General features: G+C 61.9%; 46 protein-coding genes. 29 read left to right on the forward strand and 17 right to left on the reverse strand.

What is annotated here, in order from left to right; genetic code table 11:
- Nucleotides 1–79 precede the first annotated feature (79 nt).
- The 4 genes from AC07SU_RS20150 to AC07SU_RS20165 all read left to right on the forward strand — a co-directional run bounded on the left by AC07SU_RS20150 (nt 80) and on the right by AC07SU_RS20165 (nt 4,218).
- The gene (locus AC07SU_RS20150) at nt 80–970 is read left to right on the forward strand and encodes a LysR family transcriptional regulator (RefSeq protein ID WP_494998028.1); all 891 of its coding nucleotides are present in this window, start codon (nt 80–82) and stop codon (nt 968–970) included.
- Nucleotides 971–1,002: 32 nt separating this feature from the next.
- A complete protein-coding gene (locus AC07SU_RS20155; RefSeq protein ID WP_494998029.1) occupies nt 1,003–1,491 on the forward strand; it encodes a GFA family protein in 489 nt (162 codons plus the stop codon).
- Between the two features lie 94 nt (nt 1,492–1,585).
- Nucleotides 1,586–3,409 (forward strand): serine hydrolase domain-containing protein, encoded by a 1,824-nt coding sequence (locus tag AC07SU_RS20160; protein WP_494998030.1) that lies wholly within the window; start codon nt 1,586–1,588, stop codon nt 3,407–3,409.
- Between the two features lie 17 nt (nt 3,410–3,426).
- Entirely contained in the window at nt 3,427–4,218 is a 792-nt protein-coding gene (locus AC07SU_RS20165; RefSeq protein ID WP_176995813.1) for a MipA/OmpV family protein, read from the forward strand.
- A gap of 247 nt (nt 4,219–4,465) precedes the next feature.
- Here AC07SU_RS20165 and AC07SU_RS20170 read toward each other — a convergent pair whose 3' ends face one another.
- Entirely contained in the window at nt 4,466–5,743 is a 1,278-nt protein-coding gene (locus AC07SU_RS20170; RefSeq protein WP_494998031.1) for an ATP-binding protein, read from the reverse strand.
- Nucleotides 5,744–6,451, reverse strand: a complete 708-nt coding sequence (locus AC07SU_RS20175; RefSeq protein ID WP_176995811.1) for a response regulator — start codon at nt 6,449–6,451, stop codon at nt 5,744–5,746.
- A gap of 157 nt (nt 6,452–6,608) precedes the next feature.
- Between AC07SU_RS20175 and AC07SU_RS20180 the strand changes: the two genes are divergently transcribed.
- Nucleotides 6,609–7,808: an MFS transporter gene (locus tag AC07SU_RS20180; RefSeq protein WP_494998032.1), complete on the forward strand. Its 1,200-nt coding sequence runs from the start codon at nt 6,609–6,611 to the stop codon at nt 7,806–7,808.
- Here the strand turns inward: AC07SU_RS20180 and AC07SU_RS20185 are convergent.
- Complete coding sequence (locus tag AC07SU_RS20185) at nt 7,764–8,366, reverse strand: MiaE family protein (RefSeq protein WP_105697059.1); 603 nt, start codon at nt 8,364–8,366, stop codon at nt 7,764–7,766. The genes AC07SU_RS20180 and AC07SU_RS20185 overlap by 45 nt on opposite strands.
- Nucleotides 8,367–8,519: 153 nt before the next feature.
- On the opposite strand from AC07SU_RS20185, the gene AC07SU_RS20190 reads away from it, so the two are divergent.
- Entirely contained in the window at nt 8,520–9,383 is an 864-nt protein-coding gene (locus tag AC07SU_RS20190; protein WP_494998033.1) for a universal stress protein, read from the forward strand.
- 89 nt (nt 9,384–9,472) lie between these two features.
- On the opposite strand, the gene AC07SU_RS20195 is transcribed toward AC07SU_RS20190, so the two are convergent.
- Nucleotides 9,473–9,946, reverse strand: a complete 474-nt coding sequence (locus tag AC07SU_RS20195; protein ID WP_494998034.1) for a DUF1289 domain-containing protein — start codon at nt 9,944–9,946, stop codon at nt 9,473–9,475.
- Nucleotides 9,947–10,340: 394 nt separating this feature from the next.
- On the opposite strand from AC07SU_RS20195, the gene acnB reads away from it, so the two are divergent.
- On the forward strand, nt 10,341–12,950 hold the full coding sequence (gene acnB, locus AC07SU_RS20200; protein ID WP_176996174.1) for a bifunctional aconitate hydratase 2/2-methylisocitrate dehydratase: 2,610 nt from the start codon (nt 10,341–10,343) through the stop codon (nt 12,948–12,950).
- A gap of 51 nt (nt 12,951–13,001) precedes the next feature.
- Here the strand turns inward: acnB and AC07SU_RS20205 are convergent, their stop codons facing one another.
- The 3 genes from AC07SU_RS20205 to AC07SU_RS20215 form a co-directional block, all read right to left on the reverse strand.
- Nucleotides 13,002–14,645, reverse strand: coding sequence for a SulP family inorganic anion transporter (locus tag AC07SU_RS20205; protein ID WP_494998035.1), 1,644 nt, complete (start codon nt 14,643–14,645; stop codon nt 13,002–13,004).
- Nucleotides 14,635–15,252, reverse strand: coding sequence for a ParB-like protein (locus AC07SU_RS20210; RefSeq protein WP_494998036.1), 618 nt, complete (start codon nt 15,250–15,252; stop codon nt 14,635–14,637). Before AC07SU_RS20210 ends, AC07SU_RS20205 begins: the two co-directional genes overlap by 11 nt.
- A 695-nt stretch (nt 15,253–15,947) precedes the next feature.
- Complete coding sequence (locus AC07SU_RS20215) at nt 15,948–17,225, reverse strand: serine/threonine transporter (protein WP_494998037.1); 1,278 nt, start codon at nt 17,223–17,225, stop codon at nt 15,948–15,950.
- Between the two features lie 284 nt (nt 17,226–17,509).
- Here AC07SU_RS20215 and AC07SU_RS20220 point away from each other — a divergent pair, with 284 nt between their 5' ends.
- Both AC07SU_RS20220 and AC07SU_RS20225 read left to right on the forward strand, forming a co-directional pair.
- A complete protein-coding gene (locus AC07SU_RS20220; protein WP_494998038.1) occupies nt 17,510–18,109 on the forward strand; it encodes a TetR/AcrR family transcriptional regulator in 600 nt (199 codons plus the stop codon).
- 198 nt (nt 18,110–18,307) lie between these two features.
- Nucleotides 18,308–18,832 carry a cysteine hydrolase family protein gene (locus tag AC07SU_RS20225; RefSeq protein WP_494998039.1) on the forward strand — a complete coding sequence of 175 codons (525 nt, stop codon included), beginning with the start codon at nt 18,308–18,310 and terminating at the stop codon, nt 18,830–18,832.
- A 17-nt stretch (nt 18,833–18,849) separates the two neighbouring features.
- On the opposite strand, the gene AC07SU_RS20230 is transcribed toward AC07SU_RS20225, so the two are convergent.
- Nucleotides 18,850–19,170: a hypothetical protein gene (locus tag AC07SU_RS20230; protein ID WP_494998040.1), complete on the reverse strand. Its 321-nt coding sequence runs from the start codon at nt 19,168–19,170 to the stop codon at nt 18,850–18,852.
- Nucleotides 19,167–19,502: a hypothetical protein gene (locus tag AC07SU_RS20235; protein ID WP_176995800.1), complete on the reverse strand. Its 336-nt coding sequence runs from the start codon at nt 19,500–19,502 to the stop codon at nt 19,167–19,169. The genes AC07SU_RS20230 and AC07SU_RS20235 overlap by 4 nt, the downstream gene beginning before the upstream one ends.
- Before the next feature lie 181 nt (nt 19,503–19,683).
- On the opposite strand from AC07SU_RS20235, the gene AC07SU_RS20240 reads away from it, so the two are divergent.
- The 3 genes from AC07SU_RS20240 (at nt 19,684) to AC07SU_RS20250 (ending at nt 22,611) form a co-directional block, all read left to right on the forward strand.
- On the forward strand, nt 19,684–20,637 hold the full coding sequence (locus AC07SU_RS20240) for a 2-hydroxyacid dehydrogenase (RefSeq protein ID WP_494998041.1): 954 nt from the start codon (nt 19,684–19,686) through the stop codon (nt 20,635–20,637).
- A 129-nt stretch (nt 20,638–20,766) separates the two neighbouring features.
- Nucleotides 20,767–21,834, forward strand: a complete 1,068-nt coding sequence (locus AC07SU_RS20245; RefSeq protein ID WP_494998042.1) for a phosphotransferase family protein — start codon at nt 20,767–20,769, stop codon at nt 21,832–21,834.
- A gap of 9 nt (nt 21,835–21,843) precedes the next feature.
- Nucleotides 21,844–22,611 (forward strand): SDR family oxidoreductase, encoded by a 768-nt coding sequence (locus tag AC07SU_RS20250; RefSeq protein WP_094952746.1) that lies wholly within the window; start codon nt 21,844–21,846, stop codon nt 22,609–22,611.
- A 203-nt stretch (nt 22,612–22,814) separates the two neighbouring features.
- Here the strand turns inward: AC07SU_RS20250 and AC07SU_RS20255 are convergent, their stop codons facing one another.
- A complete protein-coding gene (locus AC07SU_RS20255; protein WP_494998043.1) occupies nt 22,815–23,258 on the reverse strand; it encodes a carboxymuconolactone decarboxylase family protein in 444 nt (147 codons plus the stop codon).
- A gap of 154 nt (nt 23,259–23,412) precedes the next feature.
- Here AC07SU_RS20255 and pdxR point away from each other — a divergent pair, with 154 nt between their 5' ends.
- Nucleotides 23,413–24,846 (forward strand): MocR-like pyridoxine biosynthesis transcription factor PdxR, encoded by a 1,434-nt coding sequence (gene pdxR / locus AC07SU_RS20260; protein ID WP_494998044.1) that lies wholly within the window; start codon nt 23,413–23,415, stop codon nt 24,844–24,846.
- An 85-nt stretch (nt 24,847–24,931) separates the two neighbouring features.
- On the forward strand, nt 24,932–25,333 hold the full coding sequence (locus AC07SU_RS20265; RefSeq protein ID WP_176995795.1) for a cupin domain-containing protein: 402 nt from the start codon (nt 24,932–24,934) through the stop codon (nt 25,331–25,333).
- Between the two features lie 109 nt (nt 25,334–25,442).
- Here AC07SU_RS20265 and AC07SU_RS20270 read toward each other — a convergent pair whose 3' ends face one another.
- Nucleotides 25,443–26,072 (reverse strand): DNA-3-methyladenine glycosylase I, encoded by a 630-nt coding sequence (locus AC07SU_RS20270; protein ID WP_176995794.1) that lies wholly within the window; start codon nt 26,070–26,072, stop codon nt 25,443–25,445.
- A gap of 217 nt (nt 26,073–26,289) precedes the next feature.
- On the opposite strand from AC07SU_RS20270, the gene AC07SU_RS20275 reads away from it, so the two are divergent.
- The 4 genes from AC07SU_RS20275 (at nt 26,290) to AC07SU_RS20290 (ending at nt 30,425) form a co-directional block, all read left to right on the forward strand.
- Nucleotides 26,290–27,615, forward strand: a complete 1,326-nt coding sequence (locus tag AC07SU_RS20275) for a C4-dicarboxylate transporter DctA (RefSeq protein ID WP_178922494.1) — start codon at nt 26,290–26,292, stop codon at nt 27,613–27,615.
- Between the two features lie 186 nt (nt 27,616–27,801).
- Nucleotides 27,802–28,503, forward strand: coding sequence for a FadR/GntR family transcriptional regulator (locus tag AC07SU_RS20280; RefSeq protein WP_176995793.1), 702 nt, complete (start codon nt 27,802–27,804; stop codon nt 28,501–28,503).
- A 16-nt stretch (nt 28,504–28,519) separates the two neighbouring features.
- Entirely contained in the window at nt 28,520–29,206 is a 687-nt protein-coding gene (locus tag AC07SU_RS20285) for a GntR family transcriptional regulator (protein WP_176995792.1), read from the forward strand.
- A 190-nt stretch (nt 29,207–29,396) separates the two neighbouring features.
- On the forward strand, nt 29,397–30,425 hold the full coding sequence (locus AC07SU_RS20290; protein ID WP_494998045.1) for a tetratricopeptide repeat protein: 1,029 nt from the start codon (nt 29,397–29,399) through the stop codon (nt 30,423–30,425).
- 87 nt (nt 30,426–30,512) lie between these two features.
- Here AC07SU_RS20290 and AC07SU_RS20295 read toward each other — a convergent pair whose 3' ends face one another.
- The gene (locus AC07SU_RS20295) at nt 30,513–35,372 is read right to left on the reverse strand and encodes an NAD-glutamate dehydrogenase (RefSeq protein WP_494998046.1); all 4,860 of its coding nucleotides are present in this window, start codon (nt 35,370–35,372) and stop codon (nt 30,513–30,515) included.
- A gap of 480 nt (nt 35,373–35,852) precedes the next feature.
- On the opposite strand from AC07SU_RS20295, the gene AC07SU_RS20300 reads away from it, so the two are divergent.
- The 10 genes from AC07SU_RS20300 (at nt 35,853) to AC07SU_RS20345 (ending at nt 48,991) form a co-directional block, all read left to right on the forward strand.
- Nucleotides 35,853–36,206, forward strand: coding sequence for a hypothetical protein (locus tag AC07SU_RS20300; RefSeq protein ID WP_176995789.1), 354 nt, complete (start codon nt 35,853–35,855; stop codon nt 36,204–36,206).
- A 302-nt stretch (nt 36,207–36,508) separates the two neighbouring features.
- Nucleotides 36,509–37,468 carry an AAA family ATPase gene (locus AC07SU_RS20305; protein WP_123718598.1) on the forward strand — a complete coding sequence of 320 codons (960 nt, stop codon included), beginning with the start codon at nt 36,509–36,511 and terminating at the stop codon, nt 37,466–37,468.
- 5 nt (nt 37,469–37,473) lie between these two features.
- Entirely contained in the window at nt 37,474–38,406 is a 933-nt protein-coding gene (locus AC07SU_RS20310; RefSeq protein ID WP_049712996.1) for a DUF58 domain-containing protein, read from the forward strand.
- Nucleotides 38,403–38,897, forward strand: a complete 495-nt coding sequence (locus tag AC07SU_RS20315) for a DUF4381 domain-containing protein (protein WP_494998047.1) — start codon at nt 38,403–38,405, stop codon at nt 38,895–38,897. Before AC07SU_RS20310 ends, AC07SU_RS20315 begins: the two co-directional genes overlap by 4 nt.
- Nucleotides 38,890–39,978, forward strand: coding sequence for a vWA domain-containing protein (locus AC07SU_RS20320; protein WP_494998048.1), 1,089 nt, complete (start codon nt 38,890–38,892; stop codon nt 39,976–39,978). The genes AC07SU_RS20315 and AC07SU_RS20320 overlap by 8 nt, the downstream gene beginning before the upstream one ends.
- Complete coding sequence (locus tag AC07SU_RS20325) at nt 39,975–41,714, forward strand: tetratricopeptide repeat protein (RefSeq protein WP_494998049.1); 1,740 nt, start codon at nt 39,975–39,977, stop codon at nt 41,712–41,714. Before AC07SU_RS20320 ends, AC07SU_RS20325 begins: the two co-directional genes overlap by 4 nt.
- On the forward strand, nt 41,711–43,351 hold the full coding sequence (locus AC07SU_RS20330; RefSeq protein WP_494998050.1) for a BatD family protein: 1,641 nt from the start codon (nt 41,711–41,713) through the stop codon (nt 43,349–43,351). Before AC07SU_RS20325 ends, AC07SU_RS20330 begins: the two co-directional genes overlap by 4 nt.
- 173 nt (nt 43,352–43,524) lie before the next feature.
- Nucleotides 43,525–44,766: an exonuclease SbcCD subunit D C-terminal domain-containing protein gene (locus AC07SU_RS20335; RefSeq protein ID WP_494998051.1), complete on the forward strand. Its 1,242-nt coding sequence runs from the start codon at nt 43,525–43,527 to the stop codon at nt 44,764–44,766.
- Nucleotides 44,763–48,401 (forward strand): AAA family ATPase, encoded by a 3,639-nt coding sequence (locus tag AC07SU_RS20340; RefSeq protein WP_494998052.1) that lies wholly within the window; start codon nt 44,763–44,765, stop codon nt 48,399–48,401. Before AC07SU_RS20335 ends, AC07SU_RS20340 begins: the two co-directional genes overlap by 4 nt.
- A complete protein-coding gene (locus AC07SU_RS20345; protein WP_494998053.1) occupies nt 48,398–48,991 on the forward strand; it encodes a glutathione S-transferase in 594 nt (197 codons plus the stop codon). The genes AC07SU_RS20340 and AC07SU_RS20345 overlap by 4 nt, the downstream gene beginning before the upstream one ends.
- A gap of 127 nt (nt 48,992–49,118) precedes the next feature.
- Here the strand turns inward: AC07SU_RS20345 and AC07SU_RS20350 are convergent, their stop codons facing one another.
- The 5 genes from AC07SU_RS20350 to AC07SU_RS20370 form a co-directional block, all read right to left on the reverse strand.
- Nucleotides 49,119–49,298 (reverse strand): hypothetical protein, encoded by a 180-nt coding sequence (locus AC07SU_RS20350; protein WP_016980181.1) that lies wholly within the window; start codon nt 49,296–49,298, stop codon nt 49,119–49,121.
- A gap of 156 nt (nt 49,299–49,454) precedes the next feature.
- Nucleotides 49,455–50,630, reverse strand: coding sequence for a lactonase family protein (locus AC07SU_RS20355; RefSeq protein ID WP_494998054.1), 1,176 nt, complete (start codon nt 50,628–50,630; stop codon nt 49,455–49,457).
- The gene (locus AC07SU_RS20360; protein WP_176995780.1) at nt 50,617–50,913 is read right to left on the reverse strand and encodes a DUF5629 family protein; all 297 of its coding nucleotides are present in this window, start codon (nt 50,911–50,913) and stop codon (nt 50,617–50,619) included. Before AC07SU_RS20360 ends, AC07SU_RS20355 begins: the two co-directional genes overlap by 14 nt.
- Before the next feature lie 79 nt (nt 50,914–50,992).
- Nucleotides 50,993–53,368 (reverse strand): efflux RND transporter permease subunit, encoded by a 2,376-nt coding sequence (locus AC07SU_RS20365; protein WP_176995779.1) that lies wholly within the window; start codon nt 53,366–53,368, stop codon nt 50,993–50,995.
- A gap of 15 nt (nt 53,369–53,383) precedes the next feature.
- Nucleotides 53,384–54,424 carry a WD40/YVTN/BNR-like repeat-containing protein gene (locus AC07SU_RS20370; RefSeq protein WP_176996172.1) on the reverse strand — a complete coding sequence of 347 codons (1,041 nt, stop codon included), beginning with the start codon at nt 54,422–54,424 and terminating at the stop codon, nt 53,384–53,386.
- A 306-nt stretch (nt 54,425–54,730) separates the two neighbouring features.
- Here AC07SU_RS20370 and AC07SU_RS20375 point away from each other — a divergent pair, with 306 nt between their 5' ends.
- The gene (locus AC07SU_RS20375; protein ID WP_494998055.1) at nt 54,731–55,846 is read left to right on the forward strand and encodes a Gfo/Idh/MocA family protein; all 1,116 of its coding nucleotides are present in this window, start codon (nt 54,731–54,733) and stop codon (nt 55,844–55,846) included.
- Nucleotides 55,847–55,925 lie beyond the last annotated feature (79 nt).

Here is a 55,925-nt window from a genome sequence, read left to right on the forward strand (position 1 = left end):
CGGCGATCGCGGTGTGTCAGGGTGACTGCGATCGCCGGCAAGCCGGCTCCTACAGTTCTGGAATGCCTGGGAGTTTTGCATGCACTTCGATCTCGCTGACCTGCGTCTGTTTATCCATATCGCCGAATCCCCCAGCCTCACCCAGGGCGCGAAGCGGGCGTTCCTCTCGCCAGCCGCCGCGAGTGCGCGGATCAAGGCGCTGGAAGGCCAGTTGGACACGCGCCTGCTCTACCGTGACAGCCGGGGCGTGGAAATCACCCCGGCCGGCGAGCGGCTGCTGCACCATGCGCGGTTGATCATGCGCCAGGTGGATTACCTCAAAAGCGAGTTCACCCAATACGGCGTGGATTCGGCCGGGCACATCCGCATCTTCGCCAACACCACGGCCGTCACCGAGTTCCTGCCGGAAGTGCTGGCGGGTTTCTTGTCCAAGCGCCCCGGGGTGACGGTGGACCTGCAGGAACGCCTGTCCCGGGATATCGTGCGCGGCGTGCTGGACGGCACCAGCGACATGGGCATCATCGCCGGGCCCGTGGAAGCAGCGGGTTTGCAGGTGCTGCATTTCAGCACCGACGAACTGGTGCTGATGGTACCCGTGGACCACCCCTTGGCCGGCCACGCCAAGGTCACCCTGGAACAGACCCTCGCCTTCCAGCACATCGGCCTGCACGAAGGCAGCACGCTGCTGAGCTTTTTGCGCGAACACGTGGAGCGCATCGGCAAGCATTTGTCGCTGCGTATCCAGGTCTCGAGTTTCGAGGCGATCTGCCGGATGGTCGAGGCGGGCGTGGGGATCGGGATTATTCCGGAGTCCGCTGCCGTGCGGCACAGCCGGACCATGCAACTGGTCGCGGTCAAGCTGGACGAGCCCTGGGCGATTCGCGAGCGCAGCATCCTGGTGCGCGAGCTGGAAGCCTTGCCGGGGACGATCCGCGCACTGATCGCCACCTTGATGCCCGAGAGCGCCTAAGCTCAACAGTCACCTTGCCAAAGGAGACAACCATGCATTTAGAAGGATCCTGCCATTGCGGCGCCGTGACGTTCAGCCTAACGAGTGATCACCCCTACCCTTACCAGCGTTGCTACTGCTCGATCTGTCGCAAGACCGGCGGCGGTGGCGGCTACGCGATCAACTTGGGCGGCGACGCTTCAAGCCTGAAAGTACGCGGGCGCAAATACATTTCGATCTACCACGCCAGGCTCAAGCCGGACGGCGCCAGCCGCGCCCATGCGAGCACGGCCGAACGACACTTCTGCTCGCAGTGCGCCAGCGCCTTGTGGGTGTTCAGCCCCGAGTGGCCGGAGCTGATCCACCCGTTTGCCTCGGCCATCGACACGCCGTTGCCGGTGCCGCCGGAGCACACGCACCTGATGCTGGGCTCCAAGGCACCCTGGGTTGAAGTGAGCGTGCGCAAGGGCGACCTGCAGTTCGACGAATACCCCGAAGAGTCCATCGCCCAATGGCATGAGCGATTGGGACTGGCCCGTTAACAGTCTTTGACAGTTTCCCGACAAAGCTCTCAAAGATTGTGGGCAAGCGCGGCCCTAGCATTCGAGCATCCAAACCACCATCCGGGTGCTCTTCATGTTTCGCACATTGCGCGGTATTCCACTGCTGGGTTGCCTGCTGGGCAGTATCGGGTGCCATGGGCAACCGCCTGCCCCGCCGCCGATTCCCAAGGGTGACTACGGCGCGATCATTCGCTACCTGCAGGCGCGCATTCCCCGGGACATGGCCCGGGAGAATGTGCCCGGGCTGTCCATTGCCCTGGTCAATGGCCAGGAACTGATCTGGGCCCGAGGGTTTGGGCTGGCCGACAAAGCCCAAGGCGTGCCGGTCACGCCCAATACGGCGTTCCGCGCCGGGGGCATTTCCAAGCTGCTGACCGCCACAGCGGCCCTGCAACTGGTGGAGCAGCAACGCCTGACGCTGGATGCGCCGATCCAGCAGACCCTGCGCGAGTTCTACGTGCGTTCGCGCTTTCATACCGACCAGGCCGCCGCTGACCGCGATATCACCTTGCGCCGTTTGCTCAGCCATCAATCCGGCTTGCCCAGCGAACACCTGCGCGACCTGCGCAGCAGCTTTGCCATGGGGCAGATGCCGGCGCGCGTGTCGGGTGTGTGGCTGAGCAGCCCGCCCGGCTCCCAGGTGGCCTATTCCAACCTCGGTTACTCGTTGGTCGGCGCGGCCATCGAGCGCAGCAGCGGCAAAAGCTTCGAGGCCCAATTGCAAAACAGTCTGCTCAAGCCGCTGCAGATGAAGCAGTCGAGTTTTGTCGGCACCCGCGCCGAACTCGGCTATCGCGCCCTGGGTTACGAGGATGGCGTCGCGAGTACCGACGCCCAGGTGCGCGACCTCGCTGCGGGCGGTCTGTGGACCAGTCCCAAAGACCTCGCGCATTACGTGCAGATGTTGTTCGCCCAAGGCGTCTACAAAGGCAGCCCGGTGTTGAGCCGTGCTTCGATCGACGACATGTTCACCCAGCAAAACACCGGCAACGCCCTGGACTTCGATTGTCAGGTAGGGCTGGCCTGGTTCCTTGCGCCCTGTGGCGACGAGCCGATTGGCCCAGGCGTGCGCACCTATCAGCACAGCGGTGGTGGCGATGATTTTGCCGCGCAACTGACCCTGCTGCCCGACCAGCAACTGGCCGTGATCATCATGGCCAACGACAGCAACGCCGAGGACATGGTGGTGTCGTTGTCCACTGACACCCTGCGCATGATGCTGCAGGCACAAACCGGCGACCCGGTATGCGCCGACGACTGCCAGGCGCCCACCCACGGTCTCAAGCTGCGCCATGTGCCGGCGGCCGTCGACCGCAAGCGCCTGGCCGGTTTTTACGCGACGGCGTGGGGCGTGTTCCGGATCAAGGATGAACCTGATCGGTTGACCGGCGAGTTGGCCGGGTTCGATTTCGAATTGCTGCGTGACGATCACGGCTGGCTGCGGGCGCAGAAGAAAATCCTCGGTTTCTGGCTAAAAGACCTCGGCGAACTGGGCCGCGTGCAGCTGGATGTGGTGACGGTACAGGGCCGCCAGATGCTCACCGCCCGCAGCCACGGCCAGCGCATTGCCATTGGCGAACGCATCAATCCGCCGCCCCTGCCCCTGGCCTGGGCTGACACCATCGGCACCTATCAAGTGCTCAATACCCATGAGCCCGACGCGCCCTTGAGCGGGATCAGCGTGCGCCTGGAAGAAGGTTTCCTGGTGATTCGCGGCCAACTGCATGACGAGCCACTGACCGACTACATCCTGCTCCCCGTCGACAACGCCCACGCGGTATTGGCCGGCAACGGCTATGGCCTGGGCGACACCGTGAGCCGCCAGGTCAACGGCTTGAGCGCTTCGGGCTACTCCTTCAAACGCACGCATTCCCCCAACAACCCTCTGATTTTCTAATACGGAAGACCACCCTGATGCGCTCAAGAAACCTTTGCCTGTCGCTGACCTCGCTGTGCCTGCTCGCGGGGGCCAATACGGCATTTGCCGACGACTGGGAATACAGCCTCAAGGCTGGCGTGGCCAATGCGCCGCGCTACAGCGGCAGCGACGAACGCATGACCGCGCCGCTGCTAGGCGGCAAAGTCGTCAGCCCCTGGGGCATTTTCCTCGACACCGATAAGGGCCTGGGCTGGGGTTATGAAGGTAATGCCTTGAGCTTCAGCGCCTATGTCGGCGCCAGCGGCTCGCGCAAGGATAAAAATGACAGCCTGCACGCAGGCTCCAAGCGCCTCAAAGGCATGGGCGAGATCAAGTCACGCCCGCAGTTGGGTGTGAGCGCCAGCTACAACCTGGGCGGCGTGATCGTGGGGGCGACGCTGGAACATGCGCTCAAGGAAAACGATCGCAAGGACACCGGCAAGGCCTATACCCACCTGGAGTTGAGCCTGGGTACCAACCTGTATGAAGGCCGCTATGGTTCAGTCGATGCCGGCCTGAGCAGCCACTTCGGCGACCGCGAGTACTTGCAGACCTGGTACGGCGTGACCACCGGCCAGGCGGCGCAAAGCCGCTTCAAGGAATACAAGGCTGGCGCGGGCAACATCAGCAATGGCATGAACCTGACCTGGAGCGTGCCGATCAGCGAACACACCCAGTTCTCGACCTTGCTGGACGTGCAGTACCTGGCAGATGAAGCGGGCAAGAGCCCGATTGTGGAGCGACGGTTGCAGACGTCGGTGATGGGAATGGTCGAGTACACCTTCTGACCTGACAGCTGTGAGCTGGCTTGCCGGCGATGGCGGTGTATCAGTGACGAATGATGCTGTCTGAACCACCGCTATCGCAGGCAAGCCAGCTCCCACATTTGATCGCCGCGCCTCTCGAGGAGCCCACCTTACCTGTAGGAGCCGGCTTGCCGGCGATGGCGGTGCATCAGTCACGAACGAGCTGGCTGAACTACCGCTATCGCCGGCAAGCCGGCTCCTACAGGGGGTGGTGTTTGCAGGCAGTAGGTTATTCGGCGTACGCCCAGGTCATGCGGAACGATGCCCCGCCCCATTCCGAATCCAGCACTTCCACCTGCCCGCCGTGCCACTGGCTGACGCGCTGCACCAGCGCCAGGCCCAGGCCGAAGCCGCCGGTGCGGCGGTCGCGGCTGGCGTCCAGGCGCATGAAGGGTTCGAAAATCTTGGCCCGGCCGTCCAGCGGTACGCCCGGGCCATCGTCGTTGACCCGCACTTCGTAGCCGCTGCCGAACTTGATCAGCGACACCTCCACGCGTCGCTCGGCATAGCGGATGGCATTGCGCAGCAGGTTGATCACCGCACGCGCCATGAAGCGCGGTTCGATCTGGATGAAATCCACCTCGCAGGTGCGCAACGACAACTGCACACCGGCCGCCTCGGCCTCCAGCGCCACGCTGCCGATCACGCTGTCGAGCCAACTGTGGGCCTCGATGCTTTCCCGGGTGACCTGGGTGGCACCGCGCTCCAGACTGGCGTAGGTCAGCAGTTCCGAGACCATTTCCTCCAGCTCGCCGAGGTCGGCATACATGTCGGAAATCAGCTCGCGGCTCTGGCGCGGATCAGCCTGTTGCTTGAGTTGGTCCAGCTCGAACGACAACCGCGCAATCGGTGTGCGCAGCTCATGGGAGACGGCATTGGTCAGTTCGCGCTGGTTGGCGATCAGGCTTTCGATACGCTCGGCCATCTGGTTGAAGTGCCCGGCCAGTTCGCGCACGGTGGAGCGGCGCGGCAGCAGGATGCGTGAACCCAGGTCGTTGTCGCCGAACCGTTGCGCGGCCAGGCGGATATGCTCCAGGTCGCGCCAATGGGGGCGTACCCAGAAATACAACACGATCGCCAGGCTCACGCCCAGGAAACCGTAGGCCCACAGGTACAGCCACTTGGGCTCTTCCGGCAGCTTGATGTCCAGCAGTTGCGGGCCACCGTCGATATTCGTGATGAACTCCATGAAGTCCCCACGCACCACCAACTGGCCGTCGGCGAGCAGCTTTTGCTCGCGCTCGTTGAGGGCCATGGCATCGCGTTCCACCAGTTTGAGGTGCAAGCCGTAATGGGGTTGCAACTCGGCCAGGCGCACCTCACGGGCCGCGCCCTGCAACGGGCGCAGTTGCTCCACCACGCCATAGGCCGGGCCGCGCAGCGCTTCACGGTTATAGACTTCGTTGGCTTCGGGCAGCAGTTCGTCGAAGGTGTAGTTGACCAGCCAGATCGCCCCGGCCAACCCCAGCGCCAGGATCACATACAGGCGCAAAAACAGCCGTAGCATCTAGACCTCCCACGCAAAGGGATTGAACAGGTAGCCCTTGCCCCAGATGGTCTTGATGCACACCGGTTCCCGGGGGTTGTCGTTGAGCTTGCCGCGCAGCTTGCTGATGTACACGTCAACGCTGCGGTTAAGGCCGTCGAAGGCGATGCCACGCATGCGGTTGAGGATGTCATCGCGCGAGAGGATGGTGCCGGAGTGGCTGGCCAGCAACCACAGCAGCTCGAATTCCATAGTGGTGAGGTCGACCTTCTCGTCGCCCAGGCTGACCACCCGGCAGCTGCGGTCGATCGACAACCGGCCGAACTCCAGGGAGCCGCGTACCGTGGGTTCGGGCACTTGGCGACGTTGCAAGGCACGCAAGCGGGCGAGCAGCACGGGCGGCTTGATGGGTTTGATCACGTAGTCGTCGGCACCGGACTCCAGGCCCAGGATATGGTCCAGGTCATCTTCCTTGGCGGTGAGGATCACGATGGGCGTGTCGGACACGTTGCGGATTTCGCGGCACACGTGCAGGCCGCTCTGGCCCGGCAACATCAAGTCGAGCACGACGATTTTTGGCTTGAAATCGAGAAACGCCGCCAAGGCTTCATCACCCCGGTGCACCACCCGCACCTCAAAACCGTGTTGCGACAGAAAGTGCGCGATCAGCCCCGCCAGCTTTTCATCGTCCTCGACGAGCAGAACCTTGCCCAGACCCAGGTTTTCCATAAATTCTCAGTGTGGATGCGCGAATTGAAGTGTGCGCATTATAGGTGGCAAGCCGAGGCACAGAAGCGGTTGGCCATTACGCGCCGACGAAGCTTCATGCTTTTAAGAGTTTTTAACAAATACCCCGCACTCTTTAACGCCATTCACAGGGAGTTGTATGCGCAAGGATTACCTGGCGTTCTTTGTTTCGCTGTTTTTATCTCGGCTGGCAGACCAGATTCTGCTGTTTATCGTGCCGTTGATCGTGTTCCAGAGCACTGGGAGCGTTTCCTGGGCCGGTCTCGCGTTTTTTGTCGAGTCGCTGCCGCGCTACCTGGCGTTTCCGGTGTGCGGGGCATTGTGCGACAAGTACCCGCCCGCGCGCATCCTGCATATCAGCCAGGTTTACCGGGCACTGGCTTGTGTGGCGGCGGTGGCGTTGTACGGCATGTTCGACGGTATCCACTGGATCGTACTGCTCTCGGCGTTGTGCGGGGTATTGACCACCCAGGGCATCATGGCCCGCGAAGTGCTCATGCCCCACGTCTTCGCGCAGTACAGCTATGCCAAGACCCTGTCCTATTCACAAATCGCCGACCAGAGCGGGCTGGTGCTGGGCCCGCTGGTGGCGGCGCTGATGCTGGAGGTGTGGGCGTGGCACCTGGTGGTGCTGGGGGTGGCCGGGCTGTTTGTGATGGCCGATGTGGCGATGCGCGTGTGGCAACGCCACAGCACGGTGAACCTGCAAGTCTTTGCCCAGCATCGGGATATCTGGCTGCAACCGTTGCGCACGGCGCTGGGGCATATCCGCAACCTGGCGGAGTTGAAGCGCGTAATCACCCTGGCCGTGGGCGTGAACCTGATCATCGGCGTGACCCTGGCCACTTCGGCGGCGATGGTCACCGGCCAGTTTGGTGCGGGCAAGGACGGCTATGCCGTGCTGCAGGCGGCCGGCGCCGGGGTGACCATCGTCATCCTGTTTTACCTGGCGCGCGCGACATTGCCCCTGAAGGTGCTGGGCGGCCTGTCGTATTCGATGATTGCCGTGGGTGCACTGATCATGGCGATCAGCCCCAACCTGTGGGCCTACGCCCTGGGGTTCCTGCTGGTGACCGGCTTCGACAAGATGTTCAACGTGTACATGCGCAGCACGCGGCAACGGGTGATCCCGGTGCAGGACTTCGGCAAGACGGTGGGCGTGATCACCCTGTTCAACAACTTGGCCCAACCACTGGCCGGTTTGCTGATTGCCGTGTTGGCGGCGCCCCTGGGCACGCAGACGGTGATCCTGCTGTTGACCGGGATCACCGCGCTGATCGGTGTGGCCGTGGCGTCAGGCTGGCACGCCACTGTGAAAGCGGAACTCGACGTCGGGTGACTCGATCAGCTCCTGCTCGGCCGCCCTCACCCGCTCGATCACTTGGGCGACATCCTTGGCGTCACCGTACTGGTAGGCCAGTTTCAGGTACCCCTGGAAGTGCCGGGCTTCGCTTTTCAGCAAACCGAAGTAGAACTTGCCGAGTTCTTCGTCCAAATGCGGCACCAGTGCTTCGAAACGCTCGCAACTGCGCGCTTCGATAAACGCGCCGACCACCAGCGTGTCCACCAACTTGACCGGCTCGTGGGTGCGCACCACTTTGCGCAATCCCGAGGCATAACGCCCGGCATTCAGTTGGCGCAGCTCTATTTTGCGCTTTTTCATCAGGCGCATGACTTGTTCGTGGTGCACCAGTTCTTCCCGGGCCAGGCGCGACATCATGTTGATCAGGTCGACATGGCTGTAGTACTTGGCGATCAGGCTCAGGGCGGTGCTGGCGGCTTTGAATTCGCAGTTCTTGTGGTCGATCAGCAGGGTTTCCTGATCGGCCAGTGCGGCCTGGACCCAGGCGTCGGGGGTGCGGCAGCCGAGGAATTCGTGGATTTCGGGCAGGTTCATCGGGCTCACGGGCAAAAGGATCACAAAAGGGCGCCGATTATACCGACCACGCCGCAGACCACCAGCCACCGCCCTTGATGTGCATCAACATGACGGCGGCGTGGCAGCAACTATAGTTGTTGCACGCCCGCCCTCTTCCTGGAGTCCCCGATCATGCAAGCCATCCGCAGCATCCTGGTGGTCATCGAGCCCGAGCATTCGGAAAGCCTGGCCCTCAAGCGTGCCAAGCTGATCGCCGGGGTGACCGGCGCGCACCTGCATTTGCTGGTGTGCGACAAGAAACACGAGCACTCGGCGCTGCTGAGCCTGCTCAAGGCCGGCTTGCTGGAAGACGGCTACAGCGTGACCACCGAACAGGCGTGGAACGACAGCCTGCATGAGACCATTATCGATGTGCAGCAAGCCGAGGGCTGCGGGCTGGTGATCAAGCAGCACTTTGCCGACAGCCCGCTGAAAAAGGCCCTGCTGACCCCGGCCGACTGGAAACTGCTGCGCTACTGCCCGACACCGGTGCTGCTGGTCAAGACTGCCACGCCGTGGGCGGGCCGGGTGATCCTGGCGGCGATCGACGTGGGCAACAACGACGGTGAGCACCGTTCGCTGCACAATTCGATCATTGACCATGGCTTTGATATCGCCCACCTGGCCAAGGCGCAACTGCATGTGATCAGTGCCCACCCGTCGCCCATGCTGTCGGCGGCCGACCCTACCTTCCAACTCAAGGAAACCATCGAGGCGCGCTATCGCGAGCAATGCAGGGCGTTTCAAGCGGAGTTCGATGTGGATGACAAACACCTGCACATCATGGAAGGACCTGCGGATGTGCTGATTCCGCATACCGTGCACCAATTGCAGGCGGCAGTGACGATTATCGGCACGGTGGCGCGTACGGGTATTTCGGGGGCGTTGATCGGCAATACGGCCGAGGTGGTGCTGGATGCGGTGGAGAGCGATGTGCTTGTGCTCAAGCCGCAGGCGTTGATGGATCATCTGGAAGAACTGGCGTCTCAGCAATAACGCGTCCTCTGTAGGAGCCGGCTTGCCGGCGATGGGGGCCTTTGTCTTTGCGCAAAACAAACAGGCCCCATCGCCGGCAAGCCGGACTCCTACAAAGAGCTGAGTGCATCCTTGAGAAACCCGGGGGCGATGTAGCGCTGGTAATGCGCCTCGGAGAGGATAAAAAACTCGCGATCAATGGCATCGCGCAAATCCGGCAAAGGCCAATCGCGAAACTCGGGCAACAGCACCATGCCATAGGCCTCCAGATTATTGATCACCCGAGCCCCGCGAGCGATCAACTGGTAGGCCCAGCAGTATTCGGACTGGTGCGGCACGAAGCGGATCTTGCGCTGCTCCAACTGCCCGCGCAGGGTCTTGGGGTCAAAAACCTCCAGTTTTCCGGCCATCACCTGCACCAACAGCTGCTCCAACCGCAGCCAGACCGCACGTTTTTCCTCTTCGCCGTAGCCATTCCACTGGATCACCTCATGGTGGAAGCGCTTGCAGCCTCGGCACACGAGATCGCCGTAGACCGTGGAGCACAGGCCGACGCAGGGGGTCTTGATGGTTTGGTTGGACATGGGCAACAACACGCCGATCAGCGAAACAATGCGCCATGTTAGCCCTTTGTCTAACGGCGATCACCCCGCAAACTTGGTTAGGCAACTTACCTTTAGAAATTTTTTGCCGTAGAATCATCCGGCCTTGTAAGGCGCCAATAATCCATTGGAAGCTGTTTTCAAAGCGTCACGAGCACAGTCGTTCCTTCAGAGCGGTGTTGGCGACGGTTATTTACGCGGTAAATAGCCAGCGCCAACCCTCATCAGCTCCGCTCTGCAGGCGTAAAACTTTGAAAGCAGCTTCTGTGAGGAATGCCGGCAGCGCTGGCTTTGCGGCCCAAAAAGCCCCCGAGCGCATGCGTGCCGTTCATTTCTGGATGAGCGTCCCGTGGGACCACTGATGAGGGTAATAACTGTGCTTGAAGCCTACCGCAAACATATCGAAGAGCGTGCAGCACTGGGTATCGTTCCCCAGCCGCTTAACGCCGAACAAACCGCAGGCCTGGTCGAGCTGCTGAAAAATCCTCCGGCTGGCGAAGAAGAATTCCTCGTTGACCTGATCACCAACCGCATTCCACCAGGTGTTGACGAAGCTGCCTACGTCAAGGCCGGTTTCCTGTCTGCCCTGGCCAAGGGCGAAGCCACTTCCCCCCTGATCAGCAAACAGCGCGCCGTTGAACTGCTTGGCACCATGCAAGGCGGCTACAACATCGTGACCCTGGTCGAGCTGCTGGACGACGCCACCCTGGCACCTGTCGCCGCGGCCCAACTCAAGCACACCCTGTTGATGTTCGATGCGTTCCACGACGTGGCTGAAAAAGCCCGTAACGGCAACGAGCACGCCAAAGCCGTAATCCAGTCCTGGGCTGACGGCGAGTGGTTCCGCAACCGCCCTACCCTGGCCGACAAGATCAGCCTGCGCGTCTTCAAGGTGACCGGCGAAACCAACACCGACGACCTGTCGCCTGCGCCTGACGCCTGGTCCCGCCCAGACATCCCGCTGCACGCCCTGGCCATGCTGAAAATGGCTCGCGAAGGCATTGTGCCGGACGAGCAAGGCAAGACCGGCCCGATGAAGCAGATCGAAGAAATGCGCGGCCAAGGCTTCCCGATCGCCTACGTGGGCGACGTGGTCGGCACCGGTTCGTCGCGTAAGTCGGCCACCAACTCCGTGCTGTGGTTCTTCGGCGACGACGTTCCGTACGTGCCGAACAAGCGCGCCGGCGGTTTCTGCTTCGGCAGCAAGATCGCTCCAATCTTCTACAACACCATGGAAGATGCGGGCGCACTGCCAATCGAATTCGACGTTACCAACATGAACATGGGCGACGTGATCGACCTGTACCCGCATGCTGGCAAAGTCTGCAAACACGGCACCGACGAAGTCATCACCACCTTCGAAATGAAGACCCCGGTGCTGTTGGACGAAGTCCGTGCTGGCGGCCGTATCCCGCTGATCATCGGTCGCGGCCTGACCGACAAGGCACGTGCAGAGCTGGGCTTGGGCCCGACCGACCTGTTCAAGCTGCCTGAAGCGCCTGTCGATACCGGCAAAGGCTTCACCCTGGCACAGAAAATGGTGGGCAAGGCGTGCGGCCTGCCGGAAGGCAAAGGCGTTCGTCCTGGCACCTACTGCGAGCCGAAGATGACCACCGTGGGCTCTCAGGACACCACAGGTCCCATGACCCGTGACGAACTGAAAGACCTGGCGTGCCTGGGCTTCTCGACCGACCTGGTGATGCAGTCCTTCTGCCACACCGCGGCCTATCCAAAGCCGATCGACGTGACCACCCACCACACCCTGCCTGACTTCATCATGACCCGTGGCGGTGTATCGCTGCGTCCAGGCGACGGCATCATCCACAGCTGGCTGAACCGCATGCTGCTGCCGGACACCGTGGGTACCGGTGGTGACTCCCACACCCGTTTCCCGATGGGCATCTCGTTCCCGGCCGGTTCTGGCCTGGTCGCGTTCGCCGCAGCCACTGGCGTCATGCCACTGGACATGCCGGAATCGATCCTGGTGCGCTTCAAAGGCAAGATGAAACCTGGCATCACCCTGCGTGACCTGGTTCATGCCATTCCTTACTACGCGATCCAGTCGGGTCTGCTGACCGTAGAGAAGAAAGGCAAGAAGAACGCCTTCTCCGGCCGCATCCTGGAGATCGAAGGCCTGAACGACCTGACGCTGGAACAAGCGTTCGAGCTGTCCGACGCCTCGGCTGAACGTTCGGCTGCCGGTTGCACCATCAAGCTGTCCAAAGAGTCCATCACCGAGTACCTGAACTCCAACATCACCCTGCTGCGCTGGATGATCGGTGAAGGCTACGGCGATGCACGTACCCTGGAACGTCGTGCCCAAGCGATGGAAGCCTGGGTCAAGAACCCTGAGCTGATGGAAGCCGATGCCGACGCCGAATACGCCGAAATCATCGAGATCGACCTGAACGACATCAACGAGCCTATCCTCTGCGCACCGAACGACCCGGACGATGCCCGTCTGCTGTCGAGCGTTGCTGGCGAGAAGATCGACGAAGTGTTCATCGGTTCGTGCATGACCAACATCGGTCACTTCCGCGCTGCCGGTAAGCTGCTGGAACAGGTCAAGGGTCAGCTGCCAACCCGTCTGTGGCTGTCGCCGCCGACCAAGATGGACGCTCACCAACTGACCGAAGAAGGCTACTACGGCATCTACGGCAAGGCCGGCGCGCGCATGGAAATGCCGGGCTGCTCGCTGTGCATGGGTAACCAGGCACGTGTAGAGCCGAACTCGACGGTTGTGTCGACTTCTACCCGTAACTTCCCGAACCGCCTGGGTGACGGCGCGAACGTCTACCTGGCCTCGGCTGAGCTGGCGGCTGTTGCCTCCACGCTGGGTCGCCTGCCGACCGTCGAAGAGTACATGGGCTACGCAGCGAAACTGGACACCATGGCCAGTGACGTCTACCGCTACCTGAACTTCGACCAGATCGCCGAGTTCCGTAAAATCGCAGCAAGCGCCAACATCCCGGTGATTCAAGCCTAAGGTGTGTTGACGTAAAAGGACGCCGCGTATTCCACGATACGCGGCGTTTTTTTATGCCTGAGATTTGGCCAGTTGCACGGCGCCATCGACACTCAGGGCGCTGAGCTGAACCTGCGGGGCCTGCGCTTCGGGCAATGCCTGCAACACGTCCATCGCCGGATGCCGCACGCGCGCCAGCACCAGGCGCTTGCCCTCCCCGCGCACCTGGGCAAAGAACGCCGCCAGGGCTTCAATACTGGTGCCATCCAGGTCCGGCGACTCTTCCAGGCTCAACACCACGGCGTCCACCGGCGACTGGCGCATCAAGCGCAAGGCGGCGCCGAGGATACGCTCGGCATTGGCGAAGAACAGCGCCTCGCTGGGCCGCACGATCAATACACCGGGCACTGCCACCACATCGGCGTGGTGCTGGCAATCGACAAAGTCATGGCTGTTACCCAGACGCCCGAGCACCTGGATGTCCGCCGACGACATCTGGCGCAGCATCAATACCACGCTGATCGCCACCGCCAGCAGCAAGCCATCCAGCACGCCCAACACCAGCACCGCCGCCACAGCACAGACCACCAGCAAACGGTCGCGCCGCCACAGGAAATAACGCCCCAGGGGTTGCAAACTCAAGCCCCGCGCCAAGGCATACACGACGATAGCTGCCAACACCGGCTCCGGGGTCAGCGCCACATACGGCAGCACGGTCAACACGATCGCCAGCACCACCAAGGCCGCGACAATACCCGACAGGCGCGAGTTGGCCCCCGCCGCTTCATTGGCCGAGGTGGCCGAATACCCGGCACCGGCCGGCATGCCATGGAACAACCCGGACACCAGGTTGGCCGCGCCCAAGGCCAGCAGGTCGCGGTTGGATGACACGCGATCGCCGTGTTTAAGCGCAAACGAGCTGATGGAGCCGTAGGACTCCGCATACAGGATCATCACCAGGGCAAACGCCAGTTCGCCCAACCGCAGCCAGTCGGCGAACGGCAAATCCGGGAAGTGCCCCAACGCCAGGCGCAGGTCGATCAGACCGATCAGTGCAACGCCGTGGGCCTGCAGGTCCAGGTATTGCCCGGCAACGATGCCCAGCACCACCACCAACAGCCCGCCCGGCAAGCGCGGAATCCGCGCGCACACCCACAGCACCAGCAAGGCCACCCCGGCCACCGTCGCGGCCGGCCAGTTCCAGCGGGGCAACTGCTCGAGCAATTGCGGCAGGAAGCGGATCAGGTTGTTGTCGGTCAGGTGCACGCCGACCACGCTGGCCAGCTGTTTGAGGATGATGGTCAGCGCCAATCCGAAGGCAAAGCCGCGCAACACCGGTTTGGCGATGAACGACGTCACGCCTCCGAGCTTGAACAACCCCGCCAGCAGGAACAGTAGCGCAGTGATCAGCACCAGGCCGAACGCCAGGGACAACCTCAACGCCGGGTCACCACCGGCCAAGCTGGCCGTAGCCGCCGCCAAGACTGCCGCCGAAGACGAGGTGGCCGAGACAATCGCAAAGCGACTGGTGCCGAACAGGCCGTAACACAGCAGCCCTGCAAACAGGGCAATCACCCCAGCCTGGGGCGGCAATGCGGCGATGCTGGAATACGCCACCGCTTCGGGCAGCAGCAACCCGGCAATGGACAACCCGGCAAGCAGGTCCTGGATACGGTTGGGCGATGCAACAACAGGCGTATTGGTTTCAGTTTTCAATCGGCCCTACCCATCCCGGCAAATAACGTGCTTCCTGGCTGCGCGCCAGGACCATGGCCTTGGCCAACACCTTGGCACTCGGCTGGCTGACCACATCGCTACCGATACGGGTGCGGAAAAAGTCAGCCCAGAGAAACTCGCTGAACGGCGTAGCATCCTTGGCGTAACCACCCGCCGTACGCAACAGGCCGGCCAGACTCCGGTAGGGATCGTCCTGCAAGTCGGTAATCTTTCGGGGGATAGCCTCGTAGGAGCGACGCAGCCCCCGGGCATCGTAGGGGTGCACCCATTGGTTGAAGGCCATGACATTCCAGAACGTGCTGCGCTCGACAAACGACAAGTCCTTGAGCATCAGCAACGACACGCTCTTGACCTCCTCAAGCAGCAGGGCCAGCCCAAAGTGGTGGTGATCGGTAATGTAATAGCGCTCGTCCGGCCCCAGCACGCAGGGAAACCAATGTCTATCCAGCGCAGCGGCGCGCTCCTTGCGCTTGAGCTTGGTCCAGGCTTCGCGCTTGGCAGCGACCTCAGCCAGACCGACGGTGAGTTGCGTGGGGTGCAGCTTTTCCAGCTTGCCGGTGACCAGTTGCGGGCGGGGCCGAGCCATGGACAACTCCAAAAAGGAACCTGTAAGCCGACAAGCTTAGCCCTCATTGCAACGCAGGTATCTACAGACGTTCAGGCACGAGCCATTGGCTTTGACTTTGGCTTTTGATCTTGATCTTGATCTTGATCTGAAGCACCCCGTTAACCACGCTGGCCGAACGCAGGCTTGAATCCGCGGGCAACCCGGCAGGACGCCGGGTTAGCCGTCCTGGGCCAAGGATGGCCCATGACGGCGGCCCACGGATTCAAGCCGGAGTGAGGGCATGTCGAGCCTAGGCGAGACACCGAGTGGTGGGGCAAGAGCGCTTTGGTTACTTTCGCGCTTTTCGAAAGTGACCCGCCGTAAGGGCGGAACCCTAAGCCGCCGTGACCGCAGCAACGGATATGTACTCCGACCAAAAATTTATAGCGCCCAGCCCACAGTCATCGCAGGCAAGCCAGCTCCCACAGTTGGAATGCGGGGGTGTCAGGTAGGGGTGGGTTGGCTGAGTGACCGCCATCGCTGGCAAGCCAGCTCCTACATTAGAGCGCAGTACATCCAATCAAGCTTAGTCGCCTGACAGGCCGCCTTCGCGAGCAAGTCGAATCGTCGCAACGCCGCTCCCACAGTTTGAATCGATTGACACCCATGCTGCACGCACAAAAAAGGCCGATTCGCGGTGCACGCGAATCGGCCTGTGTCGTTGCCGCCTGGAATCAGGACAGCAGCGAGTAAATCAGCGCAGTAATCGCCACCAGGCCCACCGCCGTGACAAACACATTGGACGCCTGCCCACGGTACTTGGCCATGGCCGGCACCTTGCGGATGGCATACATCGGCATCAGGAACAGAATCGACGCGATGACAGGGCCGCCCAGGGTCTCGATCATGCCGAGGATGCTCGGGTTAAGCGTGGCGACGATCCAGCACACCACCAGCATGAAGGCTGCGGTCATGCGGTCCAGGGTCTTGGGTGCCGGACGGCGACCGGTCTTGACCACCAGGCCCTTGAGGCCTTCGCTGGCGCCGATGTAGTGGCCCAGGAACGACTTGGCAATCGCCACGAACGCGATCAATGGCGCGGCGAAGGCGATGGTCGGGTTGTCGAAGTGGTTGGCCAGGTAGGACAGGATCGACAGGTTCTGCGCTTTCGCCTCGGCCAACTGCGCCGGCGACAGGGTCAACACGCAGCTGAACACGAAGAACAGCACCATCACCACCATCAACAGGTGCGCGCGGGACAGGATCTGCGAGCTGCGCTCATCGGCGTGGGCACCGTACTGGCGCTTCTGGTCCACCGCAAACGCCGAGATGATCGGCGAGTGGTTGAACGAGAACACCATCACCGGAATGGCCAGCCACAAGGTGTTGAGCAGCGCCGAGGGGGCCGGCACTTCACTTGCCGTGCTGAGGATGCCGCCGGTCCAGTGGGGGATCAGGTACACGGCCAGGAACAGCAAGGCCACGATAAACGGATACACCATCAGGCTCATGGCCTTGACGATCACTTGCTCGCCGCAACGCACTACGGCCAACAGGCCGAGGATCAGCACAAACGCCAGGATCGCCCGGGGCGGCGGCATGATGTGCAGCTGGTGCTCCATGAAGCTGCTGACGGTATTGGTCAGTGCGACGCTGTAGATCAACAGGATCGGGAAGATCGCAAAGAAGTACAGCAAGGTGATCAGCGCGCCGGCCTTGATGCCGAAGTGTTCTTCAACCACGTCAGTGATGTCGGAGCCTTCACGGCCGGACAGGACGAAACGGGTCAGGCCACGGTGGGCAAAGAACGTCATCGGGAACGCCAGCACGGCCAGGATCAGCAGCGGCCAGAAGCCCCCCAGGCCGGCGTTGATGGGCAAGAACAAGGTGCCGGCGCCAATGGCGGTGCCGAACAGGCCAAGCATCCAGGTGGTGTCCTGGCGGCTCCAGCTTGTGAGGGTTGCAGGTGTCGTCTCATAACGTTGGTCGACGCTATTGGCCTGATCATTCATCCGGTCGGATCTCCGCATTTCCATAGCCGGGACGAGTCAGAAAAACCTGACAGGCAGCGCCCCGACCATAACAGGGGCGCGATTGTCCGGGATTCTCCTGAATAAGCAAAGACTTAGCTGAGGAACGGTTGTGCGGTGCAGACGTTCAAGGGTGGCTAAAAGCGCCGGTTTACGCTGGCTCCAGCGCCGCTGCCAGAATACATTCCCCAACAAATCTATTTTAGATTGCCGGGCATTCCTGTACTTTTTAGCGCAGTGCCCGCCTTTCTCCCGAGAACCCCGCCATGCCTCGCGTCTCCCGCAAACAAGCCGAACTCAACCGCGAAATCATCGTCGAGGCCGCCACGCGCCTGTTCCGTGAACGCGGGCTGCATGGCATCAGCCTGTCGGACGTGATGGCCGCCGCCGGCCTGACCCACGGCGGTTTCTACGGGCACTTTGCCTCCAAGGAAGCCCTCGCGACCGAGGCGTGCCAAAAAGCCTTCGAGCAATCGAACCTCGGCTGGCAGGACAAGATCAGCGCCAGCGCTGACGCCCAGGCCGCCCGGGAAGCGATCCTGCGCCCGTACTTCTCGACCCACCACCGCGACAACCCCGGCGACGGCTGCCCGATCTCGGCCTTTACCCCGGACATGTGCCATGAACCGGCCGACACCGCCTTGCAGCACAGTTTCATCAACGGCGTCGAGCAGTCGCTGGAGGTCTTCGACCAACTGCGGGATGACCGCCGTGAGGCCATGCTGGCGGATTACGCAATGATGGTCGGCGCGTTGGTGCTCGCCCGTGCGACTCGAGGCAGTGGCTTGTCAGAAGAATTCCTCAGCGCCGCCCGAAACACGCTTCTGCCCGAGAAGAAAACGGACGCATCCGTTGACAGCCACTGACCCGCCACAGCATGATCGGGCCATGAATCTTATCCAGCTGTTCCTCACCCGCACCACTACCACGACCGCTTCTGGCGGGTCGTGCGGTGACCGTGGGTGCATGAACTAGACACACCCCGGAATCACCCCAAGGCCCCGCCAGCAATGGACGGGGCCTTTTTATTGCTCCGTCACCTGGCACACATAAGGAGCACCCCCATGGCTAACGCCCTGCTGATCATCGACATGCAAGTCGGCCTGTACGACGGCCCGGAAAAACCCTTCGAACGGGAGCGCGTGCTCGATACCATCAACCTGCTGATTCAACGCACCCGCGCCGCCCACGCACCGATCTTCGTCGCTCGCCACACCGGCCCGGCTGGCTCCCCCATCGAAGCGGGCAGCCCGCTCTGGCAACTGTGGCCGGGCCTTGAGGTAGACGAAGCCCGCGACTGTCTGTTCAGCAAAACCCGCCCCAGCTGCTTTTTAGGCACTGACCTGGCCGAGCGCCTGGCGGCAGCAAACGTCGATGAGTTGGTGATCGTCGGGATGAAAACGCAGTTCTGTGTCGACACCACTTGCCGGGTGGCGGTTGAGCTGGGGTTTTCGGTGGTGTTGCCGGAGGATGGCCATACCTGCATGGACACCCCGGCGCTGTCCGCCAGGGCGATCATCGAGCATCACAATGCGACGCTGGCAGGGACATTTGTGAAGCGGGTCAAAGCGGTGGATGTCTGGCGTTAGGCCGTGGCTACCGCCGACTAAAAAGCCGAGGTCTTGCGCAGTTCGCCATTGATGGCGTCCTGCGCAACGTTCAGTTGTTCTACAAGCTCTGTGGTTTCGTGTGCCGTCAATGCCACGACCGGACGATCCCAGTCGAAATTCTTGATGACATTTATCCGGAAACCACCCGAAGCATCAAACTCAGGGTACCAACCCACATCCAGTAGTAGTCCACCGGCAAACTCCACCTGGAGCATATCTTCTTTCAGCAAGTCGGTTTGTTTTGCCACCGCAATGTCCTGCAACAGTGACAGATCGTCATGGGTGACTGTGCCACCGCTAAAGTTGAACGCGATCAATTTGTTAACCTCATGAATTCCTGTTCAGAAATCGGGTGGCCATGTATAGCGCCAGCACTGAGTTCTACTCGCACCCAGCGGCTGAGCTTTCCATGACTGGCTCCGATGCAATGCTGGCATTCCATCACTTTCCAGGGTTTTCCGTTGGTGGTGGGCACTCCATTTTTATAGGCCTCTCGTTCCAGCTTTTCAATAGCGATGCCGGGCCGGTATTTGGCCGGGCCCACCACTGTACTGGCGATGACCGTTCTCCAGGGGACAAGCGTTGAGGGGCAGTGTTTGTAACCGTATGGCGTCCATTCGATCTCTTCGGGTGTGGCAGGAACAAGCATCCATGTCGTCTCTGCAGGTGGGAAAGTCGACAAAGTCTGGCTCAGTACACCCACCCTGGACGGACGGTTTTGAAATTCAGACAGGCCTTACGAAAGAAGAAAATTTTCTATCCCAACAAAACGCTCCGTCTTACAAATCACGCATACTGCCCCTCTCAAACCCTTCAGGAAGAGCCTTCCGATGTCCACCACCGTTCTGGTCCTGGTTGAAACCATCAACGAATACCTGCAAATCATCGAGAGCAATGACTTTCATGTGATTCTGGCGCCGACGCCTGCCGAACGCGCCCAGGCGATCAAGGCCCATGGTGGGCAGATCAAGGCGGTGCTGACCCGTGGCCCGCTGGGCTTGTATGCCGAAGAAATCGCCGCCTTGCCGCTGCTGGAGATCATCTGCGTGATCGGCGCTGGCTATGAGCACGTGGACCTGCAAGCGGCGAGCAACCGTGGGATTGTCGTGACCAACGGCGCGGGGGTGAACGCGCCGTCGGTGGCCGACCACGCCATGGCGCTGTTGCTGTCGCTGGTGCGCGGCATCCCCCAGACAGACGCCGCCGTGCGCCGCAGCGAATGGCCCAAGGTAATGCGCCCGTCACTGGGCGGCAAGCAACTGGGCATCCTCGGCCTGGGTGCGGTAGGCATGGAGATCGCTAAACGTGCGTCCCTCGGGTTCGGAATGGAGGTGAGTTATCACAACCGCCAGCCTCGCGATGACGTGGACTACACCTATTGCGCAACCGCCGTGGAACTGGCGCGTACTTCGGACTTCCTGATCCTGGCCACGCCCGGCGGGGCCAGTACTCGCCACCTGATCGATCGTCACGCCCTCGACGCCTTGGGGCCCAATGGCTATCTGGTGAACATCGGCCGTGGCAGCGTGGTGGTCACCGCCGACCTGGTGGCGGCACTGGAGCAGCGCCGGATCGGCGGCGCCGCACTGGACGTGTTCGACGATGAGCCCAAGGTGCCCGACGCGCTCAAGAAGCTGAGCAATACCGTGCTCACCTCCCACGTTGCCGGCCTGTCGCCGGAAGCGGCCCATGACACCGTGCAACGCGTGGCTGACAACCTGGTGGAATACTTCGCCGGCCGCCCGGTGCTCACGCCGGTCGCCCTGCCCCCGCCCACTAAATGACCGATCAGGCACGCTGATCATCATCCAACACGCTAACCTATTAAGCCGCCCCGACCTTGTCGCTGGGCGGCTGCGCGCATTAGATTAGGAAATAGTCCGAGGCCTTTAGAATAAGCAGAAGGGATAAGCATGGCGCTTAACGACCAATCGACCCAGATTCGCCCAGGCGAAGAACTTGATGCCAGCCTGATCGATCCCTACCTCAAGGCCCATATCCCGGGCCTGAGCGGCACGCCCAAAATCAGCCAGTTCCCCGGCGGCGCGTCGAACCTGACCTACCTGCTGGAATACCCGGGCCAGGAATTCGTGCTACGCCGCCCGCCCTTTGGCCACAAGGCCAAGTCAGCCCACGACATGGGCCGCGAATACCGCATTCTCAATCAGCTCAAGGACGGCTTCCCGTATTGCCCAAAAGCCTACGTGCATTGCACCGATGAGTCGGTGATCGGCGCCGAATTCTATGTGATGGAACGGGTCAACGGCATCATCCTGCGTTCCGACCTGCCGGACGAACTGGGCCTGGATGCGACCAAGACCGAGGCCCTGTGCAAAAGCTTCATCGACAAGTTCGTGGAGTTGCACCAGGTGGACTACACCTCTTGCGGCCTGGCCGACCTGGGCAAGCCGGAAGGCTACGTGGAACGTCAGATCCGAGGCTGGAGCGACCGCTACGAGAAAGCCCTGACCCCCGATGCGCCGCGCTGGGAAGCCGTACGCGCGTGGCTCAACGACAAAATGCCGGCCGACCACCCGACCTCCAGCATCGTGCACAACGACTACCGCTTCGATAACGTGATCCTCGACCCGCACAACCCGATGCAGATCATCGGCGTGCTCGACTGGGAGCTGACCACCCTCGGCGATCCGCTGATGGACCTGGGCAACACCCTCGCCTACTGGATCGAAGCGGCGGACCCGGCGCCGGTGCAACTGATGCGCCGCCAACCGAGCAATGCGCCAGGCATGCTCACCCGTCGCCAGTTCGTCGACTATTACGCCGAACGCGCAGGCATTGAGATCGACAATTTCGACTTCTACTACACCTACGGCCTGTTCCGCCTGGCCGGCATCGTGCAGCAGATCTACTACCGCTTCTTCCATGGCCAGACCCAGGACAAACGCTTTGCACAGTTCATTCACATGAACAAGCTGCTGGAGCAGATGAGCCTGAACGTCATCAGCAAATCGTCCCTTTAAGGAACCGCTATGTCCAAGACCCACCTGTTCGACCTCGACGGCAAGATCGCATTCGTTTCCGGCGCCAGCCGTGGCATCGGCGAAGCCATCGCCAAGTTGCTGGCCCAGCAAGGCGCCCATGTGATCGTGTCCAGCCGAAAACTAGAAGGCTGCCAGCACGTGGCCGATGCGATCATTGCCGACGGCGGCAAAGCCACCGCCGTGGCCTGCCACATCGGTGAAATGGAACAGATCACCCAGGTCTTCGCCGGTATCCGCGAGCAGTTCGGGCGCCTGGATATCCTGGTCAACAATGCGGCCACCAACCCACAGTTCTGCAACGTGCTGGACACCGACCTCGGGGCCTTCCAGAAGACCGTTGATGTGAATATTCGCGGCTACTTCTTCATGTCGGTGGAAGCCGGCAAGCTGATGCGTGAGAACGGCGGCGGCAGCATCATCAACGTGGCGTCGATCAACGGGATCTCCCCGGGTGTGTTCCAGGGCATCTACTCGGTGACCAAGGCCGCCGTGATCAACATGACCAAGGTGTTCGCCAAGGAGTGCGCGGCGTTCGGCATTCGTTGCAACGCCCTGCTACCTGGCCTGACCGACACCAAGTTCGCCTCGGCGCTGGTCAAGAACGACTCGATCCTGAAAATGGCCCTGGCGCAGATTCCCCTCAAGCGTGTGGCCGACCCCAGCGAAATGGCCGGCGCGGTGTTGTTCCTGGCCAGTGATGCGTCCAGCTACACCACGGGCGTGTCGCTGAATGTGGACGGTGGTTTCCTGTCCTGATTCCGCGGGCATCACCCACCTCAATGTAGGAGCCGGCTTGCTGGCGATAGCGATCCATCAGTGAACAGCGTTGCAGCTGACCCACCGTCATCGCTGGCAAGCCAGCTCCTACAGTGGATCTTCTTCGTTACGCAGCCTCCCGTGGGAGCTGGCTTGCCTGCGAAAGCGGCGGGCAAGCCCCACATTGTTGATCGGCGGTGTACTCAAGGGTTTGGCGGTTGTTGCCGAAAACTCACCGCGAGGCGGTTCCAGCCGCTGATGCTGGACACCGCCATGGTCAGGTCCACCAGTTCCTGCTCACTGAATTCTGCGCGCACTGCCGTGTAGAGCTCATCTGAAACCCTTGAAGTCGGCAGCGTTGCCACCGACTCGCACCAGGCCAATGCGGCCTTCTCCCGCCCGTTGAAAAACGGCGAGTCACGCCACACGCACAGTGCAAACAGGCGTCGCTCCGTCTCCCCCCGCTGCCGTGCTGCCATCGAGTGCATGTCGGTACAAAACCCGCAGTGGTTGAGCTGCGAGACGCGGATCTTGATCAGTTCCAGCAACGGCTTTTCGATGGACAACCCAAAGGTGGCAGCTTCCAGCATCAACATGCCCTTGAGCGCTTGCGGTGAGGCGGTGTAGTAATCCAGGCGGGGTTCCATGGGCGGTTCTCGTGCGGCCGGTGCGATGACAGCCCAGCCTAACGCCCAGGCGCTGCAAGCCCTATAGCCAATCGGGCGGATTCTGGACAGACCATTTTGAGGGCGCCACGCGAGCGAGTAACCTTGGGGCAGATTCAGCGCCTCAGGATAAAACATGGAACTGCACGTGGTGATCAACGGCCGCAAGGACCTGGCCGAACAGTTGTACCAGCAGCTGCGTGAAGCCATTGGCTCCGGGCGCCTGGCGGCGGGCGCGCAATTACCCCCCAGCCGCCTGCTGGCCGAGCAACTGGGCGTGTCGCGCAAGACCGTCTCCGACACCTATGCCACCCTGACCTACGAGGGCCTGCTGGTGGGCAAGACCGGCCGGGGCACGTTCGTTAATGCCCATGCGCCCCAGGCCGAGCGCGTGCAAACCGCCACCGACCTGGCCTGCGCCGCCAACCTGGGCAAATGGGCGGCGCTGCCCTCACCCATGCGCCACCCCACCCGTGACAGCACGCTGCGCTACGAATTTATCGGCGGCGCCACCAGCCGCAACCAGTTCCCCCAGGATGAATGGCGTCGTTGCACCCAGGACGCCTTGCGCCGTATCGCCCAGAACAGCGGTTTCTACAGTCAGCCCGAAGGTTTGCCAGCGCTGCGCGAGGCGATTGTCGGGCATATCGCGTTTTCTCGCGGGGTCAAATGCCGCGCCGATAACATCGTGGTGACCAACGGCGCCCAGCAAGCCCTGGACCTGATCGCCCGCGTGGTGTTGGAGCCGGGCACCATCGTCGCCATGGAAGATCCCGGCTACAGCCCGGCACGCCAGTTGTTCATGGCGATGGGCGCCCAGGTGGCCAGCGTCCCGGTGGACGAACAGGGCATCGAGGTGGACAAGATTCCCGACGGCACACGGCTGATCTACGTGACACCGTCCCATCAGTTCCCCCTCGGTATGCCCATGAGCCTGGCGCGGCGCGAGGCGCTGCTGGCCCGCGCCTTCGTGCTGGGCGCAATCATCATCGAAGACGACTACGACAGCGAGTTCCGCTACGAAGGCCGTCCCACCGATTCCCTGCAAAGCATAGACACCCGAGGCGTGGTGACCTATGTGGGCACCTTCTCCAAAACCTTGCTGCCGGAGCTGCGCCTGGGTTACGCCGTGCTGCCTCCGGCGATTTATGGTGCGGTGCTCAAGGCCAAGCAACTGACCGACCAGCACAGTTCCACCCTACCCCAGTGGGCCCTGGCCAAGTTCATCAGCGAAGGCTACCTGCTCAAGCATATCCGCCGCTGTCACACGGTGTACGCCGGACGCCGCGAGCGCATTCTGCAACGTCTGGCGGGTGATCTGTCGCCGTGGTTCGAGGCCGTGCCGACGGTGGCGGGCTTCCACATGGCGGCGCTGTGCAAGGTGCCAGTGAACATCCCGTTGCTGATGGAACTGGCGCGGCAGGTGGAGGTGGGGCTGTACCCGGTGGATGTGTTCTTCCATGACGTGCCGGTGCGGTCGGGCCTGGTCATCGGCTTCGGCGCCATTGAGCTGTTGGACATCGACCCGGCGCTGGACCGGGTGCGCGATATCCTGCAGCAGATTGGCTAGGCGGTTTTCCGCAGGATTGGTCATTGGTCGAGCACGGGGTCGGGCGTAGGGTGAAGGGGTCTCGAACTACGCGGAAACCCCCATCATGAAACGACTGCTCGCTGCCACGCTGATGCTCGCCTCCCTCAGCGCCTTTGCCCACGAACCGGTGTACAACCAGGAATCGATCAAGGTCCTGCAAGAACACGCCCTGACCAACGTGCCGGGCAAGAAAACCATCATGCTCACCGTTGACTACGCCCCCGGCCAGGCCACCGTGCCCCATAGCCATACCGGCACCGCCGTGGCGTACGTGCTGCAAGGCGCGATCACTTCACGGGTGAATGATGAGCCGGCAAAAACCTACCAGGTCGGCGAAACCTTCTACGAACCGGCCGGTTCCCGGCACTTTGAATCGAGCAACGCCAGCCAGACACAACCGGCGAAGTTGCTGGTGGTGATGGTGCTGGATGACAAGGCCGAGGTGCTCACTCCATTGAAGCAATGACTCCGACCTGTAGGAGCCGGCTTGCCGGCGATCGGGCCTCAAGTGATGCAGTGATACCCAGGCCGCCATCGCCGGCAAGCCGGGCTCCTACAGGTTTGAGCGTGGGCTGTCAGGGGCGTTTGAATTGATGGCGCAGTGCTTCGATCTGTGGCCGGCAAGCGCAGCCTTCGAGGTGGTCATTGACCATACCCATCGCCTGCATCAGCGCATACATCGTGGTCGGGCCCACATAGGTCCAACCGCGTTTCTTCAAGGCCTTGGAGAGGCGCACCGAGGCCGGTGAGGTTGGGTTCGTCGTCCAATAAGCCATGTCCACCACGGCCGGGCGCTCTTCCTCGGCGGGCTCGAACGCCCACAACCAGCGCGCCAACGAACCCGTCTCGTCCACCAGCTCACACGCCCGCCGCGCATTGTTGATGGTGGACACGATCTTCGCCCGATTGCGCACGATGCCGGGGTCGCTCATCAAGCGTTCGATATCCGCCTCGCCGTACTGCGCCACCCGGCGAAAATCAAAACCGTCGAACGCCGCCCGGAACTGCTCGCGCTTGCGCAGAATGGTGATCCACGCCATGCCCGCCTGGAAACCTTCCAGGCAGATCTTCTCGTACAACAAGGTGTCGTCCCCTACCGGCACGCCCCACTCGTGGTCGTGATACTGCGGGTACTGCGGTGCCGCCGTTCGCCATGTGCAATGGGTGCGCCCGTTTTCGTCCGTTGTCAGCCCTGGTTTGTCCATCCATCACCTCATCTACTCAGCCGTGGATGATAAGCGAAAAAAATTTGAGCCCGCCAACCGCTCAAGCATCGCCCTCACCGACCAACTGGTCAGACCGGGACCGGTCAACCCCTGAATATTTACTTGTGATTTCAAAAAAACCCGGCGTAGACTGGCCCCGCACTGGACTTACCGGTATGACCACAACAATTAAGCCCTGGAACCACCAGGGCACCGAATAGAGATCCCTCCCATGCTCAGATGGTGCTCGCGTTCGATTTTCCTGCAAGTCGTGATTGGCCTGATGCTAGGCATAGTCTGCGGCCTGGCCCTTCCCGAATTCTCCTCGCAACTCAAACCCCTGGGTGACGGCTTCATCAAGCTGATCAAAATGCTGATTGGCCTGATCGTGTTCTGCGTGGTGGTCAGCGGTATTTCCGGCGCGGGCGACTTGAAAAAGGTCGGGCGCATCGGCCTCAAGTCGGTGATCTACTTTGAAGTGCTCACCACCGTCGCCCTGGTGATCGGCCTGGTGATGGCCTTCAGCACCGGTATCGGCCAAGGCGCCAATATCCACCTGGAACAGCTGTCGTCCGCTGGCCTCAATGAACTGGCCGACAAGGGCCAGCACATCCGTGGCACCAGCCAGTTCCTGATGGACCTGATCCCCAATTCGGTGATCGGTGCCTTCGCCGACAACAACGTGCTGCAAGTGTTGTTGTTTTCGGTGCTGTTCGGCAGCGCGCTGAACCTGGTGGGCGAAGCGGCGTCGGGCATTTCGCGCCTGATCAACGAACTGAGCCATATCATCTTCCGTATCATGGGCATGATCGTGCGCCTGGCGCCGATTGGCGTGTTCGGTGCGATCGCCTTCACCACCAGCACCTACGGCCTCGATTCCCTGCAACACCTGGGCAGCCTGGTGGGCCTGTTCTACCTGACCTGCTTTGCCTTTGTCGGGCTGATCCTGGGCCTGGTGATGCGCCTGTCGGGCCTGCGCATGTTGCCGCTGCTCAAGTACCTGCGCGAAGAACTGCTGATCGTGATGGGCACCGCCTCCTCTGACGCCGTGCTGCCACAGATCATGCGTAAACTGGAGCACCTGGGCATCGGCAGCTCTACCGTGGGTCTGGTGATTCCGACGGGCTACTCGTTCAACCTCGACGGGTTCTCCATCTACCTGACCCTGGCCATTGTGTTCATTGCCAACGCCACCGGCACGCCGCTGTCGATGACCGATTTGCTGACCATCCTGCTGGTGTCGCTGATCACCTCCAAAGGGGCCCACGGCATTCCCGGTTCAGCACTGGTGATTCTGGCGGCGACGCTCACGGCGATCCCGGCGATTCCGGTGGTGGGCCTGGTGCTGGTGCTGGCGGTGGATTGGTTCATGGGCATTGGTCGTGCGCTGACTAACCTGATCGGTAACTGCGTGGCGACCGTGGCTATCGCGCGCTGGGAAAAAGACATCGATATCCAGCGGGCCAACAAGGTGCTCGACGGCCAGCAAGGCTATGCCTTCCAGGCCAAGAAGCCGGTACTGCCGGCCCACCAGGAGTTCTGACCCGCTCTCAACCGCTGCATAAATCTAATGTGGGAGCTGGCTTGTCGGGTCGCCGCATCGCTGCGATAGCGGTGGGTCAGCAACAGAGATGCTGGCTGACAGTCAGTCATCGCAGGCAAGCCAGCTCCCACATTTTGACCGTCGCCCATTTGACAATCGTATTCGCAACATCAAGGAGAGGTAGACGTGATCAGCACCTCAACCGTCGTCAATTCAGTGGTAGAAAAACTGCGCGCCGCCTTGGCGCGTGGCCAGTGGCGCCGGGGTGAAATGCTGCCCGGCCAGCGCGAACTGGCCGAACAGATGGGCATCAGCCGTCCGAGCCTGCGCGAAGCCGTGATCGTGCTGGAAACCCTCGGCCTGGTGCGCTCCATGCCGGGCAAAGGCGTGGTGGTGCTGGAAACCAGCGTCAACGAGCCGCAATCGAGCGATGCCGTCGCCGACGCGAGCCTCGAAGACATCCTGCAACTGCGCTACACCCTCGAGCCCTTCATCGTCGGCCTGGTGGCCCAGTCCATCAGCAGCAAGGAAGTCGGCCAACTGCGCCTTACCCTCATGGACATGCGCGAAGCCCTTGACGCCGAAGACGCCGAAGCCGGCATGAATGCCTATATCGGCTTTCACGAAGAACTGTTCGCTCTCACCTCCAACCCGATCTTCCAGAACGTGGTGCAACAGACCAGCAACGCGCTCAAGCAAAGCGCCCAAGTGCTGCGTAACTCCCCTGAACATCTGGCGGAACGCTTGCAGGAAAACGAAGCCGTGGTGCGCGCCATTCGTAACAAGAACAGCGCCCTGGCCAGCGCCGAGATGCGTCGGCACATCCTCCAAGAAGGCCTGCGCATGGGCATTCGCTTGAACATCCCGGACGACCACCTGGGCAGCTGACTTTAGGAGACTGGCCATGACCGCTCACGCCTTGCACTACGAACCTACTCTCCCGACCCTGCGCCTGGTCGCGGGTAAAAAACCTTCGGTGGACGACATCTACCCACGCCTGTTCGACGCCATTCTCGAGCAACGTATTGCGCCAGCCAGCCGTTTTACAGAAGAAGGCCTGGGCGAAATCTTCGGAGTGAGTCGCAGCGTGATTCGCCGCGTGTTGGCCAAGCTTTCCCATCAGCAAGTGATCATCCTGCGCCCCAACCAGCGCGCCCAAGTGGCCGCTCCAGATGCCCAGCAAACGCGGCAGATCCTCGAAGCCCGACGCCTGACCGAAATTACCGTGGTGCAATTGGCTTGCGTGCACGCCACACCGACCCAGGTGCGCCAGCTGCGCGAGCTGATCACCCGTGAGCGCGAGTGTATAGAGCGCGACCAGCGTGGCCCGGCGATTCGTTTGTCCGGCGAATTTCACCTGCAATTGGCGGCGATGGCACGCAATGCCCCCCTTGCGCAGTTTCTCAACAGCCTGGTACCGCTAACCTCGCTGATCATCGCCCAGTACGAAGCGCACGCCTGCACCTACTGCGCATGGCAGGACCATATGGCCATTGTCGACGCCGTGGAACAGCGAGATGTGACGGCCGCCGTGGCCTTGATGACGGAGCACCTGGATCATTTGGAAACCCGGCTACTCAAGCTCAACTGACGGCGGCTGTCACCTGCAGCGCCACCTAAAACGGCCGCGTGACCAACCCGCACGTTGGGTGCGACCTGCACCGGGCGCAATAACAAACCGGCGCCTGGTGCCGCTCACCCTAGTTATGTACCGACTATGGCTCTAACCGCGACCGTAACCTGTTCTGGCACAACTCAAGTGCTCAATGACAGGTAAAAACATGAACATGGATACTCAAACACTGCCAGCGCTGTTCGCACTGCTCACAAAACTGGACAGTGAAGAGAACACACAGACCGCCGCCGCCACCCAAGCAGCACTCGACCACCTGAACACCACGGCCACCAAAACAGGGTTTGAGTTGTTTTCTCTTGAGAATTACGCGCAAGCCGAACTCCCACTGACGGTCGCAGCAGCACAGGGTAACGCAGAGGCGCAGTACGCACTGGCAACCTGTGTGAGCCGTCGCGATGGCGGTTTTCGCAGAGCGTCTGAAGCAACGCGAAAATGGCTCTGGTTGGCAGCCGCTCAAAACCATGTCCCGGCACTGATGAGGCTGGGCGACGCTGCCTCCCTGAAAAAAGCGAATGAACTGCTGACGCCCGCAGCACTTGCTGGCGACGCTGAAGCCATGGTGCTTCTTTTCAAACTCACTGATAACGTGAAATGGTTGAGCATGGCCGTAGCCAAGAACCACCACCACGCCCAATTCCTGCTCGCCGTAGCCTACCGCAAGACGCCGGAACTGGTTCCCAATAGCGTAGAACGTAGCGCGCTCATTGAAGAGCTTTTGCAAAAAGCGGCAGATGGCAACGATATGCTTGCATTGGCTGACCGAGTGTTCCCCTCCGATTCCACTGCTGACGTCAAAGAGAAGCAAGATAGGCTGATCCAGCTAGCGCAGTTGGGTCAGATCGACGCACTCCTGGAGTATGGGTATGCGTTGGCGCACCTGCCACGCAGTGGCAAAGGAACATCTAACTTTCCGCGAAGGCACGCGACAGCCGCACGTACGTACGGGCTTGAAAAGGATCTCGCTCGTGCTTATGCCACTCTGAATTTCGTCATGCCTAAACTGGCTAGTGACGCAGAGGCTGAAGTACTGGCACAAGACCTCGACGCAATCCGGCATCAAATGAACCCAACGCAGTTTGCAGGCGCCGAACGCATTGATCACGACCTGAAAAGAATCATCCCATCGCTATTCAAGTCAATGGAGCGTCTGATCATCGTAGGGGCGCCGTACTGATCACAGTGCGTCGCTTCGACGGATAGGCCGCCCATAAAAAATCCCCGCATCGTTGAATGCGGGGATTTTTTAACGCAGAGCCAGGCTTTAAAGCACTGACTGACCGCTCAACGCCAGGTCCAGCAACTCACGGTTAGCCACCGCGTACATGGCGTAGTCCGTGCCAACCGCAGCACGAATTTCAACCATCATCGCCACCCAACGATCGGCCATGTCTTTGTGCTGCTCAAGCCACAGGGCCACGCGGGCTTCCATGTCTTGTGGCGCGTCGGCCATTTGCAGAACAGAGATAGTGATCGCCCGTTGCTGCCAGTCCACGTCGTCGCGGAAGGCTTCGCGGGCCTGGGCCTGCCAGTTGTTGGCCACTGGCAGATCGCTGATCTGCTGCAGGTACCATGGCAAGTCCAGGGCGCTGCCGACGGCGAAGTAGGCCTTGGCCACTTCGGCGGCGTCATGCCCGGTCACGTCCGCGGCTTCGATGATCGGCAACAAGGTGTACAGGTGAGTCGTACCTGCAACCATGCGCGCCAACAGCTCAGGCACACCGGCTTCGGTGTACTTGCCGTAGCGGTTCTGCCAGCCTTCGCGGGTCGGGCCCTCCAGCAGTTCGTCAAGCTTGAGGCCCAACGCCGCCAGGTGCGGACCGAAGTGCGCGGTGTCACGACCAGCGTCCTGCTCGTTGCGACGGCTGCGCAGGAACCAGCGCGTAGCACGACGGCCCAGGCGCATCAGCTCGTCCATCAGCTCCAGTTGCACGTCAGCGGAAACCTGGTGGTCCAGGGCTTCGATCTGACGGAACCAGTGCGGGAGGTGGAAGATGTCACGCACGATCACATAGGCGCCCGCCACGTTCGCCGGGCTCATGCCGGTCGACTCTTTGAGTCGTTGAACGAAAGTGATGCCCATGTGGTTGACCAGGTCGTTGGCGATCTGGGTGCTGACGATCTCGCGCTTCAGACGGTGACGACGCATGGCCTCGCCGAACTTGGCGACCAGGCTCGGTGGGAACGCGGTCTCCATGTCACGGGTCAGGTAGTCGTCATCCGGCACCAGCGACTTGAGCAGGGCTTCCTTGAGGTCGATCTTGCTGTACGAGATCAGCACCGACAGTTCCGGACGGGTCAGGCCCTTGCCGGTCGCGGCGCGCTCGGTGAGCTGCTCCTCGGTCGGCAGGTACTCGATGGCGCGGTCCAGCTTGCCACGGCCTTCCAGATCGCTCATCAGGCGCTTGTATTCGGCGGCACGTTCGTAGGCACGGCGCGCGGCCAGGGACAGGGCCTGGGTCTGCTTGTAGTTGTTGCCCAACACCAGGCTGCCGACTTCGTCGGTCATGCTCGCCAGCAACTGGTTGCGTTGCTTGTCGGTCATGTCGCCGGCCTGCACCACTTCGTTGAGCAGGATCTTGATGTTCACTTCGTGGTCGGAGCAGTCCACACCACCGGCGTTGTCGATGAAGTCGGTGTTGGAACCGCCGCCATTGAGGCCGAATTCCACACGACCCAGTTGGGTCATGCCGAGGTTACCGCCCTCGCCCACCACCTTGCAGCGCAGCTCGTTGCCGTTGACGCGCAGGGCGTCGTTGGCCTTGTCGCCCACGTCGGCGTGGCTTTCGCTGCTGGCCTTGACGTAGGTGCCGATGCCGCCGTTCCACAACAGGTCTACCGGCGCCTTGAGCAAGGCGTTCAGCAGTTCGGTCGGGGTCAGCTTGTCGGCCGAGATGTCGAAGCGCTCTTTCATCTGTGGCGAGATGGCAATGCTCTTCGCGCTGCGCGAGAAGATACCGCCGCCTTCGGACATGATGCTGGTGTCGTAGTCGGTCCAGGCCGAACGCGGCAGCTCGAACATGCGCTGGCGCTCGACGAAGCTGGTGGCCGGGTTCGGGTTCGGGTCGATGAAGATGTGCAGGTGGTTGAAGGCCGCGACCAGTTGCAGCTTGTCGGACATCAACAGGCCGTTACCGAACACGTCACCGGCCATGTCGCCGACGCCCACCACGGTGATGCTGTCTTCCTGCACGTTGATGCCGCGCTCACGGAAGTGACGCTGCACGCCGACCCACGCGCCCTTGGCGGTGATGCCCATTTTCTTGTGGTCGTAACCGGCCGAACCACCGGACGCGAATGCATCACCCAGCCAGAAGCCGTAGTCGATGGCAATGCCGTTGGCGATGTCGGAGAAGGTCGCGGTGCCCTTGTCCGCCGCGACGACCAGGTACGGGTCATCGTCGTCATGGCGCACGACGTTGGCCGGTGGCACCAGGGCGCCGTCTTTCAGGTTGTCGGTGATGTCCAACAGGCCAGAGATGAAGATGCGGTAGCAGGCGATGCCCTCGGCCGCGATCTCATCCCGGCTGCCGCCCAGTGGCAGGCGACGCGGCAGGAAGCCGCCCTTCGCACCCACTGGCACGATGACCGAGTTCTTCACTTGCTGAGCTTTTACCAGGCCGAGCACTTCGGTACGGAAGTCTTCTTCACGGTCGGACCAGCGCAGGCCGCCACGGGCCACGTTGCCGAAACGCAGGTGCACACCTTCAACGCGCGGCGAGTACACGAAGATTTCAAACTTCGGCACTGGTTTTGGCAGCTCGGGAATGGCACGCGGGTCGAACTTGAAGCTGAAGTACGACTTGTTCTGGCCGTTGGCGTCGGTCTGGTAGAAGTTGGTACGCAGGGTGGCCTTGATCAGGTCCAGGTAGCGACGCAGGATGCGGTCTTCGTTGAGCACCTGAACATCGTCCAGGGCGGTGAGGATCGCTTGCTCCAGGCGCTGCTGCTTGTCTTCCAGGTCTTCGCTGGTGAGCTTGCGCGCCAGGTAGAAACGGGTCTTGAACAACCGGGTCAACTCGCGGGCGATGTCGGTGTGGTTGTTCAAGGTGCTGGCGATGTAACCCAGGTCGAAGCCCAGGCGGATCTGCTTGAGGTAACGGGCGTAGGCACGCAGCAGGGCCACGTCGCGCCACGGCAGGCCAGCGGTGAGTACCAGGCGGTTGAACGCATCGTTCTCGGCGTCGCCATGCACGATGTGCACGAACGCGTCCTGCAGGGTGTCGTTGAGCTGCTGGATATCCAGGTTCACGCCTTCGGCGGCGATGAACGCGAAGTCATGGATCCAGAACTCACGGCCATTGGCGTGACGCAGGCGATACGGGAACTCGCCCAGCACACGCAGGCCGAGGTTTTCCAGGATCGGCAGCACGTCGGACAGCGCCAGCGGGGTGTCGGCGTGGTAGAGCTTGCAATGCAGCTCACGCTGGCCGGAGACCTGGCCCAGCGGCTGGTAGAAGCTCATCACCAGCGGGTTGGCTTCGGTCAGGCTGTTGAGGTGCTGCATGTCGACCACGGCCGAATGCGCGGCGAAACGCTCGCGGTAGCCCGCTGGGAAGCCTTTCGGGAAGTCGGCCAGCACGTTGGTGCCCTGGGCTTCGCCGAAGCTTTCCACCACCAGGCTGGAGTAGTCGTCCTGCCAGCTGCGGCAAGCCTGCACCACTTCTTTTTCCAGTTGCAGCGGGTCGATGTCCAGGCGGTTCTTCGGGTCGACCCGCAGAATCAGTTGCACACGGGCCAGCACGGACTCGGAGAAGAAGGTCCAGAACTCGCAGTCCGAGGCTTTCAGGCGATCCATCAGCACTTGCTGGATCTTCTGGCGCACTTCGGTGGAGTAGATGTCACGCGGCACGTAGGCCAGGCAGTAGCAGAAACGACCGTACGGGTCTTTGCGCAGGAACACGCGGATCTTGTTGCGCTCCTGGATCTGCACGATGGACATCACGGTGCTGAACAGCTCGTCGACCGGGGTCTGGAACAGGTCGTCACGTGGCAGTACTTCAACCACCTGCGCCAGTTCCTTGCCCAGGTGAGCCTTGGCCTGGAAGCCCGAGCGACGCTCGATTTCCGCGACCTTGCGACGGATGTACGGGATCACTCGCACGCTTTCGCCATACACCGAGGAGGTGTACAGGCCCATGAAACGGTGTTCCTTGATGACCTTGCCGTCGGCGCTGATCTCACGGATCGACACGTAGTCCGGATACGCCGGGCGGTGTACGCGGCTTGGGTGTGCAGCCTTGGCGAACGACAGCACGGTCGGTTCACGCAGGTAGGCCACGGCGTAGTCTTCGATGCGGGTGTCTTCGGCGGTGAGGCCGGCACGCAGCAACTTGGTCAGGCCGAGGAACGAACCGGCGTCATATTCGATATGACCGCCATCCGCCTCGTCACGTACCACAAACTCTTCATAGCCGAGGAAGGTGAAGTGGTTGCCCACCAGCCATTCCAGGAAGCTCTTGATCTCGGCTTTTTCTTCGCCGTCGATGGCGAACTGGCTGGCGTCGATACCGGCCAGCAGGTCCTGGACCTTGGCTTTCATCGGTTCGAAATCGGCCACGGCCACGCGCACTTCGCCCAGTACCTGCTCCAGCTCTTTGCTCAGCACGTTCAGTTCGGCGGCGTTGGCGCAGCGGTCGATCTCCAGGTACATCAGCGATTCTTGCTGGATGCCTTCGCCCTGGGTGCCTTTTGGCAGGATTTCCAGCAACTCGCCCTTGGCGCCACGGCGCACGCTGAGCACGGTGGTTTGCAGGGTGTGGATGCTGTAGCCACGGCGGTTCAGCTCGGTGCGTACCGAGTCCACCAAAAATGGCAGGTCATGGTGCAGCACTTCGACCGCGGTGTGGGTCGACTGCCAGCCATGACGTTCGTAATCGGGGTTGTAGACCCGCACTTGCGGTTGGGTGTGATCAAAGCGCTCAAGCAGGCGCCACGCAGAGAGGGTGCAACCGGCCAGGTCGGAAAGGCGACGTTGGGTCAGTTCGTCGAGGGAAATGATGCCGAAGAATTGTTCAGCGAACAGCGCCACTTGTGGCAGTGCCTGTTCACTGATGTGCTGCGCCAGTGCCGCTTGCAGTTGATGCTGGAAGTCGGCCTTGCTGGCTGCGGTGAAGAACGCCATCTGTGGTACTCCGCTTGGGCTTGTTATTGATGGAAGCGTCGCGTGTTATCCCCTTGCGGGGAGACCGTCAGCTCTGTTCGCAGGTTAACCATAGCGAATCGGAGTGACAGGTGGGTGAAGCTGGACAAGACAATGAGGTCACATACAACTTCCATAAGATGCACACCTTGCCGGGTGACGGTACGACGGGCAGGTCAGGCGCCAGGCACGTGCACATCCATTGCGCAGCTTAACGAGTGTAGGAAGACAGCTGCTTGCGACGCTGCGACATATTCGGACATCGGTACGCAGGCTTGGAGTTGCGACTCTTGCAACCCTGACTTTGCGGTGAAAAAACGGGTGTCTTTCACGGCCACGAGTACCGAAAATGACTGATAGCTACCTTAAGGTCATGCCAAAGGTCTGACACAGGATGCAGCACAAAATTCGCGCCAGTGGCACAATTGCCCCTATTACGCCTTATCCCAGACAGGATTGCCCATGCTGCAACTGAAAACCGACGCCCTGATGGCCACCCCGTGCGACGACGAAGAAGACAACATGGCCATGCTCTGCTGCCATGGCAAGAACGGCGAGATGTTCATGCTGAGCCGTTACCCGGACGAAGAGGAAGTGGAGCTGACCTGGGACTACGAGCCGTCGACCCTGGACGGGCTGAAGATCACCCTGAGCGCCACGACCCTGCTGGTAGAACTGGCAGCCGGCGATGCCGACGCACTGGGCGGCAAGGACCAGTTGGAGATCACCCACGCCACCGCTGCCTCGGACCTGGCCGAAGTGGAAGAAACCCTGCAAAACATCCTCAAGGGCACCGGCACCTACATTCGCACCTGACGCGGCCCCATTGCCTGTAGTGAGCGGGCTTGCCCCGCGCCGGGTGGCGAAGCCACCCCGATTGGGGCGTCGGGGGTGTTTCAGGGAGATCGGGGTGAGGGGTTTTGGATCGCGGCGCTGCTGGCGCGGGGCAAGCCCGCTCACTACAACAATTGCGGGCGCCCACACAATATTCCTACAAGTTTTCCTAAAAATACTCCGCGCGCCGTTAGTCGCCACCCCCTTCGATGCATTAAAGTAAGCCTCCCAAGCCCGGTGTTTTTGATCGACACCCGGGCTCATCTCTCCAGGAACCGTCATCGATGGAACATCGTGAAGCGCTGCTTGCGCTGCGAACCTTTCTTTCTACGCAGATTCTCGGCCAGGAAAAACTCATCGATCGCCTGCTGATCGCCCTGCTCGCCGACGGCCACATGCTCGTCGAAGGCGCCCCGGGCCTGGCCAAGACCAAGGCCATCAAAGAGCTGGCCGAAGGCATTGAAGCGCAGTTCCATCGTATCCAGTTCACCCCCGACCTGTTGCCCGCCGACATCACCGGCACCGAGATCTATCGCCCGGAAACCGGCAGCTTCGTGTTCCAGCAAGGGCCGATCTTCCACAACCTGGTGCTGGCGGACGAAATCAACCGCGCCCCGGCCAAGGTGCAATCGGCGCTGCTCGAAGCCATGGCAGAGCGCCAGGTCAGCGTCGGGCGCAGCACTTACGACCTGTCACCGCTGTTCCTGGTGATGGCCACGCAAAACCCGATCGAGCAGGAAGGCACCTACCCGCTGCCCGAAGCCCAGCTCGACCGTTTCCTTATGCACGTGAAAATCGGCTTCCCGGACGCCGCCGTCGAGCGGCGCATCCTGCAACAGGCCCGTGGCGAAGCCCTCAACGGTGAAACCAAGCCCGAGCGCCGCGTCAGCCAGCAAGCCATCTTCGCCGCCCGCAAGGAAATCCTTGGCTTGTACATGGCCGACGCGGTGGAGGAATACCTGGTGCAACTGGTGATGGCCACGCGCACGCCAGCCAAGTTCGACCCGGAAATGGCCGAGTGGATCGCCTACGGTGCCAGCCCCCGGGGCTCCATCGCCCTCGACCGCTGCGCCCGCGCCCATGCGTGGCTGGCCGGTCGCGATTTTGTCAGCCCGGAAGACATCCAGGCGGTGTTGTTCGACGTGCTGCGTCACCGCATCATTCTGTCGTTCGAGGCAGAAGCGGCCGGTGTTGACCAGGACCGTGTGGTGCAACGCATTCTCGACGTCGTTGCCGTCGCTTGAACCCCATGAACGCAAGCGATGGTATCCGCGTCACCCTCAGCGAATTGATCGAGATGCGCCATCGCGTGCGCGAAGTACAGCTGTTTTCCACCCCGAGCCAGCGCAGCCCGTTGATCGGTCTGCACCACTCCAAGCTGCGCGGGCGCGGTGTCGACTTTGACCAGGTGCGGGTCTACCAGGCCGGGGACGACGTGCGCACCATCGACTGGCGCGTCACCGCACGCACCCAGGAGCCGCACACCAAACTGTTCCACGAAGAACGCGAACGACCGATCTTCATCATGGTGGAACAAAGCTGCCGGCTGTTTTTCGGCTCCGGTCAGATGTTCAAATCAGTGCTTGCCGCGCAGGCCGCCAGCCTGATCGGCTGGGCAGCCCTGGGGCACAACGACCGCGTCGGCGGGCTGGTGTTCGGCGACAGCGAGCACTACGAAATCAAACCCCGGCGCAGCAAGCAAAGCCTGCTGCAACTGCTCAACCGCCTGGTGCGCGTCAACCAGAGTTTGAACACCGAGAGCCGTCCCGAAGCCGATGCGCTGGGCATGGCCCTGCGCCGTGGCCGCGAAGTGCTGCGCCCGGGCAGCCTGGTGATTGTGATCTGTGATGAACGCGCTCTCACCGAGGGTGCCGAGCAACAGCTGAGTCTTTTGTCACGGCATTGCGACCTGTTGCTGCTGCCCATCTCCGACCCGCTGGACCACGCCCTCCCCGCTGCCGGGCTGCTGCGTTTCGCAGAAAGAGGCGCACAGCTGGAACTGGACACGCTGAACTTCGATTTGCGCCAAGCCTACAAGGCCCAGGCCGAAGCACGCATTGCCCGCTGGGAACTGCTCGCGCAGAAACTGCGGATCCTGCTGATGCCCTTGAGCACCCAGAGCGAAATGGTCGAACAACTGCGCGAATACCTCAACCCGCAACGTCCGGTTAAAAAGCAATGAGCAGCCTCGACCAACTGCAACCGCTGATCGCGCCGCCGGCCATCGGCTTTTGGCCGCCTGCGCCGGGCTGGTGGCTGTTGCTGCTGCTGATCCCGCTGTTGGGCTGGGGCTTATGGACGCTGCGCCGTTTCCTGCCGTCCCGGCGCCCGGTGGCCCGCGCCGAACAGCCCCTGGACCCGTTGCGCATCGCCGCCCTCGCGGAACTGGCACTGATGCCCAAGCCCTACGACGGAGCGCCTGCCGGTGCCTGGCTGCAGCAACTCAACGGCCTGCTCAAGCGCCTGTGTCGCAATGACTACCCTTACAGCCAGAGCCATACCCTCAACGGGCGCAAATGGCTGGCCTTCCTCGACAACCGCTGCCCGGCGGCGGGCTTGACGCGCTGGATGGTGCTGGTGGAAGGCGCCTACAAACCTGAATGCAAACTGGACGACAAGGCCATCGCCGGCCTCACCCAGGCCGTCGATACCTGGATTCGCAAACATGTTTGAGTTCGCCTGGCCGTGGATATTCGCCCTGTTGCCCTTGCCGTGGTTGATGCGGCTCGTGCTGCCGGTGGCCGACAGCGGCGAACCGGCGCTGAAAGTCAGCTACCTCAGCGACCTTGAAGGCCTGGCCCGCCGCCGCGCCCGCGTGAACCTGCCGGGCTGGCGCCAACAGGCGCCGTTTGTGGTGCTGTGGCTGCTGCTGTTGACCGCCGCCGCGCGGCCGGAATGGCTCGGCGAACCGCTGCCGATTGCCGCCAGCGGTCGCGACTTGCTGGTGGCGGTGGACGTGTCCGGCTCCATGGACTTTCCCGACATGCACTGGCAGGACGACGATGTGAGCCGCCTGTCGCTGGTCAAACACTTGCTGGGCGACTTCCTCGAAGAGCGCGAAGGTGACCGCGTAGGCCTGATCCTGTTTGGCAGCCAGGCTTACCTGCAAGCCCCGCTGACCTTCGACCGCCGCACCGTGCGCGCCTGGCTGGACGAAGCGCGCATCGGCATCGCCGGCAAGAACACGGCTATCGGCGATGCTATCGGCCTGGCCCTGAAGCGTCTGCGCCAACGCCCGGCGCAGAGCCGCGTGCTGATCCTGGTCACCGACGGCGCCAACAATGCCGGGCAGATCGACCCGCTGACCGCCGCCCGCCTGGCCGCTGAAGAAGGCGTGAAAATCTACCCGATCGGCATCGGCGCCGACCCCGAGCAAACCGGCTCATTGGGCATCCTCGGTGTGAACCCGAGCCTGGACCTCGACGAACCCGCCTTGAAGGCCATTGCCGAGGCCACGGGCGGGCATTACTTCCGTGCCCGTGACGGCGAAGAACTGCAACAGATCAAGGAAACCCTCGACAAGCTCGAACCCGTCGCCCAGCAACCCACCCAGGCCCGCCCGGCCCAGGCGCTGTACAGCGCACCACTGGCGCTGGCGCTGGTGCTGAGCATGCTGCTGGTGATCCAGGAGCGCTGGCCGAACAACGCGCTGCAACGGCTGTTCAACAAACTCTCGAGCAAGGGCCACTTTCTGCAACAGCACCCGGAATGGCGCCAACGCCTCAAACGCCTGCGCTTGCGGAGGCGTCGATGATCGACCTGTGGCCGCACCTGTTCCGTCCCTGGTGGCTGTTGCTGCTGCCCTTGCTCGGCTGGCTGCTGTGGCAACTGTGGCACCGGCAGAAACGCGCCGGGCGCTGGCAGATGATCCTGCCCCCGGCTTTTCACGCGGTATTGCTCAGTGGTGGCAGCGGCCGCGAAAGCAAATCGCCGTGGGTGGTGCTGGGCATCGCCTGGTTGCTGGCCGTGCTGGCGCTGCTCGGGCCGAGTTGGCAACGGGTGGAGCAATCCAGCCAGAAACCTTCCGATCCGTTGGTGGTGTTGCTGGAACTGACCCCGGAAATGCTCGCCACCGACAGCCCGCCCAACCGCCTGGAACAAGCACGGCGCAAGCTGTATGACTTGCTGCAGGCGCGGGACAACGCCCCCACCGCGATTGTCGTGTACGCCGGCAGTGCCCACACGCTGGTGCCGCTGTCGGACGACCTGGCCACCAGCCGCAACCTGCTCGAAGCCCTGCGCCCCTCGATCATGCCGCAGCCAGGCCATCGCGCCGACCTGGCGGTTGAAAAGGCTTTGGGCCTGCTCAAACAAGGTGGCCTCGGCCAGGGGCGTCTGTTGCTGGTCGGTTCATCACTGTCCAAACAGGAGCGCCAGGGCATTCGCCTGCTGCTGCAAAGCAACCAGTCGCCAAGCCTGTCGATCCTCGGTATCGGCAGCCGCGAAGGCACGCCCGTCACCCAGGAAAGCGGCGAGTTCCTTAAGGACGAACAAGGCGCGATCCTGGTGCCGCGCCTCGACAGCCCGACCCTCAAGGCATTCGCCAGCGAAATGGGCGGCCGCTACCGAGCCGCGCGCCTGGACGACAAAGACCTGCGCCAACTGGGCCTGCTCGACGGCCCGCAAAGCCTGCGCAACGACGGCCAGTTGCTGCACCTGGACACCTGGGCCGACCAGGGCTATTGGTTGCTGCTGCCACTGTTGCTGCTGGCCGCCTGCGCCGGGCGCCGTGGCTGGTTGTTCTGCCTGCCGTTGCTGCTGCTCGGCGCACCGCAACCCAGCTATGCCTTTGAGCTGCAAGACCTGTGGCTGCGCCCGGACCAGCAAGGCCAGTACCTGCTCAAGCAAAAGCGCCCCGCCGAAGCGGCCGAGCACTTCCAGGACCCGCAGTGGCAGGGCGTGGCGCTGTACGAAGCGGGCAACTACGCCGAGGCGATCAAACGCTTTGCCGAGGGCAACGACGCCTATTCCCACTACAATCGGGGTAATGCCCTGGCCAAGGCCGGTGAACTGGAGGCCGCCATCGATGCTTACGAGCAAGCCCTGGAAGCCCAACCCGACCTGCAACCGGCCCTGAAAAACAAGGCACTGGTGGAAACCCTGCTGCAGGAACAGGCGCAACCCGAGCCGCCCCAGCCTGCAAAAAACGAGGATGACGAAACCACGCAACCCGGCCAAACTGCGCAACCGGGCGCAACCGGGCAAAGTGCCACTGGCGCCGAACAGTCGTCACAGGGCCAGGACGAGGCACAGGCCGGCGATACCCAGACCGGCGCCACGCCGCAAGCAGGCGGTAACGAAGTACCCGGCAGCGAGTTGGGCGACGAGCAAACCACCACCCCGCCCCTGCGCCCTGCCGATGCCAGCATCGACGGCGAACACCGCCAGGCCCTGGAACAATGGCTGCGGGAGATCCCGGACAATCCTGGCGAACTGCTGCGCCGCAAATTCTGGTACGAACAGCAACAACATCAGGACAAGACTCGATGATCCGCCGTCCCACCCTTCTGCTTCTGCTCGCGTTAACGGCAGGCCACGCCCAGGCGGCGAACCTGGTTGCCAGCGTCGACCGCAGCCGCCTCAATTCCGGGGAAACGGTGGAACTGACGGTGGAATCCAGCGACGTGACCCAGTTCGGCAAGCCTGACCTGACGCCCCTGGACGCGCAGTTTGAAGTCAGTGGCACGCGCCAGATCAACCAACTCACCACCCTGGGCGGCGACAACCACGCGACCACGCGCTGGATCATCACCCTGCTGCCCAAGGAAAACGGCAGCGTGGTGATCCCGCCGCTGCAAGTCGGTGAACTCAAGACCCAGCCCATCACCCTGCAAGTGGTAGAGACCACCAGCCAGGACACCGCCGCCGAACTGGCCCCGGTGTTCATCGAGGCCAACCTCGACCAGAGCGCGGTGTACGTACAAGCCCAGGCGCTGCTGACCGTGCGCGTGTACCACTCGGTGTCGCTGTATGACGACAGCAGCCTCACGCCGCTGCAGATTCCCGATGCGCGCATCGAGCAGTTGGGTGAGTCGCGCACCTACGAGAAAGTCATCAACAGCATCCGCCACGGCGTGATCGAAACCCGCTACGCGATCTACCCGCAACACAGCGGGGCCCTGGTGATACCGGCGCAGACCTTCAGCGCGACGCTGGTGGAGTCGCGCCCACCCCAGGAGAACACGCTGCAGGGCACCAAGCCGGGCAAGCTGATCCACGTAAGTTCTGCCGAACTGGCGCTGACGGTCAAACCCAAGCCCGCCCTGTACCCGGCCGACGCGCCTTGGCTGCCGGCGCGCAGCTTGAACCTCACCGAAGGCTGGAACCCGGAGCCTGAGCATGTGCAGGTCGGCGACTCGCTGACCCGCAGCCTCACGGTCAAGGCCGAGGGGCTTTCCAGTGCGCAGTTGCCGGCCCTGCCCAGCAGCGATATCAATGGCCTGCGCCGCTACCCGGACCAGCCGGTGCTCGGCAACCAGAACAATGACCGTGGCCTGATCGGCAGCCGCGAAGACCGCGAAGCCCTGGTGCCGACCCGGGCGGGTGCAGTTGAACTGCCGGCCGTGGAGGTGGTGTGGTGGAACACCCACGAAGACCATCTCGAACGCACCACCCTGCCCGCCCGCACGCTGCAAGTGGCCACCAACCCGAGCCTGGTGGTGGACACCCCCGCCACGCCCACCGTGATCACCGCGCCGGACGATGAGCGCCTGTGGCTATGGCAGCTGAGCACGTTGATCCTGGCCTGCACCACGCTGCTGGGTTTCGGCCTGTGGTGGCGCGCGCGTCGGCAACCCGCCGTGCAACGTGCCGCGCAGACCGGCCCGAGCCCACGCACGCTGCTTGACGACCTCAAGCGCGCCACCCAGGCCAACGACCCTCAGGCGACACGCCAAGCCCTGGATGCCTGGGCCCGCCAGCAACCGGAAACCCTGGCCGACATGGCGGCGCGGTTTGTGCCTCTGTCGGATGCGCTGGATGGGTTGAACGGCGCGCTGTACAGCGAAAGCGGCCAGTACTGGCTGGGCGAAGAGCTGTGGCGTGCGGTAAAGGCCATCCCTATCGCCGAACGCGAAGCAGACCCGGCCACCGACACCACCAGCTTGCCGCCGCTGTACCCCAAATAATTCGCCGCCCCCCTGTAGGAGCCGGCTTGCCGGCGATGGCGGTGTATCAGTCAACACATTTGTTGGCTGACACACCGCCATCGCCGGCAAGCCAGCTCCTACAGGGGGTGAGCAGCTGCGGTGCTTTTACGGGTAAACTCCCCCTCCTTTTCATCTATTCCACGGAGTTCGCCTTGCGTCTGTTTCACACCTCCGACTGGCACCTGGGCCAAAATCTTCACGGCCAGGAACGCGACTTCGAACACGCCTGTTTTCTCGAGTGGCTGCTGGGCCAGCTCAAGGCCCAGCTGCCGGATGTGTTGCTGATCGCCGGCGATATTTTCGACACGGTCAACCCGCCGCTCAAAGCCCAGGAGCGGCTGTATGACTTCATCATCAGCGCCCACGAACAGAACCCCAAGCTGACCATCGTGATGATCGCCGGCAACCACGATTCCGGCTCCCGTATTGAACTGCCCGCGCCGCTGATGCGCCGCCTGCGCACCCATGCGCTGGGCCGTGTGTTGTGGCTGGATGACGGCCAGCTGGATGCCGAGCGCCTGCTGATCCCGCTGCCGGATGCCAAGGGCAAGATCGCCGCCTGGTGCCTGGCGCTGCCCTTTTTGCGCCCGGCGGAAGTCACCGGCGCTCACCTGGGTGACGACTACCTGCAGGGTATCGGCCAGGTGCATGAATGGCTGATCGCCGCCGCCAACGCCAAGCGCAAGAAAGGCCAGGCACTGATTGCCATCAGCCATGCGCACATGGCCGGTGGTTCGGTATCGGAAGACTCCGAGCGCAGCCTGATCATCGGTAATGCCGAGGCACTGCCCGCCAAGCTGTTCGACAGAAGCGTGGCGTACGTTGCCCTCGGCCATTTGCACAAGCCGCAAAAGGTCAACGGCGAAGAGCGTATTCGCTACAGTGGCTCGCCAATCCCGCTGTCTTTTTCCGAAATCGGCTACAAGCATCAGATTCTCGACGTGACGTTCCAGGGCCAAGCCCTGGTAGGTGTCGAACCGATCCTGATCCCGCGCTCGGTCGACCTGCAACGCCTGGAAGCCGCGCCCCTGGCGGATATTCTTGCGCAGCTTGCCGAGTTGCCGGACATCGACCTGCTCGCCGAAACCCAGCGTCACCCCTGGCTGGAAGTGCGCGTGCGCCTCGACGAGCCGCAACCCGACCTGCGCCAGCAGATCGAAACCGCCCTGCAAGGCAAGGCAGTGCGCCTGGTGCGCATCGCGGCTGAGTACGCCGGCAAAGGCAGCCGTGAGGAGGAAGGCGAAGATCGCTTGGTCGAACTTGACCAGCTCACGCCCCAGGAACTGTTCAGCCGTGCCTGGCAGGACAGCTATGGCAGCGAAGTGGACGAACAAACCTTGAAGGACTTCGCCGTGCTGCTCCAGGAAGTGCAACAGGAGGGCGAACAGCCATGAAGATCCTCGCCATCCGCCTGAAGAACCTGGCCTCCCTCGCCGGCCCGTTCGAGATCGATTTCACCGCCGAGCCCCTGGCCAGTGCCGGGTTGTTTGCCATTACCGGGCCGACCGGTGCCGGTAAAAGTACTTTGCTGGATGCCCTGTGCCTGGCGTTGTTTGGCGCCGTGCCGCGTCTGGGCGATACCGGCCAGGCGAAAATGCCGGATGCCGACAGCGATATTTCCATCGGCGACCCACGTACGTTGCTGCGTCGCGGCACCGGCGGCGGGTATGCCGAGGTGGATTTTGTCGGCGTCAGCGGCAAGCGTTACCGTGCGCGCTGGGAAGCCAACCGCGCCCGTGACAAGGCCAGCGGCAAGTTGCAGAACAGCCGCCAGAGCCTGATCGACCTGGACAGCGAACAACTGCTGGCCAGCCAGAAAACCGAATACAAGACCCAGCTGGAATTGGCCCTGGGGCTGAATTTCGAGCAATTCACCCGTGCGGTGTTGTTGGCGCAAAGCGAGTTCAGTGCCTTCCTCAAGGCCAACGACAACGAGCGCAGCGAACTGCTGGAGAAGCTCACCGACACCGCCCTTTACACTCAGCTCGGCCGGCGTGCCTTCGACAAGGCTAAAGAGGCCCGTGACGTACACAAGCAGTTGCAGGACCAGGCGGTTGGCGTGGTTCCCCTGGCGCCCGAAGCACGCGCTGAACTGGACCAGCAGTTTGACGCCGCGCAGCAGCAGCTCAAGACCCAGCAAGCCCAGCTCAAACAGCTTGAGCTTCAACACACCTGGCTCAAGGAATTGCGCGATTGGCAGGAGCGCCAGCTGGCTGCCACCGAACAACTGCAGCGCGCGCAAGCCGAATGGGAGAACCAGGGCCAGCAACGCGAAGACCTGAACCGCCTGGAGCAGTTGGCGCCGCAACGTCATCAGTTTGCGCGCCAGGCCGAACTGGGCAGCCTGCTTACGCCGTTGGCCGCGCAGATTCAATCGCATAGCCAGCAACAAGCCGAACTGCACACCCAGCAGGAACAGGCCCGGCAACAGCAAGCGAACGCGCAAAGCGCCTTGACCGACGCCCTGAAACAGCAGACCGATGCCGGGCCTTTGCTGCGCCAGGCCTTTGAAGCGCAAAGCACCCTCACCCGCTTGACCCACGAATTGGCCAAGCGTACCGAGGACAAGCAGCAGCAGGAACACGCCTGCACTGAAGGCCAGACCCAACTCACCGGCCTGCTGGACACACAGAACCAGGTCGCCGAACGCCTGCAACGCCTGGCGACTGAGCTAGAGCGCAGTGCCGAACTCGCCCCCCTGAGCGACGCCTGGACCGCGTACCGCGACCGCCTGCAACAGCTGATGTTGATCGGCAACCGCCTGAACAAAGGCCACGCCGAACTGCCGCAACTGGAAGAACGCGCCACCCGCGCCGCCGAGCAGTTCACCGGGCAACGCAAAGCCCTGGACCTGCTGTACCAGGAAGCCGGCGCTGAACCCCATGCGGTGGCCGAGCAGATCCAATTGCTCGCCAGCCTGCTGCAGGACAATCGCAAACAGCAGCGCGCCTTCGAAGACCTGACGCGTTTGTGGGACAGCCAGCAACAGCTTGACCAGCACGCCGCCACGCTGACGCAAAAACTCACCGATGCCCAACAGCAGCGCGAGCAACTGAACCAGACCGGCCTGCAAACCAAAGCCGAATTGACCGTTGCCGAACAAACGCTGAGCGTGACCAAACAGCTGCTGGAACGCCAGCGCCTGGCGCGCAGCGCCAGTGTCGAAGAATTGCGCGAGCAGTTGCAGGACGACCAGCCGTGCCCGGTGTGCGGCAGCCACGAACACCCGTATCACCAGCCCGAAGCCCTGCTCCAAAGCCTGGGTCGGCATGACGAAAACGAAGAGGCCTCGGCACAGAAAGCCGTCGACACCCTCAAGGAAAAACTCACCGAGCTGCGCGGTGAAGTGGGCGGCCTGATCGCCCAGCAAAAGGAATACCTGCAACAACAGGAACAGCTGGCGACGCAACAGCAAGCCCTCAAGCCAAGCCTGGACGCGCACCCGTTGTCCGCGGCCTTGTTCGACCAGGACGCGGCCAAGCGCAGCGCCTGGCTGGACCAGCAACTGGGCCAACTGACCCAGAGCATCACCCAGGACGAACAACGCCAAGGTGCCCTGCTCAACCTGCAACAAAACGCCGGGCGCCTGCAGCAACAAGTGCAAGCCGCCCAGGAAGCCAGCCAACAGGCGCGCCAATTGCTGGTGGACCAGCAACGCGAGTTGGCCAACGACCGCGAACGCCTCGACGAGGAACTGAACGCCTTCGCCAACCTGCTGCCTGCGCACACCCTGGAAGGCTTGCGCACCGAGCCGGCCGCCACCTTCATGCAGCTGGATCAGCAGGTCAGCCAGCGCCTTGAACAGCTGGGCCACCAACGCGACGAGCTGGCCGAGCGGCAAGAACGCCAGCAGGCCATCGAGAAAGAACAGACCCACCAACAGCATCGCCAGCAACAACGCGATGTGCTGGTTCAACAGGTCAATGACCTGGCGGCCCAGCATCAGGCAGCCCAGGCCACGCTCGGCGCATTGCTCGGCGAACATACCAGCGCCGAACAGTGGCAACACCTGTTGGATGAGGCCGTCACCGGCTCACGCCAGAGCGAAACCGATGCCAGTAAACAGCTGCAAGAGATCCACAACGCACTGATCCAACTGGCGGCCGACCTCAAGGCCCAGCAGGAGCGTGAGCAGGCTTTGCAAGCCGAACAACAGACCCTCGCCAGTCGCCTCGGCGAGTGGCGTGCCCTACACCCCGAACTCGACGACGCCGGCCTGGACCGCTTGCTGGCCTACGACGACACCCAGGTGAGCCAGTTGCGCCAGCAACTGCAACACAGCGAAAAAGCCGTCGAGCAGGCCAAGGTTCTGCTGCAAGAGCGCGAGCATCTGCTGGCTCAGCATCAGGCCCAGCACAATGGCAACCTCGACGCCGAGGCATTGGACAGCGCCCTGGCCAGCCTCAACCAGCAGTTGGCCGACAGCGAAAAACACTGCGCCGAGTTGCGCGCGCGTCAATCCGAAGACCAGCGCCGCCAGGATGCCAACCAGGCTTTCGCCGAACAGATCACCCAGGCCTACGACGAGTGGCAGCGCTGGGCACGCCTGAACGCGTTGATCGGTTCTGCCACCGGCGATACGTTCCGCAAGATCGCCCAGGCCTACAACCTCGACCTGCTGGTGCACCACGCCAACGTACAACTGCGCCAGCTGGTTCGGCGCTACCGCCTCAAGCGCGGCGGCAGCATGCTCGGTTTGTTGGTGATGGACACGGAGATGGGCGATGAACTGCGCTCGGTGCACTCGTTGTCCGGCGGTGAAACCTTCCTGGTGTCCCTGGCGCTGGCTCTGGGCCTGGCGTCGATGGCGTCGAGCACGTTGAAGATCGAGTCGCTGTTTATCGATGAAGGCTTCGGCAGCCTGGATCCGGAATCACTGCAACTGGCGATGGACGCGCTGGACGGCTTGCAGGCCCAGGGCCGCAAGGTGGCCGTGATTTCCCACGTGCAGGAAATGCACGAGCGCATCCCGGTGCAGATCCAGGTCAAGCGCCAAGGCAATGGCTTGAGCACCCTGGAGGTCAAGTGAGCGAGGCGCTGCTGTATTCGTTCCGGCGCTGCCCCTATGCGATGCGCGCTCGGCTAGCGTTGCGTTACTCGGGCGTGCCGGTGCGTATCGTGGAAGTGAGCCTCAAGGCCAAGCCCGCCGAGATGCTGGCGTTGTCGCCCAAAGGCACGGTGCCGGTGCTGAGCGTTGACGGGCGAGTGATCGAAGAAAGCCTGGAGATCATGCAGTGGGCCTTGGCCCAGCACGATCCGGATAACTGGTTGTTACAAGGCGACCCCGCGGTATTGGCGTTGATCGCCGAGAACGACCAGGACTTCAAGTATTACTTGAATCGATACAAGTACGCCGAGCGCTACCCCGAGCAGCCGATGGAACATTATCGGGCCGGGGGCGAGGTGTTTTTGCAGAAGCTGGAGGGCTTGCTGGCTGAGCGGGATTACCTGGTGGCCAACCACCTGACCCTGGCGGATGCTGCACTGGCGCCCTTCGTGCGTCAGTATGCCCATGTGGATCGAGTGTGGTTTGCCGGAACTTCGTATAAGCGGTTACAGGTTTGGCTTGAGCGGTTTCTGGATTCCGCGTTGTTCATTTCGGTAATGGCTAAGCCCTGAACACCGCGCCGCCTGCATCGCCCGCAAGCGGGCTCCTACATCAAGCGGCGTCGCCAAAATTGTAGGAGTCGGCTTGCCGGCGATAGCGCCCCAAAGAACACCATCGCCCTCAGCAGGCTTCTACAGCTCACTGCTGGGTCTTGTGATCCAGGGCAGCGTAGAAGTTGGCGCTCTGTTGCAGGTATTTCTGGGTGTAGGCGCTGGTGCTGGATTTTTTGCCGGAGACTTCCACACTGGCGGCGGCAGGCAGGGCAACAGTGGCGGAAACGGCGGAAGCGGCGATGATCGAGAAGAGATTCAAATTCATGTCGGTAACCCTTGTGTTCGTCTGGTTGAGTGGCCGGTGAAGGCCTTGGAACCAAACTTACGCCCGAGGGTTAAACCTTAGAAATGCTTTGAAACAGTAGCCGCTATTAATGGAATTAATAGAAAGGGTCAGGCCCCGCAATACGGGGCCTGCGGCTTACTGACGCACCAGGAACTTGAGGTCGCTAGGCGCATCGATGGCCAGTTTTTGCACGGTTTTGCCGAGCAGACCGGTCTTGGGATCGCGTTCGACCACCACGATTTCGTTACTTTTCTGGTTGGCGATCAGCAAAAACTTGCCGCTCGGGTCCAGGCTGAATTCGCGCGGGTGGTCGCCTTCCACGGAGCGGCGCTGCAGCTCCTTGAGGTGCGCGGTGGCCGGATCGATGCTGAACACCAGCATCTGGTTGGCGGTGCCACGGTTGCTCACGTAGAGGAACTTGCCGTCACTGGACGCATGCAACGCGGCGCCGGCCTTGTCGGACACTGGTTGGCCAGCGGCGAAGTCCACCAGTTGGGTCTGGCTGAGCTTGCCGTCGGTGTAATCGAACACTGCGACTTGCGCGCTCATCTCGGTGGTCAGCCAGGCATGCTTGCCGTCGGCGCTGAACAACAGGTGCCGAGGGCCACTGCCCGGAGGCAGTTGCACCGACGCCGGATTGGCCGGGGTCAGCGGCAGTTCAGGGTTGGCCTTGGGGTCGTAACGGTAGGCAAACACCTTGTCTGCACCCAGGTCCTGCACAAACACGTACTTGCCGTCTGGCGAAGACACCACCGAATGCACATGGTTGGACGCCTGGCGCTCAGGGTTCACGCGGCTGGCCGGGTGCCCGCTCAACTGCACCGGCGCCGACAGCTTGCCATTGGCGTCCAGCGGCAGGATCGCCAGGCTGCCGCCCGGGTCTTCCAGTACCGAATAGTTGGCGACGAACAGGTAGCGGCCATCGGCGGCTACGCTGGAGTGCGTGGGCTCATTGCCCAGGCTCTGCACCTGGTTGATCAGGGTGAGCTGATGGTTCTGCGGGTCGATGCTGTAGCTGCTGACACGTCCCACCGGGTCTTTCTGGCCCGGGCCGTTCTCGTTGACCACATACAGGTGCTTCTGGTCTTTGGAGATCGTCAGCCACGACGGGTTGGCCGCCTTGGCCGCCAGCACCGGCTTGCCGCTGAACTGTCCGGTACGGCTGTCGAATTGCAGGCGGTAGATCCCTTCGCTGGTACCGGCGGTGTAGCTGCCTACCAGCAATTCGTAGGTATCCGCCGGGGCGGCTTGCACCGACATGGCACCGACACTGCCCGCCATCAGCAGGGGCCAGAATTTACGCATCATCATCCGCTTCGTCCTCGTCGTTGTTATTGTCGCCCTTGATCGCGCTCAAACAGACTAGACGGTGTTCACCGTCTTCGTTGTTCAAAAGCCAGCTCTGCAAGCTGTCGTCAAAGGTGGCGGCATTCAGTTGTTCTGGACTGAACTTCCAACGCTTGAGTTCCCGGCCATCCATGCTTTCGATCAGCAGATGCTGGTCAAACGTGAAGTCGAAGGCGTGCAGCCCGTTGATGATCAGCATGTCGCTGTCGTTGAGGGCTTTGCTCAGGTCTGGTGTTGCGTCGGTCATGATGTGAAGTCACTGCGGGGGAAAAGACACATGATAGGTCAATTCCCCCGCCGTGCCTTGCGGCAATGGTCTAAATCGATCAGTGCGCGAAGAGTGAATTGCCCTTCTGCCCCGCCAACTTCTCCGGCTTGATCAGGAACCGCGCCAGCGCCGGCAGCAGCCACAGCGCACCGAACATGTTCCACAGCAACATGAAGGTCAGCATCAGGCCCATGTCGGCCTGGAACTTGATGGCCGAGAAGATCCAGGTGCACACGCCGATCGCCAGGCACAGGCCGGTGAACAGCACGGCTTTACCGGTGGACTTGAGCGTCTGGTAGTACGCCTCTTGCAGCGGCAGACCGGCACGCAGGAAGCTTTCCAGGCGGCTGTAGATGTAGATGCCGTAGTCCACGCCAATCCCCACGCCCAACGCCACCACCGGCAAGGTTGCGACCTTGACGCCGATGCCCATGAACGCCATCAGCGCGTTGCCCAGCACCGAGGTCAGCACCAGTGGCAGCACGATGCACAGGGTGGCGGCCCAGGAACGGAAAGTGATCATGCACATGGTGGCTACACACAGGTACACCAGGATCAGGATGGTCAGTTCCGATTCCTTGATCACCTCGTTGGTGGCGGCTTCGATCCCGGCGTTACCGGCGGCCAGGATGAATTCCAGGCCGTCCTTGTTGTTTTCCTTGGCGAAGTCCTGCACCGCATGTACCGCGCGGTCGAGGGTTTCGGCCTTGTGGTCGTTGAGGAACACCAGCACCGGCGCCAGCGAACAATTGTTGTTGTACAGGCCGTCAGCCCGGGCGATGGAGTTGTTCAATACATCCGGGTTACGCGACAGGGTTTCCCATTTCAGGTTGCCCTCGTTCATGCCCTTGATCATCTGCTTGGACACAGTGACCAGCGAGATGGCCGACTGCACGCCCTCGGTGTTCTGCATCTTCCACATCAACTGGTCGATGGGTGCCATGGCCTCATAGCGTGAGCAGCCTTCGGCCTTGGTCTTGACCATCACCACCAGTACGTCGGAGCTGGTGGAGTAGTTGCTGATGATGAAGTTGTTGTCCTTGTTGTAGCGCGAGTCCGGGCGCAGTTCCGGCGCGCCTTGGTCGAGGTCGCCGATCTTGAGGTTCTGGCTGTACCAGAGGCCGCCGCCAAAGGCGACCACGGCCAGGGCGATGGAGATTGGCGCGACTTTGGGGCTGGCAAAGTTCGACAGCAGGCGCCAGAACGAGTGTTCGCGGTTGGCGTCCTTTTTGCTCTTGGCGATGGCGCGCTTGCTGATGCCCACGTAGGAAATCGCTACCGGCAGCAGGATCAGGTTGGTGAACACAATCACCGCCACACCGATGGAGGCGCCGATGGCCAGTTCGCGGATCACGCCGATATCGATGATCAGCAGCGTGATGAAGCCCACCGCGTCGGCGAGAATCGCGATCATCCCGGGCAGGAACAGCTGGCGGAATGTGCGTCGCGCCGCTGTCAGCGCGTTGTCGGCTTCACTGGATTGCAAAGCAATGCCGTTGATCTTCTGCACGCCGTGAGAAATACCAATGGCGAAGATCAGGAACGGCACCAGCATCGAATACGGATCAAGGCCGAAACCGAAGAAGTGCATCAACCCCAGTTGCCAGATCACCGCCACCAGCGTGGTGCTCAACACCGCGACGGTGCTGCGCAGGCAGTTGGTAAACCACAGCAGCAGGATCAGGGTGATGACAAACGCGACGCCGAAGAACATCACCACCATCACCAGGCCATCGATCAGGTCGCCGACCTTCTTGGCGAAACCGACGATGTGGATCTTGACGTTGGGGTTCTGCGCTTCGAACTTGTCGCGGATCTTGTCTTCCAGTTCGTGGGAGAACTTGCGGTAGTCCAAAGCGAGCAACTTGCCCTGGTCCTGCGGGTCCGGGTAGGACTCCAGCAGCGGGATATCGACGATGCTCGACTTGAAGTCGTTGGACACCAGGCGCCCGACCTGCCCGGACTTGAGCACGTTGTTGCGCAGTTGATCGAGGCTTTCCGGCGAGCCGTTGTAGCTTTGCGGGATCACTTCGCCGCCGGCAAAGCCTTCTTCGGTCACTTCGGTCCAGCGCACGCTGGGGCTCCACAGCGACTTGAGGCCCGAGCGGTCGACGCCGTTGATGTAGAACACCTCGTCGTTGATCTGACGCAGGGTCTCCATGTATTCCTTGGTGAAGATGTCGCCGTCCTTGGCCTCCACCGAGATGCGCACGGTGTTGCCCAGGTTCGCCAGGTCATTACGGTGCTCCATCATCTTCTCGATGAAGGGGTGCTTGAGGGGGATCATCTTTTCAAAGCTGGTGGACGGGCGAATCAACGTCGCCTGCCAGAACAGAAAAATACTCACCAGCAGGCAGATCACGATCACTGCCGGGCGGTTGTTGAAGATCAGGCGCTCAAGAAAGGTCGCTTTATCGTTGTGATGACTGCTCATTCTTTCCCCGCCTTCTTATTGTTTTGTCGGTTCGGCGCCGGTCGGCGTGGCCACGCGAACGCCACCCTGCCCGGCCAGAATCAAGTTGCCATTGCCTGCCGCCGTGACGGACGACAGCGAAATGCGGTCCGGCCGGTTGAACACGCTGAACGTCACGCCGTCGTCATGGCTGACCACCACACTGCCGCCGTTACCGACGACGACGATGGCGCCGTCATCCAACAACGTGGCGCCCGACAGACCAAACTCCAGCGCTCCCCGCGCCGCGTTCAGTTCAACTTGCTCCCAGGTGCTGCCGAAATCCGTGGAACGGTACAAGTTGCCGCGCAAGCCATACGCCAACAGGGTTTGCGCTTGCGCAGTGCCGATCACGCCAAACAACGAGCCCTCGTAGGGGCCTTCGAGTTTTTCCCAGGTTTGGCCGTCGTCGCGGGAGCGGAACATGCTGCCCTGCTCGCCCACGATGAACAGGCCGGCGTCCTTGATGTGAGCGATGGCGTTGAGGTGGAACTGGTCTTCGTTGTCGAGGCGGTCGCTGACGTCTTCCCAGGTTTTGCCGCCGTCGGTGGTTTCGATCAACGCGCCGTAGGCACCGACCGCCAGGCCGTGGCTGGCGTCGTTGAACCAGATATCGAGTAAGGGGGCTTCGCGCTTGAGGTCTTGGTATTGCTGGGTCCAGGTGGCGCCGCCGTCGGTGCTGGCAAGGATTTGCGCATCATGGCCCACCGCCCAGCCTTGTTTGTCATCGACAAAAAACACGGCGGTGAGCAGTTGGCGGGTGGGTACCTTGGCTTGGGTCCAGGTAGCGCCCTGGTCATCGGAATAGAGGATATGCCCGCGATCACCGACCGCCACCAGGCGCTTGCCTGCGTGGACCACGTCGATCATCAGGCCCTTGGCGGCCTTGGGGGATTCAATCGCAAACACAGTTGCGGCGGGGGTATCGCTGGCGGCCTGGACGGCGGTCGGCAACGCGACGGCTCCAAACAGCGAGAGCGCTGTGGCCAGCAACGCAACCCTGCGTGCGGCGCGTGGGCGGCAAACAACCCAACCCATGACAGGCTCACTCATAGACCTTTCTCCCATTTATTATTGTTATTGCCTGCCTTCCTGGGCCGTGAAACCTGCAACCTAGAGCGCCTGGAGGAAGCTGCGGCCATCCTATCGGGCTTTGGAATCGTCTGACAATCGGCGCTACGTTATCTTTTGTTAACTGATGGCGTTTCCTCCGCAGCTGAATATAGCGGCATTCGTCAGGCTGATCAGTGCACACAAATGAATTTTTATTCTATCTATTGAATTTCGGGAATTTTTATTCCATTAATAGCATTCTTGAAAACAATAATTCAAAGGACCTCGGCTATGCGTGAACTCGGAATCGGCCTGATCGGTACAGGCTTCATGGGCCGCGCCCATGCGTTGGCGTTCAACAACGCCCGGGCGGTGTTCGAACTGCCGGTAACCCTCAAGCTGGCCGCCCTGGCCGATGCCGACACCGAGCGTGCCCAGCGCTGCGCCACGGCCTGGGGGTTTGCGCAGGCCCATGGCGACTGGCAAGCCCTGGTCAACGACCCCAACGTTGACGTCGTCGCCATCACCACGCCCAACCACTTGCACTACCCCATGGCCATGGCCGCGATTGCGGCGGGCAAGGCGGTGTATTGCGAAAAACCCCTGGCCGTCAGCCTGGAACAGGCCGATGCCATGCGCCGCGCCGCCAGTGCGGCCGGGGTGGTGACGCGGGTGGGTTACAACTATCAGCACAACCCGATGATCCTGCTGGCCAGGCAGATGATTGCCCGAGGCGAACTGGGTGAGATCATCAGCTTCCAGGGCGAGTTCAGCGAAGACTTCATGGCCGACCCCGCGTCACCTTGGTCGTGGCGCTGTGAAGTGGAGCATGCCGGTGGCGCCCTCGCGGATCTGGGCAGCCACTTGCTGTCGATGGCCCGTTATTTGGTCGGGGATGTGGTGAGCGTGTGTGCCGATACCCAGACCGTGCATGCCCGCCGCCCGGCTACCAAAGGCAGCAGCGAACACAAAGCCATCGCCGTGGACGATCACGTGCACGCGCTGCTGCGCTTTGCCAATGGCGCACGTGGCACGGTGAGCAGCAGTTGGCTCAAGCACGGCTACAAGAACCACCTGAGTTTCGAGATCAGCGGCACCCTGGGTACCTTGGCGTTCGACCAGGAACGCTTGAATGAACTGCGCCTGTGCCGCGTCGGCCAGGACGGTTTCCAGCGCCTGCTCGCCGGCCCGGCCCTGCCCGGCTACGCGGCGTTCAGCCCGGCGGCGGGCCATCAGTTGGGCTACAACGAGTTGAAGACGCTGGAGGTGCAGGAGTTGATCATGGCGTTGGCGGGGCAAGGCGCGGATGGCACCGACTTTGAAGCGGCGTGGGCAGTGGAGCGGCTGGCGACGGCGATTCGTGTCGCCGCCAAAGAAGAGCGCTGGGTCAACGTGAACTCACTCTAAAACTCACCACAAAACCTCTGTGGGAGCTGGCTTGCCTGCGATGGCGGTATAACTGATACACCGCTATCGCAGGCAAGCC

This window comes from Pseudomonas sp. GW821-FHT05H12 (assembly GCF_059419385.1).

Bases quoted from the DNA above. Each gene is read 5' to 3' on its own strand.
- AC07SU_RS20320 (WP_494998048.1), top strand. From the start codon at position 38,890: ATGTTTGAGTTCGCCTGGCCGTGGATATTCGCCCTGTTGCCCTTGCCG.
- AC07SU_RS20290 (WP_494998045.1), top strand. From the start codon at position 29,397: ATGAACATGGATACTCAAACACTGCCAGCGCTGTTCGCACTGCTCACA.
- AC07SU_RS20370 (WP_176996172.1), bottom strand. From the start codon at position 54,424: ATGGGTTGGGTTGTTTGCCGCCCACGCGCCGCACGCAGGGTTGCGTTG.
- AC07SU_RS20270 (WP_176995794.1), bottom strand. From the start codon at position 26,072: ATGGACAAACCAGGGCTGACAACGGACGAAAACGGGCGCACCCATTGC.
- AC07SU_RS20185 (WP_105697059.1), bottom strand. From the start codon at position 8,366: ATGAACCTGCCCGAAATCCACGAATTCCTCGGCTGCCGCACCCCCGAC.
- AC07SU_RS20175 (WP_176995811.1), bottom strand. From the start codon at position 6,451: ATGGAAAACCTGGGTCTGGGCAAGGTTCTGCTCGTCGAGGACGATGAA.
- AC07SU_RS20155 (WP_494998029.1), top strand. From the start codon at position 1,003: ATGCATTTAGAAGGATCCTGCCATTGCGGCGCCGTGACGTTCAGCCTA.
- AC07SU_RS20250 (WP_094952746.1), top strand. From the start codon at position 21,844: ATGTCCAAGACCCACCTGTTCGACCTCGACGGCAAGATCGCATTCGTT.
- AC07SU_RS20305 (WP_123718598.1), top strand. From the start codon at position 36,509: ATGGAACATCGTGAAGCGCTGCTTGCGCTGCGAACCTTTCTTTCTACG.
- AC07SU_RS20210 (WP_494998036.1), bottom strand. From the start codon at position 15,252: ATGGCTCGGCCCCGCCCGCAACTGGTCACCGGCAAGCTGGAAAAGCTG.
- AC07SU_RS20340 (WP_494998052.1), top strand. From the start codon at position 44,763: ATGAAGATCCTCGCCATCCGCCTGAAGAACCTGGCCTCCCTCGCCGGC.
- AC07SU_RS20255 (WP_494998043.1), bottom strand. From the start codon at position 23,258: ATGGAACCCCGCCTGGATTACTACACCGCCTCACCGCAAGCGCTCAAG.
- AC07SU_RS20240 (WP_494998041.1), top strand. From the start codon at position 19,684: ATGTCCACCACCGTTCTGGTCCTGGTTGAAACCATCAACGAATACCTG.
- AC07SU_RS20375 (WP_494998055.1), top strand. From the start codon at position 54,731: ATGCGTGAACTCGGAATCGGCCTGATCGGTACAGGCTTCATGGGCCGC.
- AC07SU_RS20160 (WP_494998030.1), top strand. From the start codon at position 1,586: ATGTTTCGCACATTGCGCGGTATTCCACTGCTGGGTTGCCTGCTGGGC.
- AC07SU_RS20355 (WP_494998054.1), bottom strand. From the start codon at position 50,630: ATGATGATGCGTAAATTCTGGCCCCTGCTGATGGCGGGCAGTGTCGGT.
- AC07SU_RS20300 (WP_176995789.1), top strand. From the start codon at position 35,853: ATGCTGCAACTGAAAACCGACGCCCTGATGGCCACCCCGTGCGACGAC.
- AC07SU_RS20285 (WP_176995792.1), top strand. From the start codon at position 28,520: ATGACCGCTCACGCCTTGCACTACGAACCTACTCTCCCGACCCTGCGC.
- AC07SU_RS20225 (WP_494998039.1), top strand. From the start codon at position 18,308: ATGGCTAACGCCCTGCTGATCATCGACATGCAAGTCGGCCTGTACGAC.
- AC07SU_RS20315 (WP_494998047.1), top strand. From the start codon at position 38,403: ATGAGCAGCCTCGACCAACTGCAACCGCTGATCGCGCCGCCGGCCATC.
- AC07SU_RS20215 (WP_494998037.1), bottom strand. From the start codon at position 17,225: ATGAATGATCAGGCCAATAGCGTCGACCAACGTTATGAGACGACACCT.
- AC07SU_RS20310 (WP_049712996.1), top strand. From the start codon at position 37,474: ATGAACGCAAGCGATGGTATCCGCGTCACCCTCAGCGAATTGATCGAG.
- AC07SU_RS20245 (WP_494998042.1), top strand. From the start codon at position 20,767: ATGGCGCTTAACGACCAATCGACCCAGATTCGCCCAGGCGAAGAACTT.
- AC07SU_RS20180 (WP_494998032.1), top strand. From the start codon at position 6,609: ATGCGCAAGGATTACCTGGCGTTCTTTGTTTCGCTGTTTTTATCTCGG.
- AC07SU_RS20235 (WP_176995800.1), bottom strand. From the start codon at position 19,502: ATGCTTGTTCCTGCCACACCCGAAGAGATCGAATGGACGCCATACGGT.
- AC07SU_RS20265 (WP_176995795.1), top strand. From the start codon at position 24,932: ATGAAACGACTGCTCGCTGCCACGCTGATGCTCGCCTCCCTCAGCGCC.
- AC07SU_RS20195 (WP_494998034.1), bottom strand. From the start codon at position 9,946: ATGTCCAACCAAACCATCAAGACCCCCTGCGTCGGCCTGTGCTCCACG.
- AC07SU_RS20220 (WP_494998038.1), top strand. From the start codon at position 17,510: ATGCCTCGCGTCTCCCGCAAACAAGCCGAACTCAACCGCGAAATCATC.
- AC07SU_RS20365 (WP_176995779.1), bottom strand. From the start codon at position 53,368: ATGAGCAGTCATCACAACGATAAAGCGACCTTTCTTGAGCGCCTGATC.
- AC07SU_RS20360 (WP_176995780.1), bottom strand. From the start codon at position 50,913: ATGACCGACGCAACACCAGACCTGAGCAAAGCCCTCAACGACAGCGAC.
- AC07SU_RS20165 (WP_176995813.1), top strand. From the start codon at position 3,427: ATGCGCTCAAGAAACCTTTGCCTGTCGCTGACCTCGCTGTGCCTGCTC.
- AC07SU_RS20190 (WP_494998033.1), top strand. From the start codon at position 8,520: ATGCAAGCCATCCGCAGCATCCTGGTGGTCATCGAGCCCGAGCATTCG.
- pdxR (WP_494998044.1), top strand. From the start codon at position 23,413: ATGGAACTGCACGTGGTGATCAACGGCCGCAAGGACCTGGCCGAACAG.
- AC07SU_RS20150 (WP_494998028.1), top strand. From the start codon at position 80: ATGCACTTCGATCTCGCTGACCTGCGTCTGTTTATCCATATCGCCGAA.
- AC07SU_RS20350 (WP_016980181.1), bottom strand. From the start codon at position 49,298: ATGAATTTGAATCTCTTCTCGATCATCGCCGCTTCCGCCGTTTCCGCC.
- AC07SU_RS20325 (WP_494998049.1), top strand. From the start codon at position 39,975: ATGATCGACCTGTGGCCGCACCTGTTCCGTCCCTGGTGGCTGTTGCTG.
- AC07SU_RS20330 (WP_494998050.1), top strand. From the start codon at position 41,711: ATGATCCGCCGTCCCACCCTTCTGCTTCTGCTCGCGTTAACGGCAGGC.
- AC07SU_RS20170 (WP_494998031.1), bottom strand. From the start codon at position 5,743: ATGCTACGGCTGTTTTTGCGCCTGTATGTGATCCTGGCGCTGGGGTTG.
- AC07SU_RS20295 (WP_494998046.1), bottom strand. From the start codon at position 35,372: ATGGCGTTCTTCACCGCAGCCAGCAAGGCCGACTTCCAGCATCAACTG.